The following is a 57,671-nucleotide window of genomic DNA, read 5'->3' as shown; positions in this document are numbered from 1 at the left end:
TTCTGGCGGGCAGTGACGTAAGCAAGGTAGCTTACTGGATAAATATACTCTCTGCGTTGAGCAGTGCTTTTACCATTCTTTTCCTGTTCTGGACGATAACCTTACTAGCCAGGAAGTTTCTCCCAGTGCCCCAGCAGCCTACCTTGCCACAAACGGTTAGCGTGTTAGCTGCCGGTGCCGTTGGTGCGCTAGCCTATGCCTTTACCGATTCTTTCTGGTTTTCCGCTGTAGAAGCGGAGGTATATGCCCTTTCTTCCCTGCTAACTGCTTTTGTGGTATGGGCCATGTTGCGGTGGGAAAACACCCAGACCGAAAGTGCCGCTAACCGATGGCTGAACCTGATTGCTTATGTAATCGGTTTATCGGTCGGAACTCACCTGCTAAATCTGGTAGCCCTTCCGGTACTGGCCTTTATCTATTATTTTAAAAAATACAAACCAAGTTTACTTGGTGGAGTCCTGACACTGGGTGTTGGCCTGTTACTGATCGGGCTGCTGATGGTGGGCATGCGGACTGGTTTACCGTCCTTAGCCGGAAAGTTTGACATTTTCTTTGTCAACACACTAGGTATGCCATTTGGCTCTGGCGTTATTTGTTTTGCCCTGATTTGCCTGGGAGCACTGGTATATGGCATCTGGTATTCTATCAAGCATGGGAAGAGTATGCTGAATACTGCTTTGCTGGCTATAACCTTTGTATTGATCGGGTATTCCTCCTATTCCGTTATCCTGATACGGGCGCAGTACAACACCCCCGTTAATTTGAATAACCCGGATGATGTAGCCAGTTTCATGAATTACCTAAACATGAAGCAGTATGGCAGCGGCCGCCCCTTGCTCTATGGCCCTTACTTTACAGCCCCCCTTATTGACCAGGAACAGGGAGCCCCTGAATATGTGAAACGGAATAACGAATATGAAATACTGGACCATGACCTGGTAAATGTGTATGAACCTACCCAAATGACCTTATTGCCGCGTATTTATAGCCACGATCCGAATCATGTGGCCTTGTACCGGCAGATGCTGGGATTACGGGAAGGCCAGAAACCAACCTTTGGAGATAACCTGCGCTTTTTATTCTCCCATCAGCTGGGGCATATGTATGGCCGGTATTTTATGTGGAATTTTGCCGGAAAAGAAAGTGACCAGGAAGGTGCAGGTTGGATGGCTTCCCTTACATCGGCCAAGGATTTACCTTCTGAAATGACGCGCAACAAAGCGCACAACCGCTTATATATGTTGCCCTTGCTTTTGGGGTTGGCCGGAATGATTTACCAGTACATCAAAAATAAACAGCATTTTTTGTTGGTAGGCTTGCTGTTTTTTATGACTGGCATTGCTCTGGTACTTTACTTGAACTCTCCTCCGGTGGAACCCCGGGAACGGGATTATATTTATGTAGGCTCCTTTTATGCGTTTGCTATCTGGATTGGCTTTGGAGTACTGGCTCTAGTTGACCTACTCAGCAAGGTAAGTAAATCATCATTTTCGGCACCTGTACTGGCAGGGGCTTTGGGTGCCATGGTGCCTGTTATGTTAGTTACCCAGAATTGGGATGACCACAACCGGTCGGGCCGGTACTTTGCCCTGGATTCTGCCAGGAACTTACTGAACTCCTGTGCGCCGAATGCTATCCTGTTTACCAATGGTGACAACGATACTTACCCACTCTGGTATGCCCAGGAAGTAGAGGGTATCCGCAAAGATGTACGCGTATGTGTAACCCAGTTTATGGGTACCGACTGGTATATAGACCAGCTCAAACGCAAAACCTACGAGTCGGAAGCGTTGCCCATTTCCATGCAGGAGAAGAACTATATTGCCAGCACCAATAATCAGATTATCTACTATGAAAATCCGAATATTAAGGGGGCTATCAATTTACAAGACTACATCCGACTGATCCGGGAAGATTATGAGGGGTTAAAGGTGGCCCTGCAAAGTGGGGAAAAGCTGAGTATTTTACCTACTAACCGCCTGTTCCTGCCAATAAACAAGCAAACGGTTCTTCAAAAAGGGATGGTGTCAGAAGATATGCAAGAACTGATTCCTGATAGTATGGAGATTAACCTGGATAAAAACCACTTGTTCAAAGATGACCTGATTTTCCTGGATATACTAGCTAATAACAATTGGGAAAGACCTATTTATTTTTCTTCCTTGTTTACGGCCGCCAAATATCATCTGGAAGAATATACACAAATAGAGGGCTTTGCCTGTCGCCTGTTACCAGTGAAAGTACCCGGTTCTCAGGGCTTTGTAAATTCAGAAATTATGTACAATAACCTGATGAACAAATATGCCTGGCGCGGCCTGGATAGCCAGACTACCTACCATGATGAAGTACACCGCAACTATATCTCTAACTGGGGCCGCCTGAGTTTTCTGCAATTAAGCACACAACTACTCAATGAAGGACAGCAGGAAAAGGCGAAAGAAGTATTGCTGCGTTCGCTGAATGTGATGCCTGACGAAACCATTCCCTATGACCGTATCTGTTCATTATATGTAGCTCCTCTGTTGAAAGTAGGGGAAGAGAAAAAAGCCCTTGAAATTGCCCAGACTATGGCAAAGCGGGCAGATGAAAATCTGGCTTATTATTACCAGGAAGGCAAGTATGATGCACAAGCTATTCAAAATAATCTGGTGGTATTGAACCAACTGGCGGTATCTCTTGGTGAACAAAAGCACAAAGATGCCCAGCAATACCAGGCACTCTTCGATAAGCGGTATACGCAGTTTCAGACGAATTAATAAAGTATCTTAACTTATTTTGCAAAAAACAGTACAAATCAAGAAGCAGGCTACATAGGCCTGCTTCTTTCTATATAACAAAGAATCTGTTCCTATGGCAACACTTTAAAGACCTTCAGTTATTAATCTAAATCAACCTAAACAATCAGCTATGTTTCAACAATTAATTCGTACGAACAGCAATGACACGGCCGCCTTCGTTTTGCGGGTAGTATTGGGAGCCGTTATGTTTCCGCATGGTGCCCAGAAAATGCTGGGGTGGTTTGGTGGAAAAGGCTTTTCAGCCACCCTGGAAGGCTTAACTACCGGAGGCGGGCTACCCTGGATTATTGCCTTTTTAGTGATCATCATTGAATTTTTTGGCGCTATAGCACTCGTACTAGGTTTCCTTGGCAGGCTTATGGCTTTTAGCATAGGGGTGGTAATGGTGGGAGCAATAGTTAAAGCGCACCTGGCCAATGGCTTTTTTATGAACTGGTCCGGGCAGCAGGCCGGCGAAGGGTTTGAATATCATTTGTTAGCCATAGCAATGGCTATAGCCCTTACCCTAACCGGCAGTGGCCGCTGGTCAGTAGATAATGCCTTGCAAAGGAAAAAGATTCACGAGCGGGAATTTGAAGGAGTAGCTTAATTAATTTGAAAATTTGGCAATTTGAAAATAGCATACACCTCACAGGTTTCTAAAACCTGTGAGGTGCTACTTGATCAATTCTGTCCAGCCAAATTGATTGCAGATGTTTTTGAAGTGCGGGGGAAGCGGAGCAGTAAGCTGTGTGTGCTTACCCGAAAACGGATGAACAAAAGACAACTTCCAGGCATGCAGCTTCATACCAGGACTATCTAATGTTTCGCGGAACATCTGGTTATGCCGCCAGTCGCCATGTTTTTTATCACCTACGATGTAATGCCGGATATGGGCAAAATGTTTACGGATCTGGTGCATCCGGCCGGTAAGCGGCTGTACGTGTACCAGCGAATACCTGGATGTCGGATACCGGTTTACATGTATCGGTAATTCAATGGTGGCTATTCTTTTAAAGTACGTAACGGCCGCCTGGTGTTCCTTGTAAGTTTCCTCTTTTAATGGATGATCGATAGTTCCTTCTTCCGGAGCATACCCCCGCACAATAGCCAGGTAACTTTTTTCTACTTCCCGGCTTTCGAACGCTGGCATTAATAACTGGGCGGCTTCTTTATGCAAACCGAAAAGCAATACGCCAGACGTTGGCCGGTCCAAGCGGTGCAAAGGATACACCCGCTGCCCCATCTGGTCGCGGAGCAGTTGCAGGGCAAAGGTTTTTACTTCTTCGGCAATCCGTGTGCGGTGGACAAGTAACCCATTAGGTTTATTGATGGCTACAAAATGTTCGTCCTGATAAATAATTTCGAGCAAAAGGGAGATAAATTTTAAGAATTTGAGAATGTGCTGCTAGCTAAAGCTATCAAACAATTTATTCGTATAAACTGAGCAACAAAGGTAGTTAATGAAGAATTGATAAAAAGATATTTGAAAATCCATTACTTTTTATCAATTCTTCAAATTTCCGCATTTTCTAATTCACCCTACATTTATCGGCTACTTCCGCTAGCCATAGGTATATTGTTTGTGGAAGCCCACTGAGCAATGCTTTGCCGTTGAATAGCACAGGCCATCAGGTCAGGAAATTTATCTGGGGAACAGGCAAATACCGGCACTCCCAGATTAGCAAGGAAGGAAGCATTCTGGTGGTCATAGGAAGAGGTACCATCATCGTTAAGGGCTAACAATACTACCAGTTGTACGCCAGAAGCCACAATAGCTGCCATTTTCTTCAGCATTTCTTGTTGATTTCCTCCCTCATACAAATCCGTAATGAGTACCATAATGGAATCTGCCGGACGCATAATTAGCCCCTGGCAATACCCTAAAGCCCGGTTTATATCTGTGCCACCGCCCAGTTGTACTCCAAACAGCAACTCAACCGGATCTTTTAACTCTTCAGTTAAATCTACCACGGCTGTGTCGAATACCACCATTTTGGTGTTAACGGCAGGCATGGAAGCCATGACAGAGCCAAATATACCAGAGTAAATAACAGAAGTACCCATAGACCCACTCTGATCCAGACAAAGCACAATGTCGCGTAAGGAGGTTCGTTTGCGGCCATAGCCATAGCGTACTTCCGGAATAATAGTTTTATACTGGGGTTGATAATGCTTCAGGTTTTTGCGGATAGTCGTGTTCCAGTCAATCTCATTATGCCTGGGCCGGCGGTTACGGGTAGCTTTGTTGAGGCTGCCGGTAATGGCCTGCTGCATCGGATGAGTGAGCTTTTTCATTAGTTCATCTACCACCGCCCGTACTACTTGCCTGGCCGTGTCTTTGGTTTTGTCTGGAATAACCCGGCTCAGCGTCATTAATGTGGCTACCAGGTGAATGTCAGGCGTAACAGATGCTAACATCTCAGGCTCAAGCAACATCGATTGCAGATTCAGCCGTTTCAGAGCATCTTGCTGCATTACCTTAACAACGGATGAAGGGAAATACGTCCGAATGTCGCCCAGCCACCTGGATACATTGGGTGATGAAGCGCCTAAACTTCCGCGGCTTTTTTCTTTATCGTTTGCATCATATAAAGCGGCCAGGGTCTGGTCCATTTGCAGTTCCACTCCTTGCAGACTCACCCCGGTTCCATCTGCCTCTTCCCCGCCTAGTATCAGCCGCCACCTTTTTACTGTTTCTTCCGATTCCATGTGTGTTCTATTACTATCAAGCTTTAAAAGTAGCCACTAATTCCAATTTTAGCCAGATGGCTTTCATAGAATCAGATGATTTTATCTAGTTTTTGTAAATTATGCCTGGCACAGAGCAATTGGATATTTTCAGCTTTTAACGATGTTCCTCCTTTAGAGAAAGGTATGATATGATCGAAATGTAAATTATCGGTACTTCCGCAGGTTACACACTTTCCATTGTCTCTTTTCCAAACTTCTACTTTTACTGAGGTAGGAATCATCCGATGATGATCCAGATCTAACAATTCGTCAACCCTTCTAACTTTAAAATCCAACGAATGAGGCGTAACCCGTAGTTTGAATTTAAATACATTTCTACTGATATCTTTTTCAAGCCAAGCATCTGTTAATTCAAATATCCCATTATACACCCATAGGCCGTCTCTGATTTTCTCATATACGTTTACTAATTCAGGCTCCGCTTTTCCTTCTTTGTACTTCTGTGCTGCCTCATAAAACTTCCCGTTCTGTGTTAAACTACCAAGCGGTGAGTATCTGGGTTGATCAACTAACTTTGGGTTACTTGACAAGTTTCTGGGTACATCATGCCCTTCGTAAATCAATACCTTCCCATCCTCTTCGATTCTGTCGGCATAGGGAGCTCCCTTACGTAAAGACATTAATATTACACTGGTTTTGCCTCCTATTTTAAAATTCATCCCCCGTTGAAGAGCGTACCCTTCTGCTTGACACATTTCTGTATAGGATATAATATCTCCTGGGTATATCATGTTCGAGTCAACTTAATTTGCTATTCCTATGTGCTGCAACATTAATTAGCAACTACCTCCAGCGTATGGCATTCCAGCACGGTCGGAAACTGCACTTTCTCGTGCATAGCCAGTATTTTCTCATTGGAGATTTTATACTCTTTTTCCCGGCCAGTGTTGTCACGCAGCACATCGTTAATATTCTTGAACAGGAAGATGATATCAATTTTAGGATGATACGGCAGCCAGGTCTGGATGAGTTGTGCCCGCATATTTTTAGTGATATTGGTGGCATTCCAGATAAACGATTGTTTTCTTCGGCAATATTCTTTGCTTTTTTCTCTGGCCAGCTGAATTACTCTTCCCTGATTTTCGGTAGGCCCAATGTCAAGTTCTTCCCGGATATCATCCAACGAGATTATGGGCAGTTCTTCTCCCCACCGTTGATGAATATAACTGTCTTTGCCGGAAGCTGGCAGGCCGGACAGCATATAGATCGTATAGTCATACTGATGAAAGAGTTGGGTATCCGGATAACTGTCGTTTAGATTGAAGTAGTAAAAACGGTCATAGGCAGCGTGGAACTGTTTGGGTTTGTCGTAAATGTGGTTTTCCAGGCAGAACTCTTTAAATAACTCCAGCTTGTAAAGCATATCATCCGGGTCTTTGCATACGCGCCCTAACAGGTCGGCTTTGGCAAAAATGTACAGCAGTTTGTTGGAGGTAAGCAGACTGGTGGTAATGACCGACTTCAGTGGATTCTCCTTTTCCAGCAACCAGAAGGGATAGCCATGATAAAAGACGGTATAATAAACGGCCGAAATAAAGTTAAATTTGTAATTTTCTTTATCGAGCATTTGCCTGGCCATGCTGGCTCCTACAGAAGCATGCCTGGGATGCGTAATCCGGTTGTCGTCTAGTACAGTATAGGTTACTGGCTTCGCAATATCATGAAAGATGGCCGTGTACTCCAGAACCTGTTTTTCAAACGCAGAAAGTTCCCGGTATTCCGGTAAGTTCAGCAGGGCGTTCAGCACGAGTTGGGTATGCGTATACACGTCGCCCTCCTGATGATGGATGCGGTCTTGCCGGGTAGCTTTCATGGCATCAAACTGCTTGCGGTAATCTTGAACAATGGGGTAGTCAGCTAATAATTTCCCAGACATTGCGGTTGTTTTTTAGTTGGTTGAGTTCTTTTACGTCGTACTTCCAATGTTTGGTGGTGTTGATCTGAAAAGTGTCGTTTACAAACTTAGCTACCGATTCTTTAAAAGCCTCAAAAGCAAAGCCTGTGGCTAATCTTACGACAAATCCTTCTACGGGATAGGTACGTTGGCTTGCATAGTTCTGAAATGCTTGCAGAATCAGCTCTTTTTTATACACATCCTCGTATAGTACCGGAATGGGTTTTAGGTTCCACAACTTGCACCATTCCAGGGTTTCTTGCCAGGATAAACATTCATTCTGCTCATTCCAGATGGAATACACATAGAATAAAGTTTCCAGAGATGTATAATGAATGGTATGTTTATAGAACAAGTTTTCTCCACAGATGCGCCAGCCAGTGGGAATATCCTGTGCAATGTGCAGCCGCAACCTGTCGAGCCAGCGTTTAGATTCATCCCAGTCGGAATTAATAGAACGGGCATGCAGGTAATCGGGGTAAAGGGTGGTATTTTCCCCATCCAATTTTTCGGTGACTACTACTTGTTTGCCGTGAAAAATATCGTCTGTTGCCAGTACTTTATCGTCGTGCCCCTTTTTTAAGGAATACGGCAAATGAAAAGTGCGGGGATATTTGAAACGGGGATCTGGCATCTGAAGAAAGACATATAAGAAATACCTATGGTTGCTGGGTTAGTCCAAAATCGGTAGGCAAGCCATCCAGGCTTTTTAAGTTTTTCTCCAGCATGTATTCTTCCAGCCCCGCTTCTCCTTTTTTCTCCGCCCAGGTAAAATGAATATCCCGTTCACCTTCATATTCAAATAAGGGCACACCAAATCCGCAGGAAGTTTGCACCAGATGGATATCGGCTACAATGATCTGCCGGGTACTGGGATAAATAGTAAAATGAGGGGCATAAGTTTGCCATTCGTCTGAACCCGGCAATACAGCTTTTCCTTTTCCGTATAAGCGCAGAATATTGGGTGCTCCTTCAAAAGAGCAGAACATGAAAGTAATGCGGCCATTTTCCAGGGTATGTGCCGAAGTTTCATTGCCACTGCTGATCAGGTCCATGTAGGCGACTTTGCTTTGGGAAAGCACCCGGAAACAATCCAGCCCTTTGGGTGACAGATTAATATGGCCATCGGCACTCAGTGGCGCGGTAGCCACAAAAAAGATATGTTGCCTGCTGATAAACTCCTGATCGGCAGGCCGGATAAAGTCAATAAATTTTCCCATACGATACTAACGTAAGATACTAGAAGCCAGAAAATGATAGATAAGATAAATAAAATGCGTGGATAAACTCAACAATGTTAGGTAAGCTTCTTTTCAAAGCAAAGGCTGTTTTCTATTCCTATATACTGGCCATAATTCGGAATCTGCTGGTAGCCACTCTTCTTATATAATTCAATGGCTTCGGGCTGCTTTTTCCCTGTTTCCAGCATACACCTGGCATACGATAGTTCTTTTGCCCATTTTTCCAGCTCAGCTACTACTTTGGAAGCAATGCCTTTTTTGCGGCTTTCCGGCGAGACATACATCCGTTTTACTTCCATGGCATCCGGCGCAAATTCTTTAATAGCTCCACAGCCTAAGGCTTTCCCATTTTCGTAAGCCACTACCGCGTACTTAATTTTATCTATCGTGTTGTACTGGGCATAAAATGAATGGTCAGCGCCATCCCTAACCGCAAGGTCTGCATCCAGTAATTTTACCAGGCTTACAAAGTCGGGATGGGCGGAATCTGTTCGTACTAAGTGTATCATCTTGGCAGGCTATTTCAGTATACAAAAGACAAATATAACAGGTTAGCCCCCTATTTTATAGAACAAAGTTGGGGAATCTTCTGCCTTTATTAAGCTCAAGCCTTCTTTTTATATCACGCTAATTAAATCTATATGGAAGTGCATGAATTATAGGTTTTCTGTAGTAGTTATTCAGCAGATACTACCCTCATTATTTGTTCACTTTCACGTACTTTTCTATATTCAACCGGTTGATTCCGGCCTCTTCCACTTTCTCTATTCCCCGCTGAATAAGGGTATCGTTTTCGATGGTAACGGTAAAAGAAAAGTCGTTTCCCTCCCACTCTCTGGCACTGCAGTATTCCAGATGTTCGGTATACACACTATCGGCCAATGTGTAGCGGCCCCCTCCGGAAGAGAAAACAGCTGCTGAATCTTTTCCCTTGGTTAAATCGTGATGCAGAAAGGCGAAATGGGTATCGTTAATAACTTTAATAAAAGATCGGTTCTGGGTATAATCCGTAACGGTAGTGTCCCCCTTTTCAATAATTGTTCCTGTTAGTAATTGCCAGGTTCCCTGAATGGGTTTAGCCTGCGGGCTGGATTGATTGGGTGTTGTTTCTGTTTCACATGCCATAAGCAGGAGGCTGCCCAGGATCAACGTAACTGTTTGTTTCATGGAATTAGCGTATGTAAATAGGTTTAGAACTACGAATTTTTCAAGGATATTTCAACGGTCATTAAGGCAGGTATGTCTGGCTGAAGCCACTACGCAGACTAGTACTCCTTTGGGCAGGTTATCCATCTCTAGCTGCAGCGCTTTATTGTTCAATGTCTATATCGTATTTGTGTAGCAGCCCGATGACGGATGGCATAGCAAACTTGGCTTTTTTAATGCGGTTCCGTTCCGGATCAATGGAATAATTATAGGAAGTACGGAAATCGGCTTTTTCCAGCAAAGTATTGTCAAAAAGAGCCATAGATAGGTCACAATTAGCGAAAACAGCACTGGTTAAATCGCATTGAGTAAAATCTGTTTCTTTTAACTGGGAATTTTTGAAGACCGTCTTTTTGATTTTTGTCTGGTAAAACGAAGAATGATTAAGGGAGCAATTCTCAAAGCTGAAGGATAACCCAAAAGGATTGCAGGTATCGAAGCGCAGACCCAGCATTTTGCAATCTTTAAATACACCATCCTGAAAGGAGGTTTTCAGCAATTTGGCCAGGCTTAGATTACAATCCGTAAACTGGCAATTAATGAATTTTACCCCTGACAGATCAGTACCAGAGAAGTTACAGTTGGTGAACCAGCAATTTTCATACTCTCCTTTTTGGAGCAGGTTTTCCGTAAAATCTATTTTGTGGAAGGTTCTGTTATCAACAGCCGTTCGGTCCATGGATGGTTATCTTGGAGTAAAATGTATTGACAGCAAATTAAACAAGATTTTGCCGGATGTTGGTTGCTTTTACTCGTTTTTCCTCCAGTATATTTTCTTTCTACCCTTCCTCGTATAGTACTCTTATGGCATTTTTAAATACTGTTTCACTGCTTTCACTTCCGGCCTGGTGGTTTGAGGAGATGTAACGTGCGTGATGAGCTGCTTATAATACAAGGTTGCTTTTTCTGGGTTGCCAGCCTTTTGGGCAGCTACCCCAGCACTATAGAGGCTATTAAACCGGTTAGGATGTTTTTTAAAATCCGCTTCGAAGGCTTGCAAGGCTTTGGCGGGTTGGTTCATCTCCATTAATAAGTCGGCTTCTAAAGCTCTTGCCGGAATTACTTCACCTGGTGTTACAGGATGTTTCTCGGTTTTGTCTTCCATATCGGCTGCCAGTTGCATCAGTTCCAAAGCTTCCGCTGGTTTGCCTTCTTTAAAACGTATCCAGGCTTCCCCTGCTTTCAGTTGAATAAGTACCTGATTGGCTTTATAGGCATCTTTTTGCTTCAGCAAGGTTTGATGTATCTGGTTCAGTTCGTTCAACTCCGTTGTGGCAGACGCCAAATTTTCCAGGTGGACAGCACCCAGAAGCCGGGTAAAATGGATAATGGCTTTTTGCCAGGGATATTCATTCCAAGGAAAATTTGCCGGATGCATTGGCAGGGTGGCTGCTTCTTGCCAGCGTTTGTTTTCCAGAACATACCTGGCCGGTATAGCTGCATACGCATACGCCACTTTAAAATTTACCGGATGTACTTCTTGAATGGTTTGCAGGTAGTCCCATTGTTGCTTTGCCAGGGTGTTTTCTCCTTTTTGCAGATGTGCATACATCAGGTAATCCAGGCCATGCAACTCTTCGTCCCAGTGCCCTTGTATACCTGCCGCTTCGCCATAACACTGGGCAGAGGAAACAGAAGCCCGGTTAGACTGGATGCATTCCTCCCAAAGCCCGAGCCTGGTAAAAATATGCGAAGGCATATGCAGGGCATGGGCGGAAGATGGGGCCACTGAGGCATATTTGCGGGCTGCCGGCAATGCCAGAGTAGCCAGTTCAGGAGAGTCGTACGTATGAATTAAATAATGAATAACACCAGGATGGTTGGATTCTTCCGGGGACATTTTTTGTAGAATAGCTCCGGCTTTTTTTTGCTTAGCAAACGATTTATCCGATGGATCGGCAGCGGCATTCAGGGCTAAGGCATAAAAAATGGTCGCTTCTTTATCTTCCGGATAGTCGGCAGCTACTTGTTCCATGGCTTTTTCAAACCGCAGGCACCGTTCCCGGTGCTCTACTGTATCCCAATCTTTATAAAATGAAGCAATGGCGGCTATGTAACTTGCTTCTTTTTTAGATTTTGACGAAAGCGTCTGGGCCAGTTCAATGGCTTTTGCCCCCTTTTTCAGCTCTGCTTCTGTAGGTGGAGTCCACAGCGGATGGAAATTACTCATGGCTACTCCCCAATACGCCATGGCACAGTCCGGGAACCTGTCAATAATACTGGCAAAAACTTTTTCAGCTTCATCGTACTCAAAAGAATGTAAAAGCTTTAGAGCCAGATTAAAGTTTTCTGATTCGTCCCCACACGACGTCTGAAAAACCAATGATCCGAATTCCCTGTCAGGCGGGCCACAGGTAATGACCTCGCCCCGCTTGAGGTTCAATTCGCTGATGGCGGTGTTTGTTTCGGCTGTATTCTTTTTTTTGCATGATACGCTTGCGAGTATACACACCAGGCAAACTATGGAATAGCATATAGAAAGGTGGGGTTTCATACAAATGCTGGTTAAGTCAAAATGCTTTTCAGACCTTCACTATACTTATTTATCCTAATTTTTTTCCGCCAGTATTGGCTACAGGCAGGTCTTTTTACAATAGATTTCCTTCAATCAATAGTGCCTTTTCGATGGATGCTTCTTTTAGGTGCATGTATTGTAGCCTTTCTTTATCATCCCGGTAAGATTCAAAATCTTTTCTGGCCGGAAAAGAAACCAGATGAATTTCGTAGGGATGTTCTCCACTGGAGGCAATTATACTATCTTTTGTGGGCCTTATGCGGTAAAGTAATTCGCCCTTATGTTTTTGTAATAAGGGTAAAACGTGTTCCTCAAACGCATGAAACACTTCTTGTTTTCCGTCTTTTACGAATATAATCTGGATATAATAAATCATCTGGCTAGTAGTAAATTAGGTAACGTAGCGTAGCTTTTAAATTACATATAATTATTTTTTTTCTGATAGGTCAACTTTCAAAAGAAGCTAAATATAGTTTTTTCGATCTTTTCAATCAACCTCTATTACCTGTGCTTCGTGCTTCGGCCTGCTTTTCTGGGTCACTTCATTTGGGAGCATGATTTTGCCACTGCTTCATCTCCTCTTCAATAAAATAATTCACTAGATCGCGGTACATTTTCTCAATAACTTCTGGATTCAATCCTGCTTCTGATGCCCATATCCGCCGCTGCTGGAGCATACTATGCAGCCGTTCTGGGGCTTTTACACTCATCTCGCTGGTTTTGAATTTGGAAGCTGCTTTTACATAGCCAAATCGCTGGCCAAGAAGCTGAATAATCTGTTGGTCTATCTTGTCAATTTCCTTTCGGATTTCTCCCATATCGGCACATTCTTCTGATTTCTTCATAAACTATTTTAATCTATTATACTTTTTCAATACATTAATCACGGCTTTATGCGGGAGGGCATATGCTTTATTTTCATTGATTCCTTCCATTGTTTCTGCTGCTACCATAGCATTAATAATAGCTTCTTCTACAGCTTGAACTGTTGCTTCAAACAGGGGGTTTATCAGATCATTGGGTAGCTGGTCTACTTCAGTAAAATCTTTTCTCTGAAATGCCGTCAGGTTAGCCGTAGAAAAAGCAATAAAAATATCACCGGAGCCATTTTCACCACGGCCCCCAACCTTGCCTACAGCAATAGGAACCCTAGCTGCTATTCTCTTTAACTGATGTGGTAACAAAGGAGCATCTGTGGCAACTACTACAATGATGGAACCATCGCCTTCCTGTCGGTATGAGGGAGGTGCATTAAACTGATAATTTAAGGTATCTTTTAACTCTTTTCCAACTGCTACACCTGCAATAGTTAGATTATGTTTTGCACCAAAATTGGATTGGACCAGTGCACCAACGGTATAGGTTGAATCCTTGATAGCAACAACTCTTGAGGAAGTGCCCGTTCCTCCTTTAAAGCCTAAACACATCATGCCTGTTCCGCCTCCTATATTGCCTTCTTCTAAGAATCCCGATTTTGCTTTGTTTAGTGCCTCAAAAGCATGGGTTTCTTTTACATGAAATCCATAAATATCATTTAAGAAACCATCATAGGTTTCTGCCACAACCGGATACGTATACCAAAAATCTTCTTTGTACCAATTTGTTTGTACGAACCATTTTAATACGGCATCTCTGACAACTCCTACACTATTTGTATTGGTGAGCATGATAGGTGTTTCTAAAAAGCCCGACTCGGTTATCCACGTGGTCCCAGTCATTTCACCATTTCCATTAAGTGCATACCAATTGGCATAAACGGGATTATTCGATTTGCCTCTGGGCAATATGGCAGTCACCCCTGTTCTAACAGGTCCTTTACCCCGGATATTTTTTCCTTGTCCAGAGATAATTGTGCTATATCCTACTTCCACTCCTTTTACATCTGTAATGGCATTGTATTTTCCAGGCTTTCCGTCAAAAGGAATTCCTATATCTCTAGCCCTTGGCTTTTGCCCAAAAGTAGGTGTTTGTAGAGATAGAAATAAAGCTATAAATATTAACCTGATCATATGTGTTAATTTTAGCCAATATAGCAAACAATGCAACAAACCAACACTGCTTTGTTACTTCCTGTTACGCTTCAACCTTCTTTTGAAAGTTATGCTTTGTCGGGCTGGTTGCTGGTCATGTGTGGGGATGGTGGCATGCCTGTTTATTATATCTCACGTGTCTTTCAATAATAGTTTCATCATGATGTCAGTCTGCTCGTCGCTGCCCAATTTGAAAATGTGCTTGTCAAACTCAACAAACCCATTTTTCTTATAAAAATTGATAGCTCTTGGATTTTCTTCCCAAACTCCTAACCACACGTACTCGGCATTGATTTGTCTGGCAATTTGCAGGGCCTTTTCATAGAGCAATTGACCTACCTTTTTTCCGTGAAATTCTTTCAACACATAAATCCGTTCTATTTCTAGTGCTTCGTCGTCTTTTAATTCCGTTTGTGATTCTCCAAAATTGAGTTTTACATACCCGATTATCGTATGACCAAGCTTGGCAAAATAAAATTCAGAGTTACGGTTATTCAGTTCAGCAGTCAATTTTTCGGTAGAAAAACCTTCTTCCAGGTATTTTTTCATATTCTCCTCTGTATTGCCTACCGAAAAGGTCTCAAAAAAAGTTTGCCTGCTAATATGCTGCAACTGGCCAAGGTCTTGTAGGGTTACTTTATTTATGTTGATCGTTTGCATACTGTGTACGTGGGTTTTAAACCTGCTCCCAACTGCAGTAGTAATTTGAGGCACTAGCTGGTTGCGGGTCCGTGCAAGATGTTGGCAGAAGCGCTTGTTACTTTAGTAAAACCATTAGCTTTTCGGGATGAGCGGCTACAGTAAAGCCTAGTTTCGCATATAAGCCTTGCGCATCATCGGTGCCTAATCGCCAGATCTGAATACTAGTTAAGCGCGGATGTTGCAATAAATTTTTCAGCATGATCAGGGAGTAGCCGCGTCCCCGGTAGGGTTCTGCTACAAAAACATCTAACAAGTAGGCAAACACCACATAATCTGTTACTACCCGGGCATAGGCCACTTGTTTGCCCTCCAGAAACAAGCCGATATTAAAGGAGTTAATAATGCAGGCTTGCACAGCTTCCCGGCTGCGGCCCCTAGCCCAATAGATATTGGTTAAGAATTGATGAATAAAATCCACATCCATCTGTGATGCCTCCGTTCGGATTGTAAGTTCTGGCGTTTCTTCCATGCCTGTTCCTCTTTTTGTAGGGTTGTATTATTTTATCTTGCTTTCGATGAATGCATTACCACCTCCCGTAGGCAAGGCACTTTTAAGCGTTAACTTTGTAGGTTAGCAGGCTGCTGATAGGGTGAAGCAGGTGTTCATACGCTCCGTATTTGATAAAGTGTATGGCGTTGATTATTTGGGGTCAAATAGTGCTTTACTTCTATATTTTGCCCCAATAAATGGTACCAGACTTACTAGCATTTCTTTCCAAGTAAATCCAAGGTGTCGCATCCGGAAAAAGTAAGTAACAGGGATACACAGCAGAATATGATAGCACAGGGCTTGCCACATAAAGGCTTGGGCCTGCTGTGAAGAAGAAGTGTAGGCTATGTAATTAGAAATTAATCCGATTGCTACTGGTATACTTATCAGGATTGCCCAATACTTAGTTCTAGTCATGGTATTTAAGTTTTATTAGTTAAAAGTTAATCTTATCTTTTCTTCTGGTTGCCCCTAGTGGCTCAATTATTTACGCAACTATTGCCTTAACTAGGGCTTTGAGCTTAGGTAGCATAGTTGTCGATTAAATATGGTAGTAGCCATAGTTATTTTTCATTAATAATTTCCTTCAATTCCTTAATTTTCCAATCTCTGTTTTCTTTAACAAACAGGTCTATCATAGCCGTGTGACTAGAGCCAGCTAAAACCATTACTCGTTCATCTGAAACGGAAGTATATTTTTGAATCAATGACCACATATACAAATTTCTTTTGTACCATTCTGAAGTCAAGTAGACACCATTAAAATCATTTGTAGAACCGGCCAGGGAAAACATATTGATGTGGAGGTCATTGGAGGCATCTCTCATTTGTTTTGTGTTCATAGCAAAGGTGAGTTCTTTAAGGGAAGCGCCAGATTCAATCATATTATCAAACTCTGTAGTGAATTGAGCAATAGTTTTTTCGATTCGCTCTTTAAGTTCAAGTTGATTAGTTGATTCAATATCATGCATCACCTCTTGATAAGGGAATTTTGTCTCAGGGTAATCTATTGCATATACTTTGTCCAAATTATTCCCTTTTGCCACCCTAAATGCTAATTGAAAGATTTCGTTTTTTAAATAAAAATCAGATAGACTCTCATTGGTAAAATAGTTATTTTCTTTATACAGCGCGTATAGAGAATCTAATTTACTTTGCTCCTTAAATGGCCATTCCACGAATACTTTGGTAGGATTGTATTTTATGATACTTGAAGAAATCCCTTCTAATTCAAGTTGTGACTTCTCACTTAAAATATCGAATGATTTTGTTTTTGCTACATCAGCACCTGGATTGTTGTAGTGAAAAGTACCTATAAGAAGAATTTCCTTTTTAGGGTCTATATTAGTGACGGTTGTATTTTCAGTTTTATATTCCTGTTTACAACCAATAAGAATGCTTAATAATAAAATTGGCGATAATCTGATTTTCATTGCTCCTTAATTATGGATAATGTAGCAAACCGATCCTTAAGCTTTGGCTATGAGGTGAGGCAGGGCTGGTTGTCGTGGAGGTGGTGTTAGCAGAACTAGGTTATTCTATTGAATTTGATATTCTTTTAAAGCAATCCTCCTTTGATCCGTTGACCATTCTACCAATCCCACTCCTTTAGCATATATCCTAGCATCAGTATAGTCTAAAATATATTCATTTTTGTTAGGAATATAGATAAAAGATTCTCTCTTAACTTCCAGTGTGTGCTTATATTCCTGGCCTCCAATCATGCGCGTCTCATCCTTGGAAACAATAGTGTTAACTGTCTTTATATCAGGCGTATCTTGAATTATCCATGTGCTACCTACAGGTAAATTATCTTGTAAAAAGAGTTCTTCAGCACCATATTTCCCATAGATTTCTCCTCTTTGATAATACTTCCCATTTTCTTTACGCACTAATAAAGGAAAATATGGCTGTAACATACTTGGATCTCCTATCATAGCATACTGCTTTCCATCTACTATTGTATCACCCAGGGCTTGAGATTTGGCATTTTCTAAATTAACTTCATTATTCGAGGTCAATTCCCAAACATATTTCCACTGTGAATTTTTGCTTGTTGGATAATAATCCAACTCATCTGGTTTAGCCTCATCTTTCTTAGAACAGGCGCTAAAGCATATGAATATTAGAATACTGCTGAATAGTAGATTTTTCATAGTTTATTAAGGAGGTTATTGAGTAAGGCATGACTATTTTTATGCACAAATACAATATTGTCTTTTATGATGACCCTTTCTTCTTTTAGATGGTTGCCCTTTTATGCTTCTTTATTTCAGCTAATGTATCACCGCTTCCCTGCGGCGAGCCTGTTGCGGTGAAGCCTTTGCTGAGGCAGGCCGCTGATAGGACGAAGCAGGTGTTGTGCCCTTGGCTTTTTCTTTTATCCTTTATTTGGTTTGCGCAAATTGAGAGCGTGCTTTGCCATCTAAGGCAATCTTTCGAGTTTGGCAATAGCGATACAGCTCATCAATATCAATTTTTACTTCTCTAACAGCAAATCCCTCTTCCTTCAGCCTTTTTTTCACCTTCTGATATTCTTTGTACCAATCCTCCCACTTTTCATGCATAGCTCCTTTATCGTCAATCATTTCTAGAAAGCGAGCCCAGTCTTTCTTTTCGTAGTAGGCTAAATTGACTCCTTTTATCATAGTCTTTCTTTTTTAGCTTGGGCACAACATTCTACTAAATACAACTTACAAAAATACTTGCGTTTATCAGTTGAGTTTAGAAAATAAACACAACTGATGTTACCTTTTTTCATCGCTTTGTTCAGTAGAGGAAGCAGCCATCTACCTGCTGTATTGTCTTAAATTGCTTTTCTACACGTTCGGGTACTGCCAGGGACTACGGTAGTCGCGGCTGAGGAGTTTGCTGGCATCCGGGTCATTTAAAATAGTTTCTTTTTCACCATCCCATTGAATGCTCCGTCCGGTCTTCAGGCTAATCATGCCTAGTAAACTTAAATTGGTAGAACGGTGGCCAATCTCAATATCGCATACTGGTAACTTACCCGATTTAATGGATTGCAGGAAATTAGCCCATAACTCCGGAATATTTTGATCGTCGGGTTTATGCAGCTTAGGTTCTTCGTGAATAATTTCCTTCTTGCTATCAGCTGGGTAAAACGTCCATCCTTTTTGCCATCCCATATGGAAGGTGCCTTCTGTTCCATAAAAGTAGCACCCTACATTTTCTCCTTTTTCTGCGTTATTCCCAGCAAACTGCCGGTGTTCCCAAACAGCTGTAAAATCCTCAAAATCATAACTTACTACCTGATGATCCGGTGCATCCGTCTGGTCTTGCTTAATGGCGCGGCCACCGGTAGAATAGATCGTTTTTGGATATTTTTCTTCGGTCCACCACAAGATCTGATCCATCCAGTGAATTCCCCAATCGCCTAAGGTACCATTGGCATAATCCAGGTATTGCCGGAAACCTTTAGGATGCATGGTTTTATTATATTGACGCAGTGGAGCTGGGCCGCACCACATATCCCAGTCCAGGCCTTGAGGCGGTTCGGAATCCGGCGTTACCTGGCCGGCTCCGCCGCCATAATGCACAAAGGCCCGCACCATGCCTATTTTCCCGGCTTTGCCGGATTTTAAAAACTCCATACCAGATATATTATGTGGCGAAACCCGGCGATGTGTTCCTACTTGTACAATCCGGTTAGTAGCCCTGGCCGCATTTACCATGGCTCTCCCTTCTTTCACTGTATGCCCAATGGGTTTCTCTACATATACATGTGCCCCTTGCTGCACTGCCATAATGGTAATCAGCGGATGCCAGTGGTCTGGCGTGGCTACTATCACAATTTCAGGTTTTTCTTTGGCCAGTAGTTCGCGGTAGTCTTTGTAAAGTTTGGGTTTGTCGCTGCTTAGCTTCTGCACCTCTGCCACCGCTGGGGTCAGCTGGTTCTGGTCTACGTCGCACATAGCTACTAGTTTGGATTCGCCGGCGGCCATTGCACTGCGTAAAATGTTCATTCCCCACCACCCGGTACCTACCAGAGCGGTCCGGTATTTCTTGGTTTGATTAACATTGAGGGCCGAAGCGAGGGGCAATGCAGAGTAGGCCATACTAGCTGAAGCTGAAGTTTTTATAAAATCTCTACGGTTCATAGGTTCGTAAGCAAAGGAGTTTGGAAATTGAAAAATAAAAATTATTTGTATAAATTAACACTAAGCCATGCAATAAAAATAGAAATCCTTTATATTTAAAGCCAATAAAATACAATTTTTAAAAAAGATGAATAACTGAATCTTAGGCTTGTTTCGCTAATTTGCAGGTTTTTCATTTTCAATTTTTCTAAGTTTCAAATTTTCTAATTTCCTATTCCCTCATGTCCGATCATACAGACGAAAAACCTAAACACTTACGAAGTACCGAATGGTTTGGCAAAACCGACAAAATGGGATTCATCTACCGCAGCTGGATGAAAAACCAGGGTCACCCGATCCATATGTTCGATGGCCGGCCGGTTATCGGCATTTGCAATACCTGGTCTGAACTTACCCCCTGCAATGCGCATCTGCGCGATTTTGCAGAAGCCGTAAAAAGAGGCGTATATGAAGCTGGAGGTTTTCCGGTAGAGTTTCCGATAACTTCCTTGGGCGAAACCCTGATGAAACCGACCGCCATGCTTTTCCGCAACCTAGCCAGTATGGATGCCGAAGAATCTATCCGGGCTAACCCCATAGATGGGGTAGTGCTCCTGACGGGCTGCGATAAAACCACTCCGTCTACTGTAATGGGAGCTGCCAGTGTGGACCTGCCAACCATTGTCGTTCCAGGCGGGCCAATGCTTAATGGAAAATACCGCGGGCAGAATATCGGATCTGGCACACACGTATGGAAGTTCTCAGACGATGTACGCACCGGGCAGATGACGCCTAAAGATTATATTTTTGCCGAAAGCTGTATGTCCCGCAGCAATGGCCATTGTATGACCATGGGTACAGCCTCTACCATGGCTTGTATGGTGGAGTCTCTGGGATTAACATTACCAGGGGCAGCCGCCATTCCAGCCGTAGATGCCCGCAAAAAACTTCTGGCCCACATGTCAGGTATGCGGATTGTGGAGATGGTAAAAGAAGACCTAAAAATCTCTAAAATATTAACCCGCAAAGCTTTTGAAAATTCCATCCGGGTAAATGCTGCGGTGGGTGGCTCAACCAATTTTATTATTCACTTACTAGCCATTGCTGGACGTATGGGTGTAGAACTGGAACTGGATGATTTCGACAAACTGGGTAGCCGCATTCCGTTGCTAGTAAACCTGATGCCTTCCGGTAAATACCTGATGGAAGACTTTTTCTATGCTGGTGGCTTACCGGTGGTACTGAATGAGATGCAGGAGTATCTGCACAAAGATGTAATGACCGTAAATGGCAAAACCATGGGCGAAAATATTGCAGAAGCCGACTGTAACTGTTATAACCGGGATGTGATCTATCCCATTGATCAGCCTATTCTCAAAGAAGCTGGCATTGCAGTAATAAAAGGCAATCTTAGCGAAGATGGAGCGGTTATTAAACCTTCGGCTGCTACGCCTGCCTTAATGAAGCACCGCGGGAGAGCTGTCGTGTTTGAAACCATTGAAGATTACCATGCCAGGGTAGATGATCCGGACCTGGATATTGACGAAACGTGTGTAATGGTGTTGAAAAATGTAGGGCCGGTAGGCTACCCGGGCATGCCGGAAGTAGGCAACATGGGCTTGCCGAAAAAGATTTTAGCTAAAGGGGTTACAGATATGGTACGGATCTCGGATGGACGCATGAGCGGAACAGCCTATGGAACCGTTATTCTGCACGTATCCCCTGAATCGGCTATCGGTGGCACCCTGGCTTTTGTACAGAATGGCGATATGATTGAGCTGGACGTGGCTAACCGGAGCCTGCATCTGGATATACCGAAAGAAGAACTTGCCCACCGCCGACGCAACTGGGCGGCTCCGCAACCCCCGACCGACCGGGGGTATGTAAGGCTGTATGTAAACCATGTAATGCAAGCTTCTAAAGGAGCGGATCTGGACTTTTTAGTGGGTAAATCCGGATCGGAAGTAGCCAGAGATTCGCATTAATTTTTTGTTATTCATCAAGTTTAGCTGATACATCCCTGCTCTTACAAGTAAAAGAGCAGGGATGTATTTTAATTTTCGTCAGCAACAATTCCTTTAACCTAAGCAGTCTTATTATTCATAATGAAAAAGTTAGTTGATTATATATCGGAAGGCTTTGGATCAAAACTTATTGAAAGAGAAATACTCATAAAGGGAATTAGTTGCAATGTTTTAGAGGGAAATGGGCCTTTTAAAAATATCCATTCTTTTTCAACTCTTGGCGTATCTAGGTATCCTCTAAAAAATTTAAAAGGTCATGAACTACCCTTTGGAGTTGAAATTATTTCCGCTGTTCACCCAATTGAGCCGTCGGTTTTTGATTACCCAGGAATTCTAGCTGCTGTAGCTTTTCAATTTACCCAGAACTACGCGATGAGTATTGGCAATGTAGTAGTTGATGTGGTTAAAAATATGTACCCTGTCTTAAAAGATAAACCTCATTTGTATCTTACTTTTCCTCCTGGTCCAGGATATTGGAAACACGACTTTGATGATTTATTAATTGGAACAAAGAATATAAAATTTTTATGCGGTTTTCCTATATCAGTTCAAGAATATAGTTTATTAAAAGAGAAAGGGCGTGAATACTTTGAGGATTATCTTGATCAAAACGAAATTGATATTTTCAATAGTAAAAGACAATCTGAGCTTTTAAGTTAATTTTAATACTTATCCGAAAATTAACAACAAGAATCACCTATTTTCCTTTTACCTATGCGAATTACTTTTGAGGAAATGCAAGCCCAGCTGGTACGGGTACTGCGCAACTATTCCTTCTCGGAGCAAAAAGCCCAATTGTGCGCTAAACTTTTTGCAGAAAACAGCCTGGATGGCGTTCATTCGCATGGGCTGAACCGCTTTCCCACCTTCATCCAGTATATTCAAAAGGGCTATGTAAAGGTTGAGGCCGAAGCTACCTTGGAAGAGAGTTTTGGTGCCTGGGAACGCTGGAACGGCAACTTAGGGCCTGGCAACCTAAATGCCTATAGCAGTATGAACCGGGCTATTGAACTGGCAAAAACGCATGGCATGAGTTGTGTGGCGCTAAGTAATACCAACCACTGGATGCGGGGTGGTACGTATGGCTGGCAGGCAGCCGAAGCCAATTGTATCAGCATTAACTTTACCAACACCATCCCCAATATGCCGCCCTGGGGAGGCACCGATAACCGCATTGGTAATAATCCATTAGTAATAGCCGTGCCCAGGAAAGGAGGCCATCTGGTACTGGATACAGCTATGTCCTTATATTCATATGGCAAAATGGATGTCTACAAACGAAAAAATCAGCCATTGCCCTTTGAGGGAGGATTTGATTCAAACGGAAACCTTACCAAAGACGCAGGTGCTATCCTGGAGGCCAAACGTCCCATACCCATTGGCTACTGGAAAGGTTCCGGGCTTTCTATCATGCTGGATATGCTGGCAGCCCTGCTTTCTAAAGGAAATGCAGTGAAAAATATTGGAGATCTGGAAGCAGAATATGCTTCGTCACAAGTATTTATTTGCTTTGATGCCGAACGGGCCGATCTGCCTTTTATTGAGCAGGTAACCAACGAGCTGGTATCTTATATTAAAAGTTCTGCTCCTGTAGAACCGGATGAAGCCATATCTTACCCCGGGGAACGCACCTTGCTTACCCGGCAGGAAAACCGCAATAAGGGTATTCCGGTAGACGAAGAAATCTGGAATCAGGTACTTGCCTTGTGAAAGTAGACTTATAAAAAAAGAAGGGTGAAACTAAAATAAAGTTTCACCCTTCTTTGTATCAGATAGTTTTATCCTTACTGAACTTCTGGCAAACGTTTAATCTGCCCGTCGAACATATTGCTTCCGGCAGCTTTGCGTTCTAAGGAAGAACCGGCATAGGGCAGCGGAGCAGCTTCCAGATTTCTCAAACGGGCCGTTGGAGCACCGGTAATCTGCAACAATGTTCTGTTTAAAATAGCCTCTTTAGTATCTCCCAAAGGCAATAGCTCCAGAGGTTCCTCGGCTTGTAGGGTAGGTGGAAAACCTGCTGTATAATCTGACTGATCTTGTGCATTATACGATTTAAACACAATGGGTTGTAATCCCCATTTTTTCTTACCCGTATCGTCGGTAATTGTAATAGAACCGACGTTTTTACCAGTAGTTTGCGTACCAATGGTGATAACTTCCATATACGGCTTCAGTCCATTAATAATAAGTTCGCTGGCAGAGGCGGTACGGCGGGATGTGAGTACGTAAACACGGCTAAGCTGATTACCAATATTTTCAGATTTAGTTGTAAATTTTTTGACAAAGAACTCCTCACCAAACTCCTTTTCCAACTCAGGGGTTAACGTTTCATTCCACTCCTGGCGGTAAAATGTTTTTGTCGCATCTACATTTTTACCTATCAAACTAGCTAGGTTCACCGCAGAAGACACATAGCCCCCTGGGTTATAGCGCAAATCCAGAATCAGTTCATTAATTCCTTCTGCCTTAAATTGGGAGAAAATCTGGTCTAACTGCAAATCGTAGGTGTTGACATTGCTTCCATTCGGGCCTGGAATAAACTGGTTATATACCAGATACCCTATTTTTTTACCACTTACTGTGTAAACAGAATCCAATAGTACTGGATTTTCCTGGATCACTGTTTTGGTAATGCTGATAGTTTTATCTGATTTTACTAACTGGTTGTTCTGCCAGTTGGAATACCCTACAACCATCGTATTCTGGTCGAATAACAGACTAGAATAATTGCTTCTGGTAAGTGTCTGTCCATTTATTTGTTCGATAATATCTCCCCTTTTGAGGCCTGCTTTATCTGCCGGGGAGCCTGGCAATACATACAAGATCTGTGCAATTACTTCATCAGACCCTTGTCTGGCCAGATACAAATTAAACTCCGCTCCGGTAGAGGTACCTTCGCCACTTAATGAGGCTTGTAACTCCTCTGCATCGGCAGCGATAAACGAAAACCGGTCACCATCGGGACGGGCAGCCGCATCATAGCTGTACAATAAAGAATTAAAGAAATCTTCCGGGACCTGAGTCATATCTGGTTTGGCAGGCAATTGCTTGTTCCAGAAATAATAGGTCTGCATGTTTTCCAGAATCCACTCATTATCGGTCTGCTCCGTTTGTACATCCGGATCGGTAGTTGGGACCGGATCTTCTTCAAAATTTTTCTGGCAAGCGCCTAGCATTACTGAAAAAGCTAGCAAACTTGCCCCAATGGTATTCCTTCCAAAGTTACGTAGGTGCAGCTGGCGCACACGAACATTCAATTTTATCATAAAATGGTTAATAAAGATGATAAACCCGTTTACCCTATTCTCATCAGACTACGATCGCCGGGTACTGATTTTTTTATTTACTGTATGTGTATAACGGATAACTTAGCCTGTTTTATTTTGTTCGATTGAACAGATATATACTGGCTATTGTACAAACAGTAAACAAATAGTTGCAGGTTCCTTTTTTAACAGAAATACGCCTGTTTTTCAGGCGTATTTTATAGCTGGTTTTCTTTATTTTCAACCTTGAAGAACTGGTCTTTTTAAGAAACTTCTGCCTCTGCTGGCTGATATGTTTGTAGGGCAAAGGCTTCGGCCAGAAGTTCATAGGAACGTATACGGTCTGCAAAATCATGAGTAATCGTTACAGCTACAACTTCGTCTACGCCATACTGAGCGGCCAGTGTTTCTAGCTTATGCTTCACCTGCTCAGGGGTGCCGCTTACTACCCTGTGCCGGTTATATTCGATGCGGGCAAGCTGGGCAGGTGTATACTCAAAATTTTTAATCTCTTCATACGAGGGAAATCCATTAATGATCCCCTGTTCCATGCGTACCATCTGATAATCCATAATTGCCTGGAGTTGCGCTGCTTTTTCGGCTGTATCGGCACAGAGCACAAAAATAGCTACCGCCGCCTGGGGAGTTTGAAGGCGCACAGAAGGTTTGAACCGTTCACGGTAAGCAGCCACGGCTTGTGGACCTCCCATCGGGTTAATAAAATGAGCAAAGGCGAAAGCCATTCCAAAGTGACCGGCCACCGATGCACTCGATCCACTGGAGCTCAATATCCACAGATCTGGAATAGTTTGAGCCTGTGGAATAGCTTTAATTTTTTCGTGGATGGTGCCCTCTTCACTATCGTCTGATAAAAAGCCTTGCAGGTCAATTAGCTGCTGTACAAAATCCTGTTCGTTAAAGTTGTTAGAGGGATTTAGCAAATAGGCCGTCAATTTATCTCCTCCGGGAGCACGGCCTATGCCTAAGTCTATTCTTCCTGGAAAAAGGGCTTCGAGCATCCGGAAGTTTTCTGCTACTTTTAAAGCACTATGGTTAGGCAGCATAATACCTCCGGAACCAAGTCTGATGTGCTGAGTATGGTTGGCCAGGTGAGCAATCAGTACTTCTGGTGTGGAGCCAGCCAGACTAATAATATTATGATGTTCGGATACCCAGAAGCGGACATAGCCTAATTGTTCAGCTAGTTGGGCAAGCTGGGTGGTTTCCAGCAGGGCTTGCCGGGCGTTGCCGCCTTTGCGTACCGGGGACTGGTCTAGTATACTCAGTTTAAGTTTCGAGTCTGTATTCATCGTTTGGATGGTAAGTGTGTTGAATTTTCAACGTATATGTGTAGGAACATATAAAACCAAGTTTGAGTTTACTCCATTCCGGCAATTTATCTGGTCGAAGATGCGTATACAATTGCAGGGATAGCCTTAGATGGTTATCAGTTGATTTTATATTTGGATTTCCCCACTACATTGTCAACTTTGCATTATGGATTTCCCCACTACATCATAAAACTATAAACAAAAACAAGTTGGCTATTCCGATAGTTTTTTCTCTATTACATGCATATGGCTTTACAAACAGTAGTACTGGTTAGCAATATTACTAACTTAAGCGATGCCCGCTATTGTGCTGGCATGGGTGTAGAAATGCTTGGGTTTACTTTAGATCCGCAAGATAGTTCGTACATAGAACCTGGTTCGTTTAAAGCAATTACCGAATGGGTGGCCGGTATACATACGGTAGGTGTAGTGCCTCAAGCTGCTGACCAGGATGCAGAAACGTTGCTTCAGGCTTATCCGGTAGATTATATTATGACAGAAACATCCTCAGACTGGCAGAAATTACGGGCCATTGGCACTCCCCTGCTTTGCCAGGTTTGGGTAGATGGAGATTTTACAGCTCAGTGGTTTACCTATCATTACCAGGCTATACAACCCTATGTAGCGTATTTTGTACTCGTTTCTAAACAGGATGCTATTTCGGCAAAAGTTTTAGAACAGCTAACCATACTTTCTGCAGAATTTTCATTGATCCTGGGCTTTGGTATTTATGAACAAACGGTTCAGTCTTTATTAAAAAACACCTTCCTGAAAGGAATTGCCCTGAAAGGCAGCCATGAGATAAGACCTGGGTTTAAAGATTTTGATGACCTGGCCAATATCCTGGAATTGCTGGAGGTAGAGGAGTAACAGCGGTTACCATAAAACAAAGGGACAAGTTTTAAAACTTGTCCCTTTGTTTTATGGTAACCTATCTATTGGTTATACCTTAAAGCTATCTACCTGGCGGTAGGCTTCTATTAAAGCCAGTTCTCCTTCTTTTCCTGGTTTGAAGTTGCCATGTTCCATTCCCATTACGCCCTTGAAGCCTTTTTTATGAATAAATTCAAATACATTTTTGTAGTTAATCTCCCCAGTGGTCGGTTCTTTGCGTCCGGGCTCATCGCCAATCTGAATGTAGGCAATTTCGTCCCAGGTGTGGGTCATGTTGTAGATAAGGCGGCCTTCGTTTTTCTGCATGTGATAAATATCAAATAATATCTTGCAGGCAGGGCTATTTACCGCTTTACAGATCAGAAACGTTTGGTCGGAGTAGCGGAGGAACAGATTGGGTGTATCACTTAACGGTTCCAATACCATTGTCAAGCCATGCGGCTCCAGTATTTCAGCACCCCGCCGCAAGGCTTCTACCACATGGGCTGTCTGAATTCCAATGGGTAAATTCCGCTCATAATCACCTGGTACAACAGTCATCCATTTAGCATTTACCCGCTTAGCCGTTTCTACAGCCCGCTTGCAACCGTTGAGAAAAATATCAATATATTCCTGCTTGCCAGCCGCCAGAGAATTCTGAGAGTTGCCTCCTTTGTCTACCACAAATACGCCCATGGTCATGCCGAGTTTAGCCAGCGTCTCTCCGATTTTAGTCTGCATCTCCACCGGGCGGCCCATTAACCCATTGTCTTCCAGGGCCATAAATCCATTGTCAGCCATAAACTTCAGCTGGTCAATCAGGTCTTTTCCGGCACTGTTTTCAAACATGCCGAAATGCGGGGCATAATTTAGTTTAAATTTATTTTTTGGATCGGCCGCAGGTGCTTTCGTACCAGGCTTAGATTGTGCAAGCACAGTTGAGGAAGTACTTAATCCGGTAAGGGCAGCTGTACCGGCAGCTAAACTTGATTTTACAAAAAAATCTCTGCGTTTCATGAGAATAGAGTATAAGTTAGGGTTAAATAATGTCGTTGCAATAGTTGTGTAGCGCCTGCTGACTTCTCTGCTTAAAAAGTAATTAGCGGATAAAAGCTTAATTTTGCCTTGAATTTAGAAAAAATCTACTATTTATTTAAATTATACCTGGAGATTGTGGAAAGTTTAGAACCGGAAAGAAATAAAATTACACAGCAACAAATAGACAAAGCGATTCAATTTCTAAACTCAGGCAGGCTTTACCTGATTTGTCTATTATCTTTCATTTTTCTATCGGCTAAGGTCCCTGCATCTGCACAAGCTATTGACTCGCTTCACCGGTACCAGTTTCTGCACAAACAAATGGGCACGCTGTTCCGGATTGTGCTGCATGCACCTGACAGCACTCAGGCAAACCAGGCAGCCAGTAGTGCTTTTCAGCGGGTTGATCAGTTGAATGATATTCTAAGTGATTATAAGGCAGCTAGTGAATTGAACCAACTTTCTGCTACAGCCGGAACGGGGCAAAAAGTACAGGTAAGCCCAGACTTGTGGTATATTTTAACAAAATCGACTGAAGCATCTAAACTCAGTAACGGCGTTTTTGATATTACCGCAGGACCATACAGCAAACTTTGGCGGCGTTCCAGACGGCAAGGAGAACTACCCTCCCAGGAGGCGCTGGCAAAAGCAAAAAAATCAGTAGGGTATCAGCATATAAGGTTTTTTCCGCATGAGAAAGCCATCGAACTCACCATGCCAGGGATGCAACTGGATTTGGGTGCTATTGGCAAAGGGTATGCCGTTGACGAGGCCATGAAAGTACTCACACAGCACGGAATTTCTTCAGCTTTGGTAGATGGAGGCGGCAATATTGCCGTTCGTGCAGCTCCTCCCGGGCAACAAGGATGGCAGGTGGAAATAGGCTCTCTACCAGAAAACAAAGCTCCAGCATCAGCTATGCAGCAGGTAAGCTTAACGCATGCCGGAATGGCCTCTTCGGGTGATCTATATCAGTTCGTAGAAATAGCCGGTAAGCGGTATTCACATATTATTGATCCGCAAACCGGACTAGGCCTTACTCACCAGGTAATGGTTACCGTTATTGCTGCCGATGGCACCACAGCTGATTTGTTGTCGACTACCATAAGTATTGTAGGCCTGAAGAAAGGCAAGAAGCTGCTAAAAAAATATAAAGCCAAAGCCTGCTATGTCCAATACCCGGATGGAAATATGGAAAAGTGGGAAGCTAACTAGGTTGAACCATGGGTTGAGATTGAAGAATTTTCAAGCGTTGTTCCCAGGTAGTTTGTTTTCCGGTTTATCCTCTCTCCCCTATACAAGCGATCTGGTATTGATTTACATTGTTTAATCTGTGAATTCGTGGTCTGGCGCTTGCATTTTTTATAAAAGATGTGTTGCTTTAGCAGTATTTACATAAGACTATTTTTTTACCTAAACCCTGAATATATTTATGAAAACTCAATTTTTCGCCAGTGCGCTGCTACTTAGCTGTTTATTCACCAATGCCACTCTTCCGCCAACCTCTTATCAAGGCAAGGCTACGCTGACAAAAAAATGGGAAACGGAAGCTGTATTAAATGTGCCTGAATCTGTCTTGTATGACCAGAAACAAAATGTACTCTATGTCTCCAACATTGTGGGCAAACCCGGAGACAAAGACGGTAATGGGTTTATTTCCAAAGTATCCCTGAACGGCAAAGTAGAAAACCTGGAGTGGGTAAAAGGCCTGGATGCTCCCAAAGGGATGGGTGTATACAACAACAAATTATACATTGCAGACCTTACGAAAGTACTTGTTGTTAACACGGCCAACGGAGCAGTACTAAAAACCATTGATGTACCCGGAGCTTCTTTCCTTAATGATGTTACCGTAGATAGCAAAGGGGTGGTGTACGTTTCCGACTCCGATACCAAGAAAATATTCCGGGTTCAAAACGACAAAGTTGAACTTTGGATGGAAAACAAAGATTTAAAAAAACCAAATGGCCTGCTGGCTATGGGCAACGATTTGGCTATGCTGGACATGGATGCGGATGGTGCATTTTATAAAATCAGTACTAAGGACAAAAAAATGACAAAGTTCGCCGAAGGCGTCAGCAGTGGCGATGGTGTGGTAATGGTCGGAAAAGACGAATATCTGGTTTCTAACTGGAATGGCGAAGTATCGTACATCAACAGCAAAGGCGAAAAACAAGTGTTACTGGATACCAAAGAACAAAAAGTAAATGCCGCCGATATTGAATACATAGCCTCTCAGAATTTGCTGCTGGTGCCTACGTTTTTTGATAACAAAGTAATGGCCTACGAATTTAAAAAGTAGCCAGGGGCAATGAGTAAATTAAACCCATAAATCATGAAAAAACCTGTGTTATTGATCAGCCAACGTATTGCGAAAGTCAGCTTCAGGTATTTGCCTGGTATTGCCTTTGCCGTATGTAGTTTATTAAGCAGTTGTGATAGCTCCTCCACCCAGCAAAAAGATCAATCATCCGAAAAAACCACAGCCGGGCTACAAGCAGACCCAGGCAATGGGGATATTCAACTGCCCACTGATTTTGGTGCTATTGTCGTAGCCGATACTCTGGGACGTGCACGCCATATGGTTGTGCGGGATAATGGCGATATCTATGTATCTCTCCGGGAACCCAAAGGAGGCGGCTCTATTGTGGCTCTTCGCGATACCGATAATGATGGGAAAGCCAATCAGATAGAACGGTTCGGGCAATATCCTGGTACTGGTATAGACATCCGGAACGGGTATTTATATTTCGCCCCAGACTCTGCCGTGTTCCGCTATAAATTAAATGGCAATGACTTGAAGCCTTCCGAGACGTTTGAAACCATTGTTTCAGGGCTTACTTCTGAACGGCAACACGCTGCCAAATCCATTGCCTTTGATGGGCAAGGAAATCTGTATGTGAATATTGGGGCTCCTTCCAATGCCTGTCAGGAGCCAGACCGCCAGCCCGGTGTGAAGGGTCAAGACCCCTGCCCTATTCTGGAGTATGCTGGTGGTATCTGGCGTTTTAAAGTCGACCAGCCAAACCAGACACAGAAAGATGGCCAGCGGTATGCTACTGGTATCCGCAATGCCGTAGCTATTGACTGGAACAAGAATGGGAATAATTTGTATGCCCTGCAACATGGCCGCGATATGCTGAACCCCTTCTGGCCTACCTTGTATACGGAGGAACAAAGCGTAGAGCTTCCTTCTGAAGAATTTATGCTGGTAAAAGAAGGTTCTAATTTCGGATGGCCTTATTGCTATAATGATCATCAGCAGAACAAAAAAGTGCTGAATCCTGAATATGGCGGCGACGGCAAGAAAATAGACCGTTGCGAAGGCATGGATAAACCTATTATGGCCTTTCCAGGGCACTGGGCACCTAACGATGTATTGTTTTATACTGGTGATATGTTTCCTGACAAATATAAAAACGGGGCTTTCATTGCTTTCCATGGTTCCTGGAACCGGGCTCCGCGGCCACAGGCAGGCTATCTGGTGGCTTTCGTGCCCTTCAATGGCGACAAACCTTCCGGCGATTACGAAATTTTTGCCCAGGGTTTTACAGGCACTGATACGTTAAGAAGCCCTGATAACGCTAAATACAGGCCCATGGGCTTGGCACAAGGTCCGGATGGCTCGCTCTATATTGCCGACTCCCAGAAAGGACGTATCTGGCGGGTAATTTATAATGGAAGCGGAAACAATACAGCTATGTATACTAAGCAAACAAGTGAGAAAATAGCTGTAGCTAGTAAGTAACCATTTATTTAAGCAAAACACCTCCTAGAGTTTCAAACTCTAGGAGGTGTTTTGTTATTACCGCAGTAAACCTATGTTTCCTACCCTACAAACACCCCGATTTGCCCTCCGGCAAATTGTGGACACGGATAAAGAAAAAGTATTTGAGGGCTTATCTGACCCACAGGTTATTCAATATTATGGTGTTTCCTATCAATCGTTGCAAGAAGTTCAACGGCAGCTGGATTGGTATGATAGTTTGTTAATGAAACAAACCGGAATATGGTGGGGTATTTGTTCTCTAACTAATCAGCAAACTCTTATTGGAGCCTGTGGATTTAATGATTGGAAGAAAGAACACAAACGCACCGAAATGGGCTATTGGCTTTTACCCCACTACTGGCACTCTGGTGTTATGTCTGAATGTATTCCAGTTATTATTGATTATGCGTTCACCCAATTACAGATACACCGGATTGAGGCAATTGTTGAGACAGAGAACCATCGCAGCTGCCGTCTTCTAGAGAAGTTGCATTTCAATTTTGAAGGAACACACAAAGAATGTGAGATCAAAAACGGCCAGTATATTGATTTACGCTATTATGCTTTACTGAATCCTAGGAATTGACTGCATCAACTAATATTAAGGTAGAATATTCAAATCCGTTAACACCTTCTTCGTAATTTCCTTTCGGCAATCCATAAAGTTTTCGTTTGTGATCTCTATTGGCTTTTGCACCCTGGTAGCGAAAAAATATACATTGTCTTTTTTTTCTACGTAACCTACCCACCAGCCAATATCCTGTGCTTCTACTTTCCCCCATCCGGTTTTTGCCCGCAATTCATAGGTAGCATTCTCGGGCACCTCTTGCAGCATGATGCGCTTCACTATCTCATACGACCGCTTGGAGAAAGGTAATTTTTCCTCATAGAAACTCTTTAAAAACTCTACCTGGTTTTTTGGTGAAATAGCCAGGCTGCCATCCAGCCAGAAGCGGTCAATAGCTGAAGTGAGTTTCTGGTTGCCGTAGGTACATTTTTTCAGGTAAGCCGCATATTTATCTTTGCCAATCTGCCGGGCTAATTCCTGATAAAACCAAACTGTGGAGTTTTTGTAGGCATTTTTCATATCCGTGTCTGCATTCCAGGGGCTTATGTCCCGCTGTACTCCGTCCCATTTCATCACTTCATTTTCATCTTTAATTACGCCTTCTTCCAGGGCAATTAAGGAATTTATTATTTTAAAGGTAGAGGCTGGCACTGTAGCCCTGCTTGCATCTTTTTCATCACTGTAGGTCCACTTATTATTTTTTAAATCGTAGATCGTGATACTGCCTGGCAGGTTACAATTTTTGAAGTGCTTTTGCAGGTCTGTTTGGGCATGAGCCTGCATGAAGTAACATAAGGCAACAGGTAAAAGTATCTTTCTTAGGTTCACAGGAATAAGGAAAAATGTTAATTTTTTAAACAGAAAAGCTAATAAATCAGCCGGGAGGGTTCATAGGCTCTCCAGCATAATTTATTAGCTTCCAAAATAGGGAATTAACTGATTTGTTTTAATAGGTAATTAAAAGTTTGAAAAAAGATTTTAGTCTAGCGTAGTCCTGTTACGTTACACGGCAAACTGTTCGTTGATATTTTCCATCACTACCTGTCCGTCCAGTAAGCGGATAATGCGGTGGGCGTAGGCCGCATCGTGGTTGGAGTGGGTAACAATTATCACTGTAGCTCCGGCATCGTTCAGTTCAGTCAGCAACTGCATTACTTCGTTTCCATTGCTGGAGTCCAGGTTACCGGTCGGCTCATCCGCCAATATCAATTTCGGATTGTTAATAACGGCTCTGGCTACCGCTACCCGTTGCTGCTGACCACCGGAGAGTTGCTGTGGAAAGTGGTTCCGGCGGTGCATCATTTGCATTTTCTCCAGCACCGTTTCAACTTTTTTCTTGCGTTCAGAAGCAGGCACTTTCAGATATAACAAGGGAAGTTCCACGTTTTCATACACTGTTAACTCATCTATCAGGTTGAAACTCTGGAATACGAAACCTATATTTTGTTTGCGCAAATTGGCCCGTTTCCTTTCATTAAAGCCGGCTATTTCCTGTCCCAGAAACTTGTAACTACCTGAATCGGGGTTATCCAGTAGCCCAAGTATATTCAATAAAGTAGATTTTCCGCAGCCGGAGGGTCCCATAATGGCTACGAATTCTCCATCTTTAATTTCTATGGATACTTTGTTTAACGCTACTGTTTCTACCTCTTCGGTCCGGTAGGTTTTTTCTAAATTTTCAATTTGTATCATGGCAGGAAAAGTTAATGATTATGGACGAATGACTGTATTTAATTTGAGAATATGATAATTAGGAAATATAAAAATGATCTGTTTAGGTTGTTGATTTGATTTTTAATCAGTTACTTTTAAATTGCGTAAAGCGTATTATGGTTAAATTAGAAGGTCAGGCTGTTAAAATGTAAATTTTCAAATCTTCACATTTACAAATTTACATTACTCACTATTCTTTATCCGCAACTCATCTTTATCTCCATAGTTTTCATAGCTCGAAGTAACTACTTTATCACCGGGTTGCAGGCCTTCCATTACCTCATAATATTCCGGGTTCTGGCGGCCTAGGCGAATATCTACTTTGGTAGCACTTTCACCTGCTTCATTCAGTTTGTATATCCAGTTACCACCGGTTTGTTGGTAGAAACCACCTCTAGGTAATAATACAGCCTGTGTCTGGTCGCTTAAAGCAAGGCGGATTTGCAGTGTTTGTCCGCGGCGGATGCCATTGGGAACTTCTCCGGTAAATTCCATATCTACCTGGAAACGTCCATCCGTTACTTGTGTATAGATTTTTTTGATGCTCAGTTCATAGTCTTTTCCAGCAAAGGTGAACATTCCTTTCAGGCCGGCAAATATTCTGGAAATGTAGTGTTCATCAATATCAGCCCGTACTTTAAAGCCACTCAGTACGTCCAGTTGGCCCAGGCGCTGCCCACGGGTTTTAGATTCTCCAATTTCTGCATTCAAAGAAGTTAATTGGCCGGCTACTGGTGCTTTTACGGTCAGGTCATCGGCTTTTTTGCGCATCAGATTCAGGGCAACCTGGGTACGGTCAACGGATTCCTGCATTTGTCTGAGCCGCTGTTTGGTGGAAACTGAATCGTTTCGCAGGGTTTGTTCGGTAAGTTTCTTGCGGCGAACCTGAAAGTCATACATATTTTTACTGGACTTGTATTCCTGCTCGGCAATTACTTTTTCATCAAACAACTTTTTATTCATCGTATACAGTCTTTCTGCTTCGGCCAGGGCATTGTCTACTTCAGCCAGCTGGTTTAGTTGCCGGATACTGTTCTGCTCGGCTTCGCTGCGTAAACGTTGCATGTTGGTAATAAGATCAAATACGGCAGTTTCGCGATTGGCCAGGTCCAGTTCCAGATCGGTATTTGCTAGTTTCATAATAGGCTGATCTTTCTCTAGCATGGCTCCGTCTTCTACAAACAAGTCTTCTACTCTTCCTCCTTCAATGGCATCCAGGTAAATGGTTTTAATGGGCATTACTACTCCGTTAATCGGAATAAACTCCTGAAAGCTTCCTTTCCTGATCTCACTGATAGTTATTTTCTGCTCATCTACATTTAGCTTGGAATTTCCGTTGGTGGAGAAGTAACTTGCCAGAATTAAGGTAACTAATAACGCCACACCCACATACGTCATGATCTTTTTTGGCGGCCACTTCTTTTTTTCAATTACTCTGTCCATGTTTTTAAGATAAATTTTTTATATATTATAAGCAACGGTTTGTTATTTTTTGCATCTAAGTAGCAATCGGTATTGCTTGTATTCACTCAATCAGCTGATAACCCTATACCAAAAAAATATGCCTAATTATAAGATGCTGATTATCAGTACAAAAAATCTTAATTACATATAGTAGTGTACGGTTATGATACAATATCTGTTCGGTTTCGGACAATTTTCGATTGACGGCAGATTTTGTATATTTGTTAGAATACAGAAAATTATAAACTTGTATAATCTTCTAACTTAAGGAATCTCTCCTGTATGATATCCAAAAACGCCAAAGTATTAGTTGTTGATGATGATAATGATGTGCTGGTAGCCGTAAAAATGCTGCTAAAGCCCGAAGTAAAAGAAGTAGTTACTGAAAAAAATCCGGAAAGAATCTTAAGCATTTTGTCAAAAGATAAGTTTGATGTGATTCTGCTGGATATGAACTACAAAAGTGCCTTAAACACCGGTAATGAGGGATTTTTCTGGTTGAAAAAGATACTGGAAAAAGACAAAGAGGCTGTAGTAATTATGATCACCGCCTATGGCGATGTGGAGCTGGCCGTCCGTTCATTGAAAGAGGGAGCTACGGACTTTATTCTGAAGCCCTGGCGCAACGATAAAATGCTGGCCACCATTGCTGACGCTTACCAGAAAAGCCAGAATAAATCCAAAAAACAAGTTTCTGTAGAGGTAAAAGAAAATCATGCGCCTGCTCCCAAAGAAGGGTTCTCTTTCTCTGAACTGATCGGCAATTCGGAAGTGATGATGGACGTACGCAAAAAGATTGAGAAAGTAGCCCCGACAGATGCCAATGTACTTATTTTAGGAGAAAACGGAACCGGCAAAGAACTCATTGCCAGAGCTTTGCACAAGTTTTCTTTACGGGCCGATAAACCATTTGTCAGCGTAGATCTGGGTTCGTTAACCGATACCTTGTTTGAAAGCGAATTATTCGGACATAAAAAAGGAGCCTATACCGATGCCAAGGAAGACCGCGTTGGCCGCATTGAAACTGCCTCGGGGGGTACTTTGTTCCTGGATGAAATCGGGAATATTGCCATGCCGCATCAGGCAAAATTATTAACTGTACTTCAAAACCGGCAGGTTACCCGGCTGGGTACCAACAAACCCGTAGATATAGACATCCGCCTGATTTGCGCTACCAATATGCCTATTTATGAAATGGCTACGCAAAATAAGTTCAGGAAAGACTTAATTTACCGGGTAAATACCGTAGAAATAACCCTGCCACCACTGCGCCAGCGGGGCGATGATATTATTGTATTGGCCGAACACTTTGCCGGAATTTATGCCAAAAAGTATAATAAACCGGTTCCGCAGTTTGAAGAAGCAACTATAAAAAAATTAAAGCAATATTCCTGGCACGGAAATGTAAGGGAATTACAACATGCGGTGGAACGTGCCGTAATTATGGCTGAGCGGAGTGTATTGCGCCCCGATGATTTTGTGTTTACCCATTTTGAAGCTACCCCGGAAGTGGTATCTGCCGGGGATGCTTTACGCCTGGATGAAATGGAAAAAAACACCATTCTCCGGGTGATCGAAAAACACCAGGGCAATATTACCAAAGCAGCCAGAGAATTAGGCATTACCCGTACCGCCTTGTACAGACGTTTGGAAAAACATGACATTTAACAGATTTAACGCAGGCGTAATTATTCGTGTACTGCTGCTTTTTGGCACGTTGCTGCTGCTGGTGTACTGCATTTTTGAGCTAAAAAATAATTACATTATTGGCTCCCTGGGCGTTTTTACAGCCCTGCTGCTGGTAGAGCTAGTAAATTTTGTAAGCAAAACCAATAATGAACTGGCCAAATTTATCATGGCCGTAAAATACACCGACTTTTCCTATCACTTTAACGAACGGGAAGCTCCTCAATCTTTCAAGGAACTCCGCCATGCCTTTAATGAAGTGCATGATACGTTCCGGCAACTGCGGTTTGAGAAGGAAACCCATCATCAGTATTTGCAAACCATTATAGAGTTTATAGATACCGGAATTCTTTCTTTTGATACGACCGGTGAAGTAGAGATGATGAACCAGTCGTTTAAGAAGATGCTGAATGTGCCGTATTTGAAGAACATAAAAACCCTCCAGAAGAAAAATGAAACCTTATATCAGGCCATTACCACCCTCAAAGTAGGCGAACAGAAACTACTCCGGCTGGATATAAATCAGAATACGTTAAAGTTAATGCTCTCTGCCACTACCTTTAAGGCTCATGGCAAAAAGTTTATGTTAATTGCTTTCCAGAACGTAAGCTCTGCCTTGGAAGAAAATGAAACAGCCACCTGGCAAAAACTGCTCCGCGTAATGACCCATGAGATCATGAATTCGGTGGCTCCTATTGCTTCGCTGTCCGATACCCTGGTGAAGCGGCTTCATCAGTCAGAAGACCTGATTATGGTAGATACGGCCGGTGATATGGTAGATGGCGATGCTGTACGGGATGTATTTGAAGATGTAGCTTTAGGCGTAGAAGTAATTCACAAGCGTAGCGAAGGCCTGCTGAAATTTGCTGAAACGTACCGCAACATGAGTAAAATCTCCGACCCGGTACTAAGTGATGTTACGGCGAAGGAATTGTTTGAAACCATTCAGAAATTGATGCAGACGGATCTGGAGAAGAAAAATATAGAATTGAAAATATCGGTTGTTCCTCCGCACCTGCTATTACAGGTAGATGCCCGCCTGATAGAGCAAGTATTAATTAACCTGGTATTAAATGCTGCTGAAGCTGTAAAAAACCGCGAAAAACCTGTTGTTAAGTTAGTAGGGAAACTAGGTGAAAATGGCCGCCCGATTCTGGAAGTAATAGATAATGGGATTGGTATTCCTCCTTCGCTGGCAGAAAATATTTTTATTCCCTTCTTTACTACCAACAAAAATGGCTCTGGTATTGGGCTGAGTTTGTCTAAACAGATCATGCAATTGCACAAAGGCAGTATTCAAATGCAATCGGTAGAAAATGAGGGCACGGTTTTCAGCCTGCGGTTTTAGAGAAGATTTATAAATATATGTATCATTTTTGGGTAAAATATTATTAAGCTGTATAAGTGAGAATTAAAAATGAAAGGATAAAGCCCCTTACTCAAACAGATATTGAAGAATTGAAATTCTGTCTTGCTACAGATCTAAGTAGTTTAGAAGCAGCCAGGCGAATTCTTTTCTTAACTTTATTTTTTGCTCTTCTTCTAACAGGCTTCCCTATAAAAGGATGGGCAACTATGAGTTGGGATGATTATGTAATCAAATTTTTTATTTTATCAATACCTCCTACTCTGTACTGTTGTGGATAAATAGACCTATTTACCAGATAATGGTCCAAACTAAATCAGATTTGGCATTTATGCATAAGTGGACTTTCATTACCACTATTGAGCAGAAAAATATAGATAAAAAAAACAATTGGTTAAACTGATCACTTCTAATCAGGAAGAGTTTACTATTGCGATAGCTGATCATGAAAAATATGTAGTTGGAGATCAAGTATATGTGGAACTAGCACCTTCATCTAAACTTCCTCTTAAAATAGAAAGTTTGAAAAACCAGCAGCTAACCACATACATTATGTAGTAGAATTAAGTAAGTCCCCTATTACACATCAGCTGTTAAAATTTCCTGGCTGGCATAAAAATGCAGGCTATTTTCCGGACCTTCTTTCAGAAACTTTATTACCCGGCTAATTGGCAGAATAAATGTATTATCTGCTGTCACCAACACGGCTGAAGTTCCCATGGTCTGAAAGTAGTTATCCTGTATATCAGCTTTCTGGTACGGAAAAAACTCTTCCCAATTCTTCCATTGATAGGCTTTCTCAGAATGCCTGCGGATTACTTCCCCCACATAAAATCCAATGGCCCAGATGGTATTTTCAATCTGTTTTTCTTCCAGTTCGTCGTAGAAGGCAAACACCGATAACAAATAACTATCTATATAATAAAGGCTGTCCTGACTGAAATCAAACCACTCCGGGTGCAATTTATGTTCAAATGCCAGACCGCCAGTTACACGTCTTTTACCTAACAGTGCATCTATAAATAGTGGTTTGTAAGTTAATACATGTTGACTCATAGTTACATAGGATTATGTTCAATACTACTTTCTGCCTGTCTTGATTTGCCTTTCAAAGAGCATGCATATGGAAATAAATGTATATACGTATATGTTGATTTTTCAGCCAACTTGCTTAGGTAAGTCCTGTTATCCGGTATGCCTGCAGCACAACAGAGCACAAGATCATCTGAAAATAACAGAATAATGACAAACAATTAACATACCCATTGTCTTACATTTATCTGTTCGGATTACCTTTACAACTCATCAACCTAAACCATACCTATGAATCAACATTTACGCAAAGTTACTCTTCTGGCCGTGATGAGTTTCTTTCTGCTGGCAGCCAGTGCCGGAAATCTCTGGAGCCAGTCTTCTGGTTTGTTCTTCTCCGAATACATAGAAGGCAGTAGTAACAATAAAGCCCTGGAAATTTATAACGGCACAGGCGAAGCAGTAAACCTGTCAACGGATGGATATGTAGTTCAAATGTACTTTAATGGCAGTGCAACACCCGGATTAAGTATTGCTTTGTCTGGAACAGTAGTAGCTAAGGATGTATTTGTACTTGCACAGGCTACTGCCAATTCAACGATTCTAGCCCAGGCAGACCAAACCAATGGAGCCGGATGGTTTAATGGAGACGACGCCATTGTGCTTCGCAAAGGTGGCCCTACAGGAACAATTATAGATGTAATTGGTCAGGTTGGGACGGACCCTGGCACTGAATGGGGCAGCGGCCTTACATCCACAGCTGATAACACCCTTCGCCGGAAATCTTTTGTATTAACTGGAGAAAATAACCCTGCCGATGCGTTTGATCCTTCAGTTGAATGGGATGGATTAGCTACCGATACTTTTGATGGATTGGGTACACATACTGTCGACTGTTTTACCAATGAACTCTTTTTTTCTGAATACATAGAAGGTAGCAGCAACAACAAAGCTTTAGAAATTTATAATGGCACGAGCAATACTATTGATTTAGCCGCATCCGGGTATAATGTGCAGATGTATTTTAACGGAGCTACCTCTGCCGGACTAACTATTAACTTAACCGGTAGTGTAGCCAAAGGAGACGTATTTATACTTGCGCAAGCCGGAGCCAATGCGGCTATTTTAGCCCAGGCAGATCAAACCAATGGGGCCGGATGGTTCAACGGAGATGATGTGGTAGTTTTGCGAAAAGGTACTACAATTATTGATAGAATAGGTCAGATAGGCTTTGACCCTGGCACTGAATGGGGTAGCGGCCTTACTTCTACAGCTGATAATACCCTTCGCCGGAAAAAAACCGTAGTTTCCGGAGATGCAGATGGCAGCAATGTCTTTGATCCTACTGTAGAATGGGAAGGCTTAGCTATTGATATAGTTGATGGCTTAGGAACGCATGAAGCAGATTGCCAGAATAGTGGCATACGGTTGCCAGTACTTTCGATAAGTGATGTAACCAAACAAGAAGGCAACAGTGGCAGTACTGATTTCACTTTTACTATATCTTTATCGCCGGCTGCTACTTCGCCTGTCAGCTTTAGCATAGCTACTGCTGATGGTACCGCACTAGCCAACAGTGATTACCAAGCTCAGTCCTTAACAGGTGTATCTATAGCTGCTGGCGCTACAACGTACTCATTCACGGTAGAAGTAAACGGAGATACAGAAGCCGAGCAGGATGAAACGTTTGCTGTGGCTATTACAGATGTTCAGGGAGCCACCCCTGGTAACCTTTCGGGCACAGCCACCCTTTTGAATGATGATGCCACACCCATTACCCCAATCTATACCATTCAGGGAAGCGGACTAGCAAGCCCATTAGTTGGGCAAACGGTAACAACTACTGGTATAGTAACCGGAGATTACCAAGGAAGTACCGGCCTGAATGGATTTTATATTCAGGATATTTCCGGGGATGGTGACTTAGCTACGTCTGATGGTATTTTTGTCTTCAGCAATACAACCGCAACTGAAGGTCAGGTAGTACAAGTAACCGGACCAGTACGGGAAGTGTTTAACCAGACGCAGATCGGTAACACCGGGGATAATGTAAGTATTGCTATTCAAGATGGAACGGCCAGCATCACCCCTGTAACAATTGCTTTACCAGTATTTGCTACTACTGATCTGGAACGATATGAGGGAATGCTGGTGCAATTCCAGCAGACACTGACCGTTACAGAAAACTTTAATCTGGCCCGTTTTGGTGAAGTGCTTTTGTCTGCCAAGCCAGAATATCCCTTTGAAACCGATGGACGTTTGTTCAACCCAACTAACTTTATTGACCCCACCGACATCCCTGCAGCCGGCACAGAAAATGATCAGGACAACAAAGCGGCTATTGTTAGTCAGCAAACCGCTAATGCTTTGCATACTATTCTACTTGACGATGGCAGCAACACGCAGAATCCCACCACAGTACCTTATTTATCAGATGAAAACACCTTACGTGTTGGCAGTCAGGTAAGTGAATTGACTGGTATTTTAGGTTTTGGGTTTAATGTGTACCGTATTCAGCCAACGCAGGCACCTCAATTCAATTATGCTGCCCGCCCCATACAGGCTCCTTCAACCGGAAATGCCAACGTAACAGTAGCTAGTTTTAATGTGCTCAACTATTTTAATGGAGATGGGCAGGGAGGCGGATTCCCTACCTCCCGAGGCGCTACAACCCCTGAAGAATTTAACCGCCAGCGTGCTAAAATCATTGCTGCCCTGCAAGGACTCAATGCCGATATTGTGGGACTTATTGAATTGGAAAATGATGGAGATGGCCCTACCTCTGCCATTGCTGACCTGGTAAATGGCTTAAATGAACAACTGAGCGCAGGCACCTACGACTATATTCGTGATCCGGTAAATGGCGGCACAGGCACTGATCAGATTAAAGTTGCTTTCATCTACAAACCTGGCATTGTAACGCCACTCGGGGCAGCACTTGCAGACCCTACTCCAGTACACAACCGTCCACCTTTGGCTCAGACGTTTAAGCTGAACACCAATGGAGAGGTGCTAACGGCAATTATTAACCATTTTAAATCCAAAAGTGGCACCGGCACCGGACTTAATGCAGACCAGGGCGATGGACAAGGCAACTTTAATCAAGACCGGATTGAACAAGCGCAGGCGCTAGTAAATTTTATTAATACAACGGTAATTCCAACAGCAAAAGATCCGGATGTGTTACTAATGGGCGACCTGAATGCGTATTTTGAAGAAGATCCCATAGACGTTTTGCGGGCAGCTGGCTATCTTAGTTTGTTTGGCCCGGAAAGTTATTCCTACTTGTTCGACGGCCAGTCCGGTTCACTGGACCATGCCCTGGTTTCTCCAAGCCTGTATGAACAGTTTACTGGTGGTGGCAAATGGCACATCAATGCAGACGAGCCTCGGGCATTAGATTATAATACTGAGTTTAACCCAGATTATTTATACCAGCCGAACCCTTTCCGTTCTTCAGACCATGATCCGGTACTAACTGGATTTAGCTTACAGAATCCGGTGGTGGGTTTTACAGAGCCTGCTTCGGCCACTATTGACGAACGGGATGGAAAATACCCTATTACGCTTACGCTATCTAAACCTAAACTACAGGAGGAAACGATCACAGTTTCTATCTCTACCAAGGCCAGATACGGATTACATGGGAAAGGCGATTACATAATCAGTCCGGATGGATCTGCAGGAAAAATCACCCTGGTAGTTCCGGCAGGTGCAACCACTGTGTCATTTGAGGTAATTCCAGATAAGAACGCCGTTAAAAAGAAATCCCCGCAAACACTTACCTTCACTATTAGTGAAACCAGCAAGGGATTAGCTATCGATGCAAGCCATGCTACATTTGCGTTGACCATTACGGATAATTTATTGAGCGACTTGAAAGAAAAGTTGCTGTCTCTCTGGCCAAACCCTACCAATGGTTTAATACATATTGTAACTGAATTTCAACAGCAAACCATGGAGGCAACACTTCGCTCGCCGGAAGGTAACGTTATTTATAGTGGCCAGGGTAATGCACTGGAGCTAAGCCGGCAGATGAGCCAGGTCTTGCAAAGCCGCCGGGGTGGGCTCTACCATATTCAACTTATAGTAGAAGGGGAAGTATTTACCACACGGATACTCAAGTTCTAGAACTGATCTATTCTTCTCTTCGCAAAAGTCCCGGCACCCAAATCCGGGACTTTTGTTTAGCATCATTCACTAACATTTTAGCAAGAGTTTTAGTTAAAGTGTGTAAACCAGAAAACTATGGAAAACCCATCGGTTATCACCCAAAAAAAGCTGGATGCTGCCCATACTTACGCAGAATACCGTACCATGCTCGATGAACTCCTGGCACGTAACCAGACAACCGGACCCAAGCAAACACCCGAACTAGTGCAATACACTAAGTTAAACATACAACGCATGCACCGGTGGGATAAAACCGCTGTGCTGAACGAGCATCTGGTTGAAACACTCAAAGGGGTACAAGCTAAATGGATATGGCTGATTTTAACGGAAGGCTGGTGTGGCGATGCTGCCCAGACTATTCCGGTACTTGTTAAAATGGCTGCCGTAAATGACAACATTTCTGTAAAACTCCTGCTCCGCGATGAAAACCCAGAACTAATGAACCAGTATCTGACTAACGGGGCACGTTCTATCCCTAAACTTATTTGCCTGCAAGCTGGTAAGTTAACGGAAATAGGTACCTGGGGTCCACGCCCGGCCGTGTTACAAGCCATGGTGATGGAATACAAGAAAAACCCACAAATCCCCTATAGTCAGTTTACAGAAACGGTCCATGCCTGGTATGCCAAAGACAAAGCGCAGCAGCTACAACAGGAATTTGAAGCCTTGCTAGTAAAATGGTCACAAAAAATGTATGTTTAACGCATAGAAACAAACGGATAATCCACCTTTTTACGCATGGCAACATCTCAATCGTTGATACCTGATAGCAGGAAAGCACTTGTACTAGGAGCAACCGGGCTCATTGGCAGCCACCTGCTTGAGTTACTTTTGCAGGATAAGGTATATTCCACCGTGCGAATTTTCGTCAGGAAACCCATTCAACTGCAACATGCCAAGCTAGAGCAAATAACAGTAGATTATGACAAGTTGCAGCAACATATTAATGCTTTTAAGGTCGATGACATATTCTGCTGCCTGGGCACTACCATTAAAAAAGCCGGTTCGCAGGAAGCCTTTTATAAGGTAGATGCCACCTATCCCTATGAAGCCGCCAGGTTAGGCCGCCAGCAAGGGGCACAGCAATACCTGCTAGTAACTTCTATGGGTGCCAATAAAGATTCCAGCATTTTTTACAACCGGGTGAAGGGAGAAGTAGAAGACCTGATTACTGGCTTGCAATTCCCCTCGTTTCATATTTTTCATCCTTCGCTTTTATTAGGCGAACGCAATGAAAGCCGCACGGGAGAGGCTATTGCCCAAAAGGTGATGCCGGCGTTTAGTGCCTTAATGATAGGCGGCCTCAAAAAATACAAGCCCATTGAAGGCTATAAAGTTGCTAAAGCAATGTTAGTTATTGCCAAGCAAGCCCTGCCTGGCAAACATATTCATGCATCAGATACCTTACAGGAATTAGGCAAATAACTACGGCAGGTATGTGCATAGTCTTTTACTCTATACATTCTATGTCTGAAAGGCAGTTTTTAACAGATTCAACAACTTTTTTTATACCACTACTTTCAACTTTGTTTAAGATTCTCTGGCCAGAAATCCGTAGCAAGCCTACTACTTGATTACTGTTTTCTTCAGGCAAAAAGTTTACCTATACCTGATTCACCAAGTTTTTACTAATTCAGGCTTTATTGCTTGTTACATAAGCAGGCAGCAATGTATTAACCTGCATAATGCAATAGTTTAACAAAAAATTGAAAAAGGGCCTCTCATCTTGAGAGGCTTTTTTTATTGCACATTGGTATATTTTTGTAATTTCTCCTACTTTACAGGGAACGGGCTTCTGACCAACATGCATGTTAACTATTGAGAACTACACTAAACATTATAATGGCGTATTAGCCTTACAAATACCTCAACTGGCTTTGCCCAAAGGAATTTTCTGGATAAAAGGCCAGAATGGCTCAGGAAAAACCACCTTGTTTAAATCTATTGCAGGCTTGCTTCCCTACGAAGGCAGCATTCAACTGGAGCAAGGCTTTAGTGGAAAAACGCAGCCACAAGCCTACCGCATGTTAATTAATTTCGGGGAAGCCGAGCCAGTGTTTCCGGATTTTCTAACAGCCAAAGATCTGGTCAATTTTATAGCCATAACAAAAAAAGCCTCTCCAGCACAAAAAGAAAAGTTAATTAATACACTTGGCATAACGGATTTCTACCATAAACCCTGTGGCACTTATTCGTCAGGCATGCTCAAAAAACTTTCTCTGGCACTGGCTTTTTTAGGGAATCCCGCCCTCATCATCCTGGACGAACCCCTTATTACCCTTGACGATCAGACGGTACAAAAAGTATATACGCTTATAAATGAATACTATGCTTCCGGAGTAGGCTTTTTGCTTTCTTCCCATCAGAATTTTGGCTTTAGTTCCTTAGCTATTCAGGCCACCTATGTTGTATCGCAGCAAACCATCCATTTGCAGCATGAGCTATAGAAGTATTTACAAAGTGCTTATCCGGACGGTTTGCGTAGAGTACTACCGCCTGAATGCTGGCTTCTTTTTTGTCATCATTGCGTTTGCCTTCGGTTTGCTTCGTCCTATTGAGCACATTGCTATAGCTACCTACCTGGTTCATTCCCACTTTTTGATGGCACTTGTGTTTGGGTTATGGACTGTATATACACTTAAAACTATTCAATTCACCTTGCGGACATTCGCACAGGAAGAAAATCTGTTTCTGCATAATATTTACCTGTTACCAACAGCTGTAAAGTTTTCAGGAATGCTTTTGGTCCAATTCATTTTATATGAGCCTATTGTGCTCTATTCTGCTTTTATGGGATATTATGCCATACATTTCGGGCAATTAAGTTCTTTGCTACTACTGGGTATTTTCAATCTGGTAACAATTAGTGGCGCAGCTGCTTATTATGTATACCGGCTGCCATACATGACTGCTGAAAAAAAACAGAACCGGCTGAGCACTTATCTGGATCAACATTTTACCAAGCCCTATTTTACTTTTTTTCTCTATCAGGTACTTCAAAAGCAACGTTCGTTGTATTTCCTCACAAAGTTGTTCAGCTTGTTCTTACTTACCGGTACAGTAAAACTTTACACATATGAAAATTTTTCTCCAGTATTGTTGGCTCTGGGAGGATTAATGGCCTTCAGCACCAATGCTATCCTTTGCTTTCACTTTAACCGGTTTGAACAGCTGGATGTTTTAATTTTCAAAAATCTCCCTTTGTCTTTATACAAGCGTTTTTTCAATAATACAGTAACGTATTTGGGCTTACTTGTTCCAGAGATACTATTGCTGATGCGCCATCTCGCCGGAGATATAGACGTATGGCTGGGATTGCAACTGGTATTTTTCGGATTGAGTCTTCAACTGATCTTTCATGGCTATGTGTTGTTCCGCCAGTTAGATCTGGAGAAGTTCATCCGGCATGTGTTCTTTCTGGTTATTTTTTATTTTGTAAGTCTACTCTTCCGGATTCCTATCCTTTTATTATTTGCTGTAAATGGTGTAACAGCCTTTTTTATCTATCAGAAATATTTTTATCAGGCTGAGGTAATTATTTTAAAAGATAGTCCGGAAGAATAATTCAGACTGTTTATGGAATAGGCCCATTGTCGTGCATCATACAGTAAAACTAAATTTATTGTTATGAGAAAATGTTATTTACTTCTGGTATTGGCTTTTTTTTACCATACACTTCTGGCAGAAACACCCCGGAAAACGGTTAACACAAGCATTGATAAAGTAACGGTTTTTCTTACCGGTGCCCAGGTAACACGCACGGGAAACACGACGATTCAGCCTGGCACGACTACCCTGCTTTTCAGCAATATTGCCCCCAACATTCAAACGCAAAGCATACAAGTAAGCAGCGAAGGAAATTTTACCGTTCTTTCTGTTGTCTACCAGTTAAACTACTTGCAGCAACAAGAAAAGAATCAGGAAATTGATAGATTAAGTAAGATAAAAATCAGCCTGCAAGACCGCCTGGATGTAGAAAATAGCCTGCTAAACGTATATGCACAGGAAGAACAGGTATTACAAGCCAATAAAGCAATCGGAGGAGAGCAACAAGGAGTAAACATTAATGACTTAAAACAGGCGGCAGACTTTTACCGGACACGTCTGTCTGAAATAAAACTAAAACAGCTAGAAATCGGCAAAACCATCCGCAGCCTGACCGAACAAATGTCCATAACAGACAAACAACTCAATGCCTTACACGCCCAACCAGATCAGCCTACCGGCGAAATAGTGGTAACAGTATCCAGTAAAACAGTCGTTCAGGCAAAATTTGCGGTAAGCTATCTGGTAAACCAGGCTGGCTGGCACCCCACCTATGACATCCGGGTAAAAAACATCAGCAACCCGATTTCCCTGGTATATAAAGCTAATGTATTTCAGCAATCCGGCGAGGACTGGAACAATGTAAAACTCACCATTTCTACTGGCAATCCGCAGGAAGGAGGCACTAAACCAGTGCTTACCCCCTGGCAACTTAGTTTTTTCCATCCACATGCCACCACATATGCCACAATGGTTGCTCCGGCAATGGCCGGTGTAAATATCCGGCAAATCAGAGGACGTATTACGGCATCCGACGGAAATGGCTTGCCAGGGGTAAATATACAGATAAAAGGTTCAACCGTTGGCACGTCAACAGATGCCAATGGCAACTATATATTAACTATTCCAGCCAATTCTTCTACGGTAGTCTATTCTTTTATTGGCTATCATACCCTGGAATCGCCTATTCATTCACCGGTAATGAATTTCACCCTACAAGAAGACATAACGTCCTTAAATGAAGTGGTGATTACCGGCTATGGGGTTAGCAGAGGCCTTGCTGGGAAAATAGCTGGCGTTGTAACCAAGAAAAAGGACCAGGAAGAGGCAAGCATTCCGGTAAATGCCACTATGGTGCGTAACCAGACACAGGCAACCTTCAGCATCGACTATCCCTACACAATCCCGACGGATGGCAAACAGTATACGGTGGATATGAAAGAGTATAGTGTGCCTGCAGACTATGAATATTATTGCACACCGAAGTTAGACCCGGATGCTTTTCTGATGGCTAAAATCACCAATTGGGATGAATACAATCTGCTGGAAGGCGAAGCCAATCTGTTTTTTGAAGGCACCTTTCTGGGCAAATCCTTACTAGATGTACAAACCTTTACCGATACCTTACAGTTGTCTCTGGGGCGGGACAAAAACATTGTCGTTAGCAGAACGAAGCTCCCAAATTTTACAACCAAACAATTTATCGGAGCAAATAAGAAAGAAGCCAGAGCTTTTGAAATTAACATCCGTAATAAAAAAGCCCAACCCATTACCCTTATTGTTGAAGACCAATTCCCTGTTTCTACCAATAAAGACATTGAAGTTACCAGGCTGGAATCGTCCCAGGCCACGGTGGAAGAAGAAACCGGTAAACTAACTTGGCAGGTAAAAATAAATCCCGCCCAGCAAAAGAAACTGACCGTATCCTATGAGGTAAAATATCCGAAAAAAGAACGGGTACTCCTAGAATAACCTACCAATGCAGATAAATACAACGCTATTTTGCTGAAGATTATTCACAGCGATTATAATTAGCTAATATTGCACTAATTATAACCCAGCAGTGTTTCAAGCATACGAATAAAAATTAACGCAATGGCTGATTTGCAACAAAACAAAATAATCGAACAACAACTAGAAGAAACGTATAAACTAGCTCTGGACCATACCAAGGTTGCCCTGGATTATATGGCTCAGTATGGCATAAAGCCAGACGGTAAACTTAACTTGTTTCTTCCCCCAGATAGCAGGCAACAAGAAATTCACCGCCTACCCTATACGCATAAGGCGAAACAGGTAGTAGTGTACGAAACTGAAACAGGCGAATTTTCGGCCTTATGTCCTTTTTCAGGGTTGCCAGATTTTGGTGTACTCCGGATTGAGTATGTGCCTGGCTCCTGGATTGTAGAACTAAAAAGCTTAAAGTATTATATTCTCTCCTGGCGCAATGTGGGTATAGCCCAGGAAGATGTAACTGCCTACATTTATGAAGACCTGAAGAAATGGCTGGAAGACCCTGACCGGTTAGTGGTTTCTACAATCTATAATGTCCGCGGAGGCATTAATACTACTTGCAGCATCGATAGTCGTACACAAGGCTAACAACTTTTTTACTTCAATTTTATTGACAAGAGAAATTCTACTCTTTAACTGAAGTAGCTGTTGAAATTGGATTACAAAAAAAGAGGGTTGCGATAGCAGCCCTTTTTTTACCTTAAACCAATAATGAAAAGAATTTACTTACTCAAACCTATTTAAAAAGTACCAGGTCAGAAAACAGATTCTTATAAATGGCATTTTTTGCGGATGAACCACTAAAAAAGGCGGCTGAGTATTTTCTATCTTTTTGCCGGTTACATAAACTGAGTTACCTGTTTACCTAGTATGCTTCCTGATTTACCGCTGCTGCATGTATTTGCTTTTCTTTCATCTAGGCAGCTTATGAGAAATTACCCATCACAAGTCCGGAAGATCGCCTTTTCCGTAAGTATTATTGTATGAATAAGTCGCCAAAAGCAAATAAAATTAATTATTTTTGTAAGTAAGCCTATGGCATATTAACTCAGCACAACCTTGAAAGAAGATAGTAAATCTAGTAACGGATCAGGCAGTAGTGGAATGATTGGCAGTATCATCAGAAGAAACCCTCATCAAAAACCTGTGGAAGAAGAGGAAGAAAAGGAAATGTCGTTTATTGACCATCTGGAAGAACTCCGGTGGCATGTGGTCCGGTCGGTAGCAGCAATTTTTGTATTTGGCTTTATTGCCTTTACCAATAAGGAGTTATTTTTTGGCAAGATCATCTTAGGCCCTTCGAAGATAGACTTCTGGACATACCGCATGTTTTGTAAGCTGGGGCAGCTGATGGATTCGAATGCGCTTTGTATTGAGAAACTAAATTTTGTTATTCAAGCCAGGGAGATGACCGAGCAGTTTACCATGCACCTGGGTTCATCCATAGTAATTGGTCTGGTTCTGGCTTTTCCATATGCCTTCTGGGAAATGTGGCGGTTTATAAAACCAGGCTTACATCCTACCGAACGGCGCATGACTACAGGCGCTACCTTTTTTGTTAGTTTGTTGTTTTTGCTGGGGGTAATGTTTGGGTATTTCATTGCGGCTCCCCTTTCCATTAATTTTTTAGCCAATTACCAGATAGACGAATCCATTGTAAATGAATTCAACATCAGCTCTTATATTTCTACCCTGGTTACCCTGGTAATCGGTTGCGGGCTTATGTTTCAATTGCCAATGCTCGTATTTGTACTGGCGAAGATGGGCATTATCACCCCCACGCTTATGCGTCAGTACCGGAAACATTCCATTGTAGTTATCCTTATCGTTGCAGCCGTTATTACTCCTCCGGATGTTATCAGCCAGATTTTGATATCTATACCTTTATTCTTGTTGTATGAGATCAGTATTACCATCTGTGCAAGAGTGGTGCGGGCAAAACTCAAAGAGCTGAGTATGGAGGAAAACACCTAAAAAAGGCGGGCTATCGATAGCCCGCCTTTTTTATTTCAATTTACCTGTTGAATTAGAAAACCTCTTCCTCTTTTTCCTGCGATATGGCTTTAGGTCCGACCCTGTATAGCGGAATATCATCTATTACCATCGTATCAGATATGGTATCGTGCCAGCCACGGGGATCTTTAGATAAGTAGGAAAGAAAATCCAGGGGAATCAACCTAGCAAACGACCGCATGATAAGCTTAATTAACTTAGGTTGAGAACCATCCATTAACACTACTCTGGTATTGGTCACCATTTTTCCGAGGGTTTTTCCAAAATAGTGTTCAAATGTAATAAAGTACGTCAGATAGCCTATATAATAAATCAGGTAAATCATCATACCTGCCTCCTCGCCGATCATCTGAGAAGAATCATTGCCTGTAAGAAATGAAATAACGCCATACCCCAACACAATAATCATAACTAGGGCATAAAAGAAAAGACTAAAAAATATTCCATCCAGCAGGCTGTTAAAAAACCGTTTCCGGCGTCTGGTGGGACGTATAATGTCTTTTAGTAACTCCTGTTTGTTAAGTAAGCCATCTGTAGAAATCTGTTGCATAGTTGTTTGTTAATAATGGAAGTAATTTACCTGTACCTCCTTAATCTTTTTGATGTGCCTTCTGTAAATACTGGTAGGCTTCCAGGCCTTTTGGGGTAAAGTAAGGTATGATCAGACTGAAAGCAAGTTGCGTGTAATGAGCTAATTTTTCTTCGTCCGGTCCGTCAAATAAAATTTCTGCTTCCGATACCCAGAAATCGCCAATGATATAAAACTGATCTATAAAATTATCGTATTGCCCTTTTACCTTTTCAGACTCTATAAGCCCTTGCATAAGCAAGTATTGAATAATTAGCCGGAACTGATTTTTCCTTTGCTGATAAAGTACCTTAAAATGCTGCCCGATAGGCTCAATTTTGCGCATAATAGCCACCATATCCTGCAGAATAAATTTGTATTTATACTGAATCCGGAAAGTAGCAGCCGTTGCTTGCATTAACATCTCCAGGCTTGGAACACCAGATTGTATGGCAGCAATTTCCTGGTCCAGTTCAGCCACAAGGTTATGGTACAATTGCCCAATAATGTCTTCTTTTTTTGAGTAATGATAACACAAATTACCATGACTGATATTCATCTCTTTGGCTATATGTCTGGTAGTAACAGGATCGATACCTTGTTTATTAAATAATTGTAAGGCTGTATCTATTATCTTCTCTTTAGTAGTCATTCAGCAAAAATAAATTATTTAGAACATTTGTCCTAAATTTAAAAATTAGTACATTTGTCCTAAACAATAAACAAACTACTTATCTGTATCTGTAAGTAGATTTCCGGATTACAAAAATTCTAACTTGATGAAAACAATAGCTATTTTAGGTGGCGGTATAGGAGGTTTATGTACGGCCATTGCCCTGCAAAAAAAAGGATTTCAGGTTAACATCTACGAAAGTGCACCTGTACTAAAAGCATTGGGTGCAGGCTTAGGTCTGGCAGCCAATGCTGTAAAAGCACTAACCGATTTGGGTATGGGTGAAGAATTACTACAAGCTGGAGCAGTATTAACCAGCTTTGAAATTCTGGCAGAAAACGGCAAGTTAATTACCAAAACCAATAGCCTGGAAGTGAGCAAAAAATTCGGTACTGATAATGTTACCATACACCGGGCTGATTTACACCACCTTTTAGTGCAACAGTTGCAACCCCACACGCTTGTGTTAGGGAAAGCCTGTAAAGACTTTGAGCAATCATCTACAGGTGTCCGGATTTTTTTTAAAGATGGCAGTGAGGCAAAAGGAGATTATTTGATAGCTGCCGATGGCATACATTCCGTTGTAAGAAAAAAGCTGGTTCCGGGCAGTGTACCCAGGTATGCCGGATATACCTGCTGGAGGGCAGTAATAGAAGGCCAGCCAGAGGGTTTTCACAAGCAAAAAGCTACCGAAACATGGGGTAGCAAAGGCAGATTTGGCATTGTACCTTTGTCACAAAACCGTATTTACTGGTTTGCCTGTAAAAATGCTCCCTACCAGGATACGCATTATGCAAAATTCACCACAAAAGAGTTATCAGACAACTTTAAGGATTATCACCAGCCCATTCCCAACATTCTGGCGATGACCACCGATGAGCAGTTAATCTGGAATGATATTATAGATATAAAACCTATTAAACAATTTGCTTTTGGTAAAGTACTGCTCTGTGGCGATGCTGCCCATGCCACTACGCCAAATATGGGACAAGGCGCTTGCCAGGCCATTGAAGATGCCGTTATTTTAGCTAATTGTATGTCCGTATACGCCACGGATCTAGAAAAAGCATTTCAAGTATTTGAACAGAAGCGGATATCCCGTACCACCAGAATCGTTAATACTTCCTGGCAACTGGGAAAAGTGGCCCAGCTTGAAAATAAACTGTTACTCAGCCTGCGAAACACTTTGTTAAGACTTGTACCTGCCAGTGCGAACAACAAGCAATTGCAGTTTCTCTATGCTATAGATTTTGCCAATGTTTGACCGGACTCAACTCACAGTTTAGGGCTAGACTTGTAAGGAAAAGCAAAAATTATTCTATCAACAAATCTTCCAGGGCAGGCTTCAGTTCAGGAAACAGGAAGTGATATCCAGTAGCCTGTAACCGTTGACTGGAAACGTTGCTACCCCCTAATACAGCATTAGCCATTTCGCCCATACCCAGTTTTAAGGCAAAGCCAGGAACATTAGGCAAAAGCAAAGGTTTCTCCAGTACATCGGCTGTTTGCTTGGTGAGTTGTTCATTGGTAACTGGGTTTGGCGCTGTCAGGTTGTATATGCCTTCCATTGTATCGTCTGTCATCGCTTTCATAAAAGCACGGCAAACATCCTCGATGTGTACCCATGAAAAATATTGCTTGCCACTCCCTATGGCTGCGCCGGCCCCTACTTTTATCGTTTGAAGCAATTTCGCCAAGGCTCCACCCTGTGGGCTCAAAACAATCCCTATCCGGAAGCTAACCGTCCGGATACCTAACTGCCGGATCTGGCCTACAGAAAACTCCCATTGCTGACAAACATCCGCCAGAAAATCATCCCCAGCCGGAGAATCTTCTGTAATCAGAGCATTGCCGGTGTCATACCCATAATATCCGATAGCCGATGCAGCAATTACCGACTTTACCTGATGAGAACCTCGTTGTAATGTTTTATATAACAGATCAGCTGACTTAGTGCGGCTTTCCAGAATTTCCCGTTTGCGGCTACTGGTCCACCGTTTGTCGGCAACCCCGGCACCAGCCAGGTGAATAATATAGTCGGCTTTTTCTACAGCTCCATTTTCTATACTACCATTTTCAATGTCCCAGGCATACACATGTACACCATTTATGGGTTCTTTGCTGCGGCTCAGGTAAGAAACCTGGTAGCCTTCCTGCAACAAAAGTTGTGTTAACCGTTGACCCACCAGGCCGGTTCCTCCGGTAATTAATACGTTTTGGGACATAGTTGAATGATTATAGGCGTAAGACTATTGCTTATTAGCTAATATACTTTTAATGAAGCATAAATGTTTGAAATATCCGCTCACCTGTTCAATGGTTATGGTTTTTTGTAACACCCATCCATTTTTTCTTCTTACCTGTTTGCCTTAACTTCGGGCTTTTATTCAGATAGCCTCTTATGCAAGCAATAGAAGTACGTACGCCTGCCCATAAAAAAGAATTCTTACAACTGCCCGTACGATTGTACATAGATGATAAAAACTGGATACGCCCGCTGGATAGCGATATAGAAAATGTTTTTACTCCAGAAAAAAATAAATTTTTTACACATGGGGTATGTACCAGGTGGATTTTACAAGACTCACAAGGGCAAACGATTGGACGGGTAGCTGCTTTTATTGACCATAATACCGCTACCAAATTTGATCAGCCAACCGGGGGAATGGGTTTTTTCGAGTGTATTAATAGCCAGGAGGCGGCCTTTACCTTATTTGACATATGTAAACAGTGGCTACAAGCCAAAGGAATGGAAGCCATGGATGGTCCGGTAAACTTTGGAGACCGGAATCAGTGGTGGGGTTTATTGATAGAAGGGTTTACAGAACCCAATTATGGCATGTTTTATCATCACCGGTATTACCGGGCTTTATTTGAGGCGTATGGGTTCAAAGATTATTTTCAGCAATATACCTATCACCGAAAGGTAATGGAACCGCTTCATCCGATTGTGGTAAAAAAAGCAGAACGCATTTTCCAGAACCCGGAGTATTCTTTCCGGCATATTGAAAAAAGTAAACTGGAAAAATACGGGGAAGATTTACGCAGTATTTATAACAAAGCCTGGGCCCGCCACGAAGGCGTTCAAGAGATGACCTCTGATGGAGTAAAAGCCCTGATGAAACAATTTAAGCCTATTCTGGATGAAGACATTGTCTGGTTTGCTTATCATAAAGAACAGCCTATCGGCTTTTTTGTGATGTTACCGGAAATGAACCAGATATTTAAATATGTAAATGGCAAACTAAACGCAGTTGGCATTGTTAAACTCCTCTGGCACCAATACCGCCGGACGATTAAGAAAATGTTCGGATTAGTATTCGGCTTCATCCCAGAATACCAGGGCAAAGGACTGGAAAGTGCCATTGTGGTGGCAGCCGGCAAACATGTACAAGTCCCTGGGCAAATCTATGAAGACTTCGAAATGAACTGGATTGGAGATTTTAACCCAACCATGATGAAAATGGTAGAAATAATGGGAGGAAAAGTTTGTAAAACCCATGTTACTTACCGCAAGCTTTTCGATGATTCCAAACCATTCAAACGGGCTACGGTAATTTAATGCAATACCTAAGCTCATGTATATGTATCTGGTTTACTACCCAATATGGCTGTTTACAAACATACATCCGGTAAAATTTACTCTTTTCATGGTTTACTTTTGTAATTAGTTTAATATATGCCGTTAATTATTTATTCCTATGCATCCTGTATTCCTGCACCCTCCTACGCTACAAAATAACCGGTCGCTGCTAAAACCCCTGGGCGAAGAAGATTTTGAAGGCTTAGTATCTATTGGCCTGGAACCTTCCCTGTGGCAAATATCTTCCAACAAAGTAGATACCAGAGAAGATCTGCTCCGGTACCTGCAAACAGCCATTGCGCAGCGTAAGGCCGGGCAATCGGTACCCTTTACCATTATAGACAAACAAACAAATAGCATTGCTGGCTGTACCCGTTACGGCAACATTGCCTTTGAACACCGGAAACTGGAAATCGGATGGACCTGGTTGGGCGTAGATTATCAGAAAACCGGCCTGAACCGGGCCTGCAAGTACGAATTATTAAACTACGCTTTTACTGTACTAGACATGCAGAGGGTCGAATTGAAAACGGATGTTTTGAACACTAATTCCCGGCAAGCCATGCTGAAAATGGGAGCTACCGAAGAAGGTATCCTGCGCAAGCATCTGATTACGGAAAGTGGCCGGAGCCGGGATTCTGTGTATTACAGCATTCTAGACAGCGAGTGGCCGGCCATCAAACAAAGAGTATTCGCTCAATATGCTAGCAATAGTACCGCAGATTTGTAATTTTGCTCAAATTAAATTATATACTTAACTATTTTCTCATGAGTTTATTAGTGGTTGGGTCCGTTGCTTTTGATGCATTAGAGACTCCTTTCGGAAAAACAGACAAAATCATCGGTGGTTCAGCCACATTTATTTCCCTTGCTGCTTCCTATTTTACAAAAAACAGCAACTTAGTGGCAGTTGTAGGCGGCGACTTCCTGAAGTCAGATATTAAGATGATGCAGGAGCACGGCATTAACACCAATGGGTTGCAGATCAAAGAAAACGAAAAATCTTTTTTCTGGTCTGGCAAATACCACAATGATATGAATACCCGGGACACCTTAGTTACGGAACTGAATGTACTGGGAGATTTTGATCCCATTATTCCGGATGAATACCAGAACTGTGAATACCTGATGCTTGGTAACCTGGCTCCATCTGTTCAAAAAACAGTTATTCAGCGGCTGCATAAACGCCCGAAACTGATTATGATGGATACCATGAATTTCTGGATGAATGTGGCCTTGACTGATTTAATGGACGTGCTAACC

The 57,671-nt window shown here is 42.5% G+C and carries 54 protein-coding genes (2 of these 54 cut by a window edge); 24 read left to right on the top strand and 30 right to left on the bottom strand.

Annotated features, from left to right (window positions below; translation table 11 throughout):
- Positions 1-2,756: the 3' portion of a glycosyltransferase family 117 protein gene (locus tag Q0590_RS22865; protein ID WP_302039937.1), read on the top strand. It extends 196 nt beyond the left edge of the window; only the last 2,756 of its 2,952 coding nucleotides appear in the window; its start codon lies beyond the left edge, outside the window; the stop codon is at positions 2,754-2,756.
- Between the two features lie 151 nt (positions 2,757-2,907).
- Positions 2,908-3,387 carry a DoxX family protein gene (locus tag Q0590_RS22860; protein WP_302039936.1) on the top strand — a complete coding sequence of 160 codons (480 nt, stop codon included), beginning with the start codon at positions 2,908-2,910 and terminating at the stop codon, positions 3,385-3,387.
- 66 nt (positions 3,388-3,453) lie between these two features.
- Here the strand turns inward: Q0590_RS22860 and Q0590_RS22855 are convergent, their stop codons facing one another.
- From Q0590_RS22855 to Q0590_RS22760, 20 genes are all read right to left on the bottom strand, one after another.
- Positions 3,454-4,149: a pseudouridine synthase gene (locus Q0590_RS22855; RefSeq protein ID WP_302039935.1), complete on the bottom strand. Its 696-nt coding sequence runs from the start codon at positions 4,147-4,149 to the stop codon at positions 3,454-3,456.
- A 176-nt stretch (positions 4,150-4,325) separates the two neighbouring features.
- Entirely contained in the window at positions 4,326-5,489 is a 1,164-nt protein-coding gene (locus Q0590_RS22850) for a VWA domain-containing protein (RefSeq protein ID WP_302039934.1), read from the bottom strand.
- A gap of 71 nt (positions 5,490-5,560) precedes the next feature.
- Complete coding sequence (locus Q0590_RS22845; RefSeq protein WP_302039933.1) at positions 5,561-6,226, bottom strand: HNH endonuclease; 666 nt, start codon at positions 6,224-6,226, stop codon at positions 5,561-5,563.
- Between the two features lie 77 nt (positions 6,227-6,303).
- Positions 6,304-7,407, bottom strand: coding sequence for an AAA family ATPase (locus Q0590_RS22840; RefSeq protein ID WP_302039932.1), 1,104 nt, complete (start codon positions 7,405-7,407; stop codon positions 6,304-6,306).
- The gene (locus tag Q0590_RS22835; protein WP_302039931.1) at positions 7,385-8,059 is read right to left on the bottom strand and encodes an RNA ligase family protein; all 675 of its coding nucleotides are present in this window, start codon (positions 8,057-8,059) and stop codon (positions 7,385-7,387) included. Before Q0590_RS22835 ends, Q0590_RS22840 begins: the two co-directional genes overlap by 23 nt.
- Before the next feature lie 25 nt (positions 8,060-8,084).
- The gene (locus Q0590_RS22830; protein ID WP_302039930.1) at positions 8,085-8,645 is read right to left on the bottom strand and encodes a pyridoxamine 5'-phosphate oxidase family protein; all 561 of its coding nucleotides are present in this window, start codon (positions 8,643-8,645) and stop codon (positions 8,085-8,087) included.
- A 77-nt stretch (positions 8,646-8,722) separates the two neighbouring features.
- Positions 8,723-9,175, bottom strand: a complete 453-nt coding sequence (locus Q0590_RS22825; RefSeq protein WP_302039929.1) for a GNAT family N-acetyltransferase — start codon at positions 9,173-9,175, stop codon at positions 8,723-8,725.
- Positions 9,176-9,365: 190 nt separating this feature from the next.
- Positions 9,366-9,833: a hypothetical protein gene (locus Q0590_RS22820; RefSeq protein ID WP_302039928.1), complete on the bottom strand. Its 468-nt coding sequence runs from the start codon at positions 9,831-9,833 to the stop codon at positions 9,366-9,368.
- A gap of 142 nt (positions 9,834-9,975) precedes the next feature.
- Positions 9,976-10,551, bottom strand: a complete 576-nt coding sequence (locus Q0590_RS22815; protein ID WP_302039927.1) for a pentapeptide repeat-containing protein — start codon at positions 10,549-10,551, stop codon at positions 9,976-9,978.
- Positions 10,552-10,674: 123 nt separating this feature from the next.
- Entirely contained in the window at positions 10,675-12,366 is a 1,692-nt protein-coding gene (locus Q0590_RS22810; protein ID WP_302039926.1) for a tetratricopeptide repeat protein, read from the bottom strand.
- Between the two features lie 94 nt (positions 12,367-12,460).
- Complete coding sequence (locus Q0590_RS22805) at positions 12,461-12,763, bottom strand: DUF1330 domain-containing protein (protein WP_302039925.1); 303 nt, start codon at positions 12,761-12,763, stop codon at positions 12,461-12,463.
- Between the two features lie 166 nt (positions 12,764-12,929).
- A complete protein-coding gene (locus Q0590_RS22800; RefSeq protein ID WP_302039924.1) occupies positions 12,930-13,232 on the bottom strand; it encodes an isochorismate lyase in 303 nt (100 codons plus the stop codon).
- Positions 13,233-13,235: 3 nt separating this feature from the next.
- A complete protein-coding gene (locus Q0590_RS22795) occupies positions 13,236-14,396 on the bottom strand; it encodes a DmpA family aminopeptidase (protein WP_302039923.1) in 1,161 nt (386 codons plus the stop codon).
- Positions 14,397-14,549: 153 nt separating this feature from the next.
- Positions 14,550-15,077, bottom strand: a complete 528-nt coding sequence (locus Q0590_RS22790; protein WP_302039922.1) for a GNAT family N-acetyltransferase — start codon at positions 15,075-15,077, stop codon at positions 14,550-14,552.
- A gap of 97 nt (positions 15,078-15,174) precedes the next feature.
- Entirely contained in the window at positions 15,175-15,588 is a 414-nt protein-coding gene (locus Q0590_RS22785; protein ID WP_302039921.1) for a GNAT family N-acetyltransferase, read from the bottom strand.
- A gap of 171 nt (positions 15,589-15,759) precedes the next feature.
- Positions 15,760-16,026 (bottom strand): hypothetical protein, encoded by a 267-nt coding sequence (locus Q0590_RS22780; RefSeq protein ID WP_302039920.1) that lies wholly within the window; start codon positions 16,024-16,026, stop codon positions 15,760-15,762.
- A gap of 146 nt (positions 16,027-16,172) precedes the next feature.
- Positions 16,173-17,042 carry a DUF5694 domain-containing protein gene (locus tag Q0590_RS22775; protein ID WP_302039919.1) on the bottom strand — a complete coding sequence of 290 codons (870 nt, stop codon included), beginning with the start codon at positions 17,040-17,042 and terminating at the stop codon, positions 16,173-16,175.
- 105 nt (positions 17,043-17,147) lie between these two features.
- The gene (locus Q0590_RS22770; RefSeq protein WP_302039918.1) at positions 17,148-17,765 is read right to left on the bottom strand and encodes a hypothetical protein; all 618 of its coding nucleotides are present in this window, start codon (positions 17,763-17,765) and stop codon (positions 17,148-17,150) included.
- A 231-nt stretch (positions 17,766-17,996) separates the two neighbouring features.
- The gene (locus Q0590_RS22765) at positions 17,997-18,257 is read right to left on the bottom strand and encodes a hypothetical protein (RefSeq protein ID WP_302039917.1); all 261 of its coding nucleotides are present in this window, start codon (positions 18,255-18,257) and stop codon (positions 17,997-17,999) included.
- 171 nt (positions 18,258-18,428) lie between these two features.
- Positions 18,429-19,730 carry a Gfo/Idh/MocA family protein gene (locus tag Q0590_RS22760; protein ID WP_302039916.1) on the bottom strand — a complete coding sequence of 434 codons (1,302 nt, stop codon included), beginning with the start codon at positions 19,728-19,730 and terminating at the stop codon, positions 18,429-18,431.
- Positions 19,731-19,951: 221 nt separating this feature from the next.
- Between Q0590_RS22760 and Q0590_RS22755 the strand changes: the two genes are divergently transcribed.
- From Q0590_RS22755 to yiaK, 3 genes are all read left to right on the top strand, one after another.
- Positions 19,952-21,694 carry an IlvD/Edd family dehydratase gene (locus Q0590_RS22755; RefSeq protein ID WP_302039915.1) on the top strand — a complete coding sequence of 581 codons (1,743 nt, stop codon included), beginning with the start codon at positions 19,952-19,954 and terminating at the stop codon, positions 21,692-21,694.
- Between the two features lie 120 nt (positions 21,695-21,814).
- A complete protein-coding gene (locus Q0590_RS22750; RefSeq protein ID WP_302039914.1) occupies positions 21,815-22,393 on the top strand; it encodes a suppressor of fused domain protein in 579 nt (192 codons plus the stop codon).
- 54 nt (positions 22,394-22,447) lie between these two features.
- Entirely contained in the window at positions 22,448-23,443 is a 996-nt protein-coding gene (gene yiaK / locus Q0590_RS22745; protein ID WP_302039913.1) for a 3-dehydro-L-gulonate 2-dehydrogenase, read from the top strand.
- A 74-nt stretch (positions 23,444-23,517) separates the two neighbouring features.
- On the opposite strand, the gene Q0590_RS22740 is transcribed toward yiaK, so the two are convergent.
- Entirely contained in the window at positions 23,518-24,999 is a 1,482-nt protein-coding gene (locus tag Q0590_RS22740; RefSeq protein ID WP_302039912.1) for a S41 family peptidase, read from the bottom strand.
- A gap of 263 nt (positions 25,000-25,262) precedes the next feature.
- Complete coding sequence (locus tag Q0590_RS22735) at positions 25,263-26,309, bottom strand: LLM class flavin-dependent oxidoreductase (RefSeq protein WP_302039911.1); 1,047 nt, start codon at positions 26,307-26,309, stop codon at positions 25,263-25,265.
- A gap of 267 nt (positions 26,310-26,576) precedes the next feature.
- On the opposite strand from Q0590_RS22735, the gene Q0590_RS22730 reads away from it, so the two are divergent.
- Positions 26,577-27,200: a beta/alpha barrel domain-containing protein gene (locus tag Q0590_RS22730; RefSeq protein ID WP_302039910.1), complete on the top strand. Its 624-nt coding sequence runs from the start codon at positions 26,577-26,579 to the stop codon at positions 27,198-27,200.
- Between the two features lie 72 nt (positions 27,201-27,272).
- On the opposite strand, the gene Q0590_RS22725 is transcribed toward Q0590_RS22730, so the two are convergent.
- Positions 27,273-28,220, bottom strand: coding sequence for a hydroxypyruvate isomerase family protein (locus Q0590_RS22725; protein ID WP_302039909.1), 948 nt, complete (start codon positions 28,218-28,220; stop codon positions 27,273-27,275).
- Between the two features lie 108 nt (positions 28,221-28,328).
- Here Q0590_RS22725 and Q0590_RS22720 point away from each other — a divergent pair, with 108 nt between their 5' ends.
- The 4 genes from Q0590_RS22720 (at position 28,329) to Q0590_RS22705 (ending at position 32,596) form a co-directional block, all read left to right on the top strand.
- Positions 28,329-29,456, top strand: a complete 1,128-nt coding sequence (locus Q0590_RS22720) for an FAD:protein FMN transferase (protein WP_302039908.1) — start codon at positions 28,329-28,331, stop codon at positions 29,454-29,456.
- A 217-nt stretch (positions 29,457-29,673) separates the two neighbouring features.
- Complete coding sequence (locus Q0590_RS22715) at positions 29,674-30,543, top strand: SMP-30/gluconolactonase/LRE family protein (RefSeq protein WP_302039907.1); 870 nt, start codon at positions 29,674-29,676, stop codon at positions 30,541-30,543.
- A 33-nt stretch (positions 30,544-30,576) separates the two neighbouring features.
- Positions 30,577-31,989, top strand: coding sequence for a PQQ-dependent sugar dehydrogenase (locus tag Q0590_RS22710; protein ID WP_302039906.1), 1,413 nt, complete (start codon positions 30,577-30,579; stop codon positions 31,987-31,989).
- A gap of 73 nt (positions 31,990-32,062) precedes the next feature.
- Positions 32,063-32,596 (top strand): GNAT family N-acetyltransferase, encoded by a 534-nt coding sequence (locus Q0590_RS22705; protein WP_302039905.1) that lies wholly within the window; start codon positions 32,063-32,065, stop codon positions 32,594-32,596.
- A 15-nt stretch (positions 32,597-32,611) separates the two neighbouring features.
- Here Q0590_RS22705 and blaOXA read toward each other — a convergent pair whose 3' ends face one another.
- The 3 genes from blaOXA to Q0590_RS22690 all read right to left on the bottom strand — a co-directional run bounded on the left by blaOXA (position 32,612) and on the right by Q0590_RS22690 (position 35,734).
- Positions 32,612-33,361: a class D beta-lactamase gene (gene blaOXA, locus Q0590_RS22700; protein WP_302039904.1), complete on the bottom strand. Its 750-nt coding sequence runs from the start codon at positions 33,359-33,361 to the stop codon at positions 32,612-32,614.
- Between the two features lie 219 nt (positions 33,362-33,580).
- The gene (locus Q0590_RS22695) at positions 33,581-34,270 is read right to left on the bottom strand and encodes an ABC transporter ATP-binding protein (protein WP_302039903.1); all 690 of its coding nucleotides are present in this window, start codon (positions 34,268-34,270) and stop codon (positions 33,581-33,583) included.
- Positions 34,271-34,474: 204 nt separating this feature from the next.
- Complete coding sequence (locus Q0590_RS22690; protein ID WP_302039902.1) at positions 34,475-35,734, bottom strand: efflux RND transporter periplasmic adaptor subunit; 1,260 nt, start codon at positions 35,732-35,734, stop codon at positions 34,475-34,477.
- Between the two features lie 303 nt (positions 35,735-36,037).
- On the opposite strand from Q0590_RS22690, the gene Q0590_RS22685 reads away from it, so the two are divergent.
- Positions 36,038-37,423, top strand: coding sequence for a sigma-54-dependent transcriptional regulator (locus Q0590_RS22685; RefSeq protein ID WP_302039901.1), 1,386 nt, complete (start codon positions 36,038-36,040; stop codon positions 37,421-37,423).
- Positions 37,413-38,789: a sensor histidine kinase gene (locus Q0590_RS22680; protein ID WP_302039900.1), complete on the top strand. Its 1,377-nt coding sequence runs from the start codon at positions 37,413-37,415 to the stop codon at positions 38,787-38,789. Before Q0590_RS22685 ends, Q0590_RS22680 begins: the two co-directional genes overlap by 11 nt.
- A gap of 597 nt (positions 38,790-39,386) precedes the next feature.
- Here the strand turns inward: Q0590_RS22680 and Q0590_RS22675 are convergent.
- The gene (locus tag Q0590_RS22675; protein ID WP_302039899.1) at positions 39,387-39,863 is read right to left on the bottom strand and encodes a hypothetical protein; all 477 of its coding nucleotides are present in this window, start codon (positions 39,861-39,863) and stop codon (positions 39,387-39,389) included.
- 267 nt (positions 39,864-40,130) lie between these two features.
- Between Q0590_RS22675 and Q0590_RS22670 the strand changes: the two genes are divergently transcribed.
- The 8 genes from Q0590_RS22670 to tatC all read left to right on the top strand — a co-directional run bounded on the left by Q0590_RS22670 (position 40,131) and on the right by tatC (position 51,545).
- Positions 40,131-43,970: an ExeM/NucH family extracellular endonuclease gene (locus Q0590_RS22670; RefSeq protein WP_302039898.1), complete on the top strand. Its 3,840-nt coding sequence runs from the start codon at positions 40,131-40,133 to the stop codon at positions 43,968-43,970.
- Between the two features lie 117 nt (positions 43,971-44,087).
- Positions 44,088-44,714, top strand: a complete 627-nt coding sequence (locus Q0590_RS22665; RefSeq protein WP_302039897.1) for a thioredoxin family protein — start codon at positions 44,088-44,090, stop codon at positions 44,712-44,714.
- Between the two features lie 36 nt (positions 44,715-44,750).
- Positions 44,751-45,437 (top strand): oxidoreductase, encoded by a 687-nt coding sequence (locus tag Q0590_RS22660; RefSeq protein ID WP_302039896.1) that lies wholly within the window; start codon positions 44,751-44,753, stop codon positions 45,435-45,437.
- 383 nt (positions 45,438-45,820) lie between these two features.
- Positions 45,821-46,459: an ATP-binding cassette domain-containing protein gene (locus Q0590_RS22655; RefSeq protein ID WP_302039895.1), complete on the top strand. Its 639-nt coding sequence runs from the start codon at positions 45,821-45,823 to the stop codon at positions 46,457-46,459.
- Positions 46,449-47,576, top strand: coding sequence for a hypothetical protein (locus tag Q0590_RS22650; protein WP_302039894.1), 1,128 nt, complete (start codon positions 46,449-46,451; stop codon positions 47,574-47,576). Before Q0590_RS22655 ends, Q0590_RS22650 begins: the two co-directional genes overlap by 11 nt.
- A 63-nt stretch (positions 47,577-47,639) precedes the next feature.
- The gene (locus tag Q0590_RS22645; RefSeq protein ID WP_302039893.1) at positions 47,640-49,529 is read left to right on the top strand and encodes a DUF4139 domain-containing protein; all 1,890 of its coding nucleotides are present in this window, start codon (positions 47,640-47,642) and stop codon (positions 49,527-49,529) included.
- Positions 49,530-49,652: 123 nt separating this feature from the next.
- Positions 49,653-50,159: a preQ(1) synthase gene (queF, locus tag Q0590_RS22640; protein ID WP_302039892.1), complete on the top strand. Its 507-nt coding sequence runs from the start codon at positions 49,653-49,655 to the stop codon at positions 50,157-50,159.
- A 471-nt stretch (positions 50,160-50,630) separates the two neighbouring features.
- On the top strand, positions 50,631-51,545 hold the full coding sequence (gene tatC, locus Q0590_RS22635) for a twin-arginine translocase subunit TatC (RefSeq protein WP_366970492.1): 915 nt from the start codon (positions 50,631-50,633) through the stop codon (positions 51,543-51,545).
- Positions 51,546-51,597: 52 nt separating this feature from the next.
- Here the strand turns inward: tatC and Q0590_RS22630 are convergent, their stop codons facing one another.
- Entirely contained in the window at positions 51,598-52,134 is a 537-nt protein-coding gene (locus tag Q0590_RS22630) for an RDD family protein (protein WP_302039891.1), read from the bottom strand.
- Positions 52,135-52,174: 40 nt separating this feature from the next.
- Positions 52,175-52,804 carry a TetR/AcrR family transcriptional regulator gene (locus Q0590_RS22625; RefSeq protein WP_302039890.1) on the bottom strand — a complete coding sequence of 210 codons (630 nt, stop codon included), beginning with the start codon at positions 52,802-52,804 and terminating at the stop codon, positions 52,175-52,177.
- Positions 52,805-52,931: 127 nt separating this feature from the next.
- Between Q0590_RS22625 and Q0590_RS22620 the strand changes: the two genes are divergently transcribed.
- Entirely contained in the window at positions 52,932-54,089 is a 1,158-nt protein-coding gene (locus Q0590_RS22620; protein ID WP_302039889.1) for an FAD-dependent monooxygenase, read from the top strand.
- 49 nt (positions 54,090-54,138) lie between these two features.
- Here Q0590_RS22620 and Q0590_RS22615 read toward each other — a convergent pair whose 3' ends face one another.
- Positions 54,139-55,050: a TIGR01777 family oxidoreductase gene (locus Q0590_RS22615; RefSeq protein WP_302039888.1), complete on the bottom strand. Its 912-nt coding sequence runs from the start codon at positions 55,048-55,050 to the stop codon at positions 54,139-54,141.
- 176 nt (positions 55,051-55,226) lie between these two features.
- On the opposite strand from Q0590_RS22615, the gene Q0590_RS22610 reads away from it, so the two are divergent.
- The 3 genes from Q0590_RS22610 to Q0590_RS22600 all read left to right on the top strand — a co-directional run.
- A complete protein-coding gene (locus tag Q0590_RS22610; RefSeq protein ID WP_302039887.1) occupies positions 55,227-56,387 on the top strand; it encodes a hypothetical protein in 1,161 nt (386 codons plus the stop codon).
- A 139-nt stretch (positions 56,388-56,526) separates the two neighbouring features.
- A complete protein-coding gene (locus Q0590_RS22605) occupies positions 56,527-57,138 on the top strand; it encodes a GNAT family N-acetyltransferase (protein WP_302039886.1) in 612 nt (203 codons plus the stop codon).
- Positions 57,139-57,176: 38 nt separating this feature from the next.
- Positions 57,177-57,671, top strand: partial view of a PfkB family carbohydrate kinase gene (locus Q0590_RS22600; protein WP_302039885.1) — the 5' portion only. The gene runs 429 nt beyond the window's last position; 495 of the gene's 924 nt are visible here — the first part of the coding sequence; the start codon lies at positions 57,177-57,179; its stop codon lies beyond the right edge, outside the window.

The organism is Rhodocytophaga aerolata (genome assembly GCF_030503435.1).
Taxonomy (GTDB): Bacteria; Bacteroidota; Bacteroidia; order Cytophagales; family 172606-1; genus Rhodocytophaga; species Rhodocytophaga aerolata.
This window is presented reverse-complemented; position numbering and strand designations above follow the sequence as displayed.

Coding starts and splice junctions, on each gene's coding strand:
- Q0590_RS22840 (WP_302039932.1), bottom strand. CDS start 7,407: ATGTCTGGGAAATTATTAGCTGACTACCCCATTGTTCAAGATTACCGC.
- Q0590_RS22675 (WP_302039899.1), bottom strand. CDS start 39,863: ATGAGTCAACATGTATTAACTTACAAACCACTATTTATAGATGCACTG.
- Q0590_RS22670 (WP_302039898.1), top strand. CDS start 40,131: ATGAATCAACATTTACGCAAAGTTACTCTTCTGGCCGTGATGAGTTTC.
- Q0590_RS22835 (WP_302039931.1), bottom strand. CDS start 8,059: ATGCCAGATCCCCGTTTCAAATATCCCCGCACTTTTCATTTGCCGTAT.
- Q0590_RS22625 (WP_302039890.1), bottom strand. CDS start 52,804: ATGACTACTAAAGAGAAGATAATAGATACAGCCTTACAATTATTTAAT.
- Q0590_RS22695 (WP_302039903.1), bottom strand. CDS start 34,270: ATGATACAAATTGAAAATTTAGAAAAAACCTACCGGACCGAAGAGGTA.
- Q0590_RS22725 (WP_302039909.1), bottom strand. CDS start 28,220: ATGAAACGCAGAGATTTTTTTGTAAAATCAAGTTTAGCTGCCGGTACA.
- Q0590_RS22735 (WP_302039911.1), bottom strand. CDS start 26,309: ATGAATACAGACTCGAAACTTAAACTGAGTATACTAGACCAGTCCCCG.
- Q0590_RS22605 (WP_302039886.1), top strand. CDS start 56,527: ATGCATCCTGTATTCCTGCACCCTCCTACGCTACAAAATAACCGGTCG.
- Q0590_RS22860 (WP_302039936.1), top strand. CDS start 2,908: ATGTTTCAACAATTAATTCGTACGAACAGCAATGACACGGCCGCCTTC.
- Q0590_RS22760 (WP_302039916.1), bottom strand. CDS start 19,730: ATGAACCGTAGAGATTTTATAAAAACTTCAGCTTCAGCTAGTATGGCC.
- Q0590_RS22770 (WP_302039918.1), bottom strand. CDS start 17,765: ATGAAAAATCTACTATTCAGCAGTATTCTAATATTCATATGCTTTAGC.
- Q0590_RS22620 (WP_302039889.1), top strand. CDS start 52,932: ATGAAAACAATAGCTATTTTAGGTGGCGGTATAGGAGGTTTATGTACG.
- Q0590_RS22710 (WP_302039906.1), top strand. CDS start 30,577: ATGAAAAAACCTGTGTTATTGATCAGCCAACGTATTGCGAAAGTCAGC.
- queF (WP_302039892.1), top strand. CDS start 49,653: ATGGCTGATTTGCAACAAAACAAAATAATCGAACAACAACTAGAAGAA.
- Q0590_RS22740 (WP_302039912.1), bottom strand. CDS start 24,999: ATGATAAAATTGAATGTTCGTGTGCGCCAGCTGCACCTACGTAACTTT.
- Q0590_RS22850 (WP_302039934.1), bottom strand. CDS start 5,489: ATGGAATCGGAAGAAACAGTAAAAAGGTGGCGGCTGATACTAGGCGGG.
- Q0590_RS22790 (WP_302039922.1), bottom strand. CDS start 15,077: ATGCAAACGATCAACATAAATAAAGTAACCCTACAAGACCTTGGCCAG.
- Q0590_RS22650 (WP_302039894.1), top strand. CDS start 46,449: ATGAGCTATAGAAGTATTTACAAAGTGCTTATCCGGACGGTTTGCGTA.
- Q0590_RS22765 (WP_302039917.1), bottom strand. CDS start 18,257: ATGATAAAAGGAGTCAATTTAGCCTACTACGAAAAGAAAGACTGGGCT.
- Q0590_RS22615 (WP_302039888.1), bottom strand. CDS start 55,050: ATGTCCCAAAACGTATTAATTACCGGAGGAACCGGCCTGGTGGGTCAA.
- yiaK (WP_302039913.1), top strand. CDS start 22,448: ATGCGAATTACTTTTGAGGAAATGCAAGCCCAGCTGGTACGGGTACTG.
- Q0590_RS22680 (WP_302039900.1), top strand. CDS start 37,413: ATGACATTTAACAGATTTAACGCAGGCGTAATTATTCGTGTACTGCTG.
- Q0590_RS22775 (WP_302039919.1), bottom strand. CDS start 17,042: ATGAAAATCAGATTATCGCCAATTTTATTATTAAGCATTCTTATTGGT.
- Q0590_RS22655 (WP_302039895.1), top strand. CDS start 45,821: ATGTTAACTATTGAGAACTACACTAAACATTATAATGGCGTATTAGCC.
- Q0590_RS22825 (WP_302039929.1), bottom strand. CDS start 9,175: ATGATACACTTAGTACGAACAGATTCCGCCCATCCCGACTTTGTAAGC.
- Q0590_RS22780 (WP_302039920.1), bottom strand. CDS start 16,026: ATGACTAGAACTAAGTATTGGGCAATCCTGATAAGTATACCAGTAGCA.
- Q0590_RS22845 (WP_302039933.1), bottom strand. CDS start 6,226: ATGTGTCAAGCAGAAGGGTACGCTCTTCAACGGGGGATGAATTTTAAA.
- Q0590_RS22785 (WP_302039921.1), bottom strand. CDS start 15,588: ATGGAAGAAACGCCAGAACTTACAATCCGAACGGAGGCATCACAGATG.
- Q0590_RS22690 (WP_302039902.1), bottom strand. CDS start 35,734: ATGGACAGAGTAATTGAAAAAAAGAAGTGGCCGCCAAAAAAGATCATG.
- Q0590_RS22810 (WP_302039926.1), bottom strand. CDS start 12,366: ATGAAACCCCACCTTTCTATATGCTATTCCATAGTTTGCCTGGTGTGT.
- Q0590_RS22685 (WP_302039901.1), top strand. CDS start 36,038: ATGATATCCAAAAACGCCAAAGTATTAGTTGTTGATGATGATAATGAT.
- Q0590_RS22715 (WP_302039907.1), top strand. CDS start 29,674: ATGAAAACTCAATTTTTCGCCAGTGCGCTGCTACTTAGCTGTTTATTC.
- Q0590_RS22665 (WP_302039897.1), top strand. CDS start 44,088: ATGGAAAACCCATCGGTTATCACCCAAAAAAAGCTGGATGCTGCCCAT.
- Q0590_RS22800 (WP_302039924.1), bottom strand. CDS start 13,232: ATGAAGAAATCAGAAGAATGTGCCGATATGGGAGAAATCCGAAAGGAA.
- blaOXA (WP_302039904.1), bottom strand. CDS start 33,361: ATGCAGGCTCATGCCCAAACAGACCTGCAAAAGCACTTCAAAAATTGT.
- Q0590_RS22750 (WP_302039914.1), top strand. CDS start 21,815: ATGAAAAAGTTAGTTGATTATATATCGGAAGGCTTTGGATCAAAACTT.
- Q0590_RS22820 (WP_302039928.1), bottom strand. CDS start 9,833: ATGAAACAAACAGTTACGTTGATCCTGGGCAGCCTCCTGCTTATGGCA.
- Q0590_RS22805 (WP_302039925.1), bottom strand. CDS start 12,763: ATGATTTATTATATCCAGATTATATTCGTAAAAGACGGAAAACAAGAA.
- Q0590_RS22730 (WP_302039910.1), top strand. CDS start 26,577: ATGGCTTTACAAACAGTAGTACTGGTTAGCAATATTACTAACTTAAGC.
- Q0590_RS22830 (WP_302039930.1), bottom strand. CDS start 8,645: ATGGGAAAATTTATTGACTTTATCCGGCCTGCCGATCAGGAGTTTATC.
- Q0590_RS22755 (WP_302039915.1), top strand. CDS start 19,952: ATGTCCGATCATACAGACGAAAAACCTAAACACTTACGAAGTACCGAA.
- Q0590_RS22660 (WP_302039896.1), top strand. CDS start 44,751: ATGGCAACATCTCAATCGTTGATACCTGATAGCAGGAAAGCACTTGTA.
- Q0590_RS22705 (WP_302039905.1), top strand. CDS start 32,063: ATGTTTCCTACCCTACAAACACCCCGATTTGCCCTCCGGCAAATTGTG.
- Q0590_RS22645 (WP_302039893.1), top strand. CDS start 47,640: ATGAGAAAATGTTATTTACTTCTGGTATTGGCTTTTTTTTACCATACA.
- Q0590_RS22815 (WP_302039927.1), bottom strand. CDS start 10,551: ATGGACCGAACGGCTGTTGATAACAGAACCTTCCACAAAATAGATTTT.
- Q0590_RS22610 (WP_302039887.1), top strand. CDS start 55,227: ATGCAAGCAATAGAAGTACGTACGCCTGCCCATAAAAAAGAATTCTTA.
- Q0590_RS22795 (WP_302039923.1), bottom strand. CDS start 14,396: ATGATCAGGTTAATATTTATAGCTTTATTTCTATCTCTACAAACACCT.
- Q0590_RS22630 (WP_302039891.1), bottom strand. CDS start 52,134: ATGCAACAGATTTCTACAGATGGCTTACTTAACAAACAGGAGTTACTA.